Source organism: Novosphingobium pokkalii, from assembly GCF_014652855.1.
GTDB classification, from domain to species: Bacteria; Pseudomonadota; Alphaproteobacteria; order Sphingomonadales; family Sphingomonadaceae; genus Novosphingobium; species Novosphingobium pokkalii.
Genome location: NZ_BMZP01000006.1, coordinates 99,617 through 147,779, shown reverse-complemented (window position 1 = coordinate 147,779; position 48,163 = coordinate 99,617). Strand labels below are relative to the sequence as shown.

53 protein-coding genes are annotated in these 48,163 nt (G+C 67.4%); 28 read left to right on the top strand and 25 right to left on the bottom strand.

Features of this window, described 5'->3' with window-relative positions; all coding sequences use genetic code 11:
• From IE191_RS08370 to IE191_RS08360, 3 genes are all read left to right on the top strand, one after another.
• On the top strand, positions 1–1,317 hold a 1,317-nt coding region (locus IE191_RS08370), incomplete at its 5' end, for an efflux transporter outer membrane subunit (RefSeq protein WP_191323917.1).
• A gap of 76 nt (positions 1,318–1,393) precedes the next feature.
• Entirely contained in the window at positions 1,394–2,593 is a 1,200-nt protein-coding gene (locus IE191_RS08365) for an HlyD family secretion protein (protein ID WP_191323916.1), read from the top strand.
• A 1-nt stretch (position 2,594) separates the two neighbouring features.
• Positions 2,595–4,109: a DHA2 family efflux MFS transporter permease subunit gene (locus IE191_RS08360; RefSeq protein WP_191323915.1), complete on the top strand. Its 1,515-nt coding sequence runs from the start codon at positions 2,595–2,597 to the stop codon at positions 4,107–4,109.
• 6 nt (positions 4,110–4,115) lie between these two features.
• On the opposite strand, the gene IE191_RS08355 is transcribed toward IE191_RS08360, so the two are convergent.
• From IE191_RS08355 to flgB, 14 genes are all read right to left on the bottom strand, one after another.
• Positions 4,116–4,340, bottom strand: a complete 225-nt coding sequence (locus tag IE191_RS08355; RefSeq protein ID WP_191323914.1) for a hypothetical protein — start codon at positions 4,338–4,340, stop codon at positions 4,116–4,118.
• 45 nt (positions 4,341–4,385) lie between these two features.
• On the bottom strand, positions 4,386–5,222 hold the full coding sequence (locus tag IE191_RS08350) for a flagellar motor protein MotB (protein WP_191323913.1): 837 nt from the start codon (positions 5,220–5,222) through the stop codon (positions 4,386–4,388).
• A gap of 12 nt (positions 5,223–5,234) precedes the next feature.
• Positions 5,235–6,098: a flagellar motor stator protein MotA gene (motA, locus tag IE191_RS08345; RefSeq protein ID WP_191323912.1), complete on the bottom strand. Its 864-nt coding sequence runs from the start codon at positions 6,096–6,098 to the stop codon at positions 5,235–5,237.
• Positions 6,099–6,186: 88 nt separating this feature from the next.
• On the bottom strand, positions 6,187–7,113 hold the full coding sequence (locus tag IE191_RS08340; protein ID WP_191323911.1) for a flagellin N-terminal helical domain-containing protein: 927 nt from the start codon (positions 7,111–7,113) through the stop codon (positions 6,187–6,189).
• Between the two features lie 7 nt (positions 7,114–7,120).
• Positions 7,121–8,458, bottom strand: a complete 1,338-nt coding sequence (gene flgK, locus IE191_RS08335) for a flagellar hook-associated protein FlgK (RefSeq protein ID WP_191323910.1) — start codon at positions 8,456–8,458, stop codon at positions 7,121–7,123.
• A 5-nt stretch (positions 8,459–8,463) separates the two neighbouring features.
• Complete coding sequence (locus tag IE191_RS08330) at positions 8,464–8,784, bottom strand: rod-binding protein (RefSeq protein ID WP_191323909.1); 321 nt, start codon at positions 8,782–8,784, stop codon at positions 8,464–8,466.
• Entirely contained in the window at positions 8,784–9,878 is a 1,095-nt protein-coding gene (locus IE191_RS08325; protein WP_191324006.1) for a flagellar basal body P-ring protein FlgI, read from the bottom strand. The genes IE191_RS08330 and IE191_RS08325 overlap by 1 nt, the downstream gene beginning before the upstream one ends.
• Before the next feature lie 111 nt (positions 9,879–9,989).
• Positions 9,990–10,748: a flagellar basal body L-ring protein FlgH gene (locus IE191_RS08320; RefSeq protein WP_191323908.1), complete on the bottom strand. Its 759-nt coding sequence runs from the start codon at positions 10,746–10,748 to the stop codon at positions 9,990–9,992.
• Positions 10,749–10,769: 21 nt separating this feature from the next.
• Positions 10,770–11,558 (bottom strand): flagellar basal-body rod protein FlgG, encoded by a 789-nt coding sequence (gene flgG / locus IE191_RS08315; RefSeq protein WP_191323907.1) that lies wholly within the window; start codon positions 11,556–11,558, stop codon positions 10,770–10,772.
• A gap of 24 nt (positions 11,559–11,582) precedes the next feature.
• Positions 11,583–12,338 carry a flagellar basal body rod protein FlgF gene (locus tag IE191_RS08310; RefSeq protein ID WP_191323906.1) on the bottom strand — a complete coding sequence of 252 codons (756 nt, stop codon included), beginning with the start codon at positions 12,336–12,338 and terminating at the stop codon, positions 11,583–11,585.
• A 22-nt stretch (positions 12,339–12,360) separates the two neighbouring features.
• Positions 12,361–13,173: a flagellar hook-basal body protein gene (locus IE191_RS08305; RefSeq protein WP_191323905.1), complete on the bottom strand. Its 813-nt coding sequence runs from the start codon at positions 13,171–13,173 to the stop codon at positions 12,361–12,363.
• 34 nt (positions 13,174–13,207) lie between these two features.
• Positions 13,208–13,615: a flagellar hook assembly protein FlgD gene (locus tag IE191_RS08300; RefSeq protein ID WP_191323904.1), complete on the bottom strand. Its 408-nt coding sequence runs from the start codon at positions 13,613–13,615 to the stop codon at positions 13,208–13,210.
• A 1-nt stretch (position 13,616) separates the two neighbouring features.
• A complete protein-coding gene (flgC, locus tag IE191_RS08295; RefSeq protein WP_191323903.1) occupies positions 13,617–14,033 on the bottom strand; it encodes a flagellar basal body rod protein FlgC in 417 nt (138 codons plus the stop codon).
• Positions 14,034–14,035: 2 nt separating this feature from the next.
• Entirely contained in the window at positions 14,036–14,398 is a 363-nt protein-coding gene (gene flgB / locus IE191_RS08290) for a flagellar basal body rod protein FlgB (protein ID WP_191323902.1), read from the bottom strand.
• Positions 14,399–14,621: 223 nt separating this feature from the next.
• Between flgB and IE191_RS08285 the strand changes: the two genes are divergently transcribed.
• The 8 genes from IE191_RS08285 (at position 14,622) to IE191_RS08250 (ending at position 21,270) form a co-directional block, all read left to right on the top strand.
• Positions 14,622–15,320, top strand: a complete 699-nt coding sequence (locus tag IE191_RS08285) for a MotA/TolQ/ExbB proton channel family protein (protein ID WP_191323901.1) — start codon at positions 14,622–14,624, stop codon at positions 15,318–15,320.
• Entirely contained in the window at positions 15,317–15,775 is a 459-nt protein-coding gene (locus IE191_RS08280; protein ID WP_191323900.1) for a hypothetical protein, read from the top strand. Before IE191_RS08285 ends, IE191_RS08280 begins: the two co-directional genes overlap by 4 nt.
• A gap of 75 nt (positions 15,776–15,850) precedes the next feature.
• Positions 15,851–16,390 (top strand): flagella basal body P-ring formation protein FlgA, encoded by a 540-nt coding sequence (locus tag IE191_RS08275; protein WP_191323899.1) that lies wholly within the window; start codon positions 15,851–15,853, stop codon positions 16,388–16,390.
• Between the two features lie 121 nt (positions 16,391–16,511).
• Positions 16,512–16,826 carry a flagellar biosynthesis anti-sigma factor FlgM gene (gene flgM / locus IE191_RS08270; protein ID WP_191323898.1) on the top strand — a complete coding sequence of 105 codons (315 nt, stop codon included), beginning with the start codon at positions 16,512–16,514 and terminating at the stop codon, positions 16,824–16,826.
• Positions 16,823–17,191, top strand: coding sequence for a flagellar protein FlgN (locus IE191_RS08265; protein WP_191323897.1), 369 nt, complete (start codon positions 16,823–16,825; stop codon positions 17,189–17,191). Before flgM ends, IE191_RS08265 begins: the two co-directional genes overlap by 4 nt.
• Before the next feature lie 207 nt (positions 17,192–17,398).
• Positions 17,399–18,364, top strand: coding sequence for a lytic transglycosylase domain-containing protein (locus IE191_RS08260; protein WP_229815204.1), 966 nt, complete (start codon positions 17,399–17,401; stop codon positions 18,362–18,364).
• Between the two features lie 6 nt (positions 18,365–18,370).
• Complete coding sequence (locus IE191_RS08255) at positions 18,371–20,491, top strand: flagellar biosynthesis protein FlhA (protein WP_191323896.1); 2,121 nt, start codon at positions 18,371–18,373, stop codon at positions 20,489–20,491.
• Positions 20,492–20,538: 47 nt separating this feature from the next.
• Positions 20,539–21,270, top strand: a complete 732-nt coding sequence (locus IE191_RS08250) for a sigma-70 family RNA polymerase sigma factor (protein WP_191323895.1) — start codon at positions 20,539–20,541, stop codon at positions 21,268–21,270.
• Positions 21,271–21,411: 141 nt separating this feature from the next.
• On the opposite strand, the gene IE191_RS08245 is transcribed toward IE191_RS08250, so the two are convergent.
• Positions 21,412–22,140, bottom strand: a complete 729-nt coding sequence (locus IE191_RS08245) for a L,D-transpeptidase family protein (protein ID WP_229815193.1) — start codon at positions 22,138–22,140, stop codon at positions 21,412–21,414.
• A 200-nt stretch (positions 22,141–22,340) separates the two neighbouring features.
• On the opposite strand from IE191_RS08245, the gene IE191_RS08240 reads away from it, so the two are divergent.
• Entirely contained in the window at positions 22,341–22,988 is a 648-nt protein-coding gene (locus tag IE191_RS08240) for a retropepsin-like aspartic protease family protein (protein ID WP_191323894.1), read from the top strand.
• On the opposite strand, the gene IE191_RS08235 is transcribed toward IE191_RS08240, so the two are convergent.
• Together IE191_RS08235 and IE191_RS08230 are read right to left on the bottom strand one after the other, a co-directional pair.
• Positions 22,960–24,225, bottom strand: coding sequence for a DUF418 domain-containing protein (locus IE191_RS08235; RefSeq protein ID WP_191323893.1), 1,266 nt, complete (start codon positions 24,223–24,225; stop codon positions 22,960–22,962). The two genes, IE191_RS08240 and IE191_RS08235, sit on opposite strands and share 29 nt — an antisense overlap.
• 46 nt (positions 24,226–24,271) lie before the next feature.
• On the bottom strand, positions 24,272–25,399 hold the full coding sequence (locus IE191_RS08230; RefSeq protein ID WP_191323892.1) for an SPOR domain-containing protein: 1,128 nt from the start codon (positions 25,397–25,399) through the stop codon (positions 24,272–24,274).
• A gap of 248 nt (positions 25,400–25,647) precedes the next feature.
• Here IE191_RS08230 and IE191_RS08225 point away from each other — a divergent pair, with 248 nt between their 5' ends.
• From IE191_RS08225 to IE191_RS08215, 3 genes are read left to right on the top strand one after another with little or no spacing between them, the layout of a single operon-like run.
• On the top strand, positions 25,648–26,391 hold the full coding sequence (locus tag IE191_RS08225) for an AAA family ATPase (RefSeq protein ID WP_191323891.1): 744 nt from the start codon (positions 25,648–25,650) through the stop codon (positions 26,389–26,391).
• A 17-nt stretch (positions 26,392–26,408) separates the two neighbouring features.
• A complete protein-coding gene (locus IE191_RS08220) occupies positions 26,409–26,939 on the top strand; it encodes a hypothetical protein (RefSeq protein ID WP_191323890.1) in 531 nt (176 codons plus the stop codon).
• Between the two features lie 20 nt (positions 26,940–26,959).
• Positions 26,960–28,396: an SPOR domain-containing protein gene (locus IE191_RS08215; RefSeq protein WP_191323889.1), complete on the top strand. Its 1,437-nt coding sequence runs from the start codon at positions 26,960–26,962 to the stop codon at positions 28,394–28,396.
• Between the two features lie 559 nt (positions 28,397–28,955).
• Here the strand turns inward: IE191_RS08215 and IE191_RS08210 are convergent.
• Both IE191_RS08210 and IE191_RS08205 read right to left on the bottom strand, forming a co-directional pair.
• Positions 28,956–30,101 carry an acyltransferase family protein gene (locus IE191_RS08210; RefSeq protein ID WP_191323888.1) on the bottom strand — a complete coding sequence of 382 codons (1,146 nt, stop codon included), beginning with the start codon at positions 30,099–30,101 and terminating at the stop codon, positions 28,956–28,958.
• 168 nt (positions 30,102–30,269) lie between these two features.
• A complete protein-coding gene (locus IE191_RS08205; RefSeq protein ID WP_191323887.1) occupies positions 30,270–31,325 on the bottom strand; it encodes a ribonucleotide-diphosphate reductase subunit beta in 1,056 nt (351 codons plus the stop codon).
• Positions 31,326–31,672: 347 nt separating this feature from the next.
• Between IE191_RS08205 and IE191_RS08195 the strand changes: the two genes are divergently transcribed.
• Entirely contained in the window at positions 31,673–31,930 is a 258-nt protein-coding gene (locus tag IE191_RS08195; RefSeq protein WP_191323885.1) for a DUF2171 domain-containing protein, read from the top strand.
• Positions 31,931–32,058: 128 nt separating this feature from the next.
• Here the strand turns inward: IE191_RS08195 and IE191_RS08190 are convergent, their stop codons facing one another.
• Both IE191_RS08190 and IE191_RS08185 read right to left on the bottom strand, forming a co-directional pair.
• Positions 32,059–32,463 (bottom strand): PepSY-associated TM helix domain-containing protein, encoded by a 405-nt coding sequence (locus tag IE191_RS08190; RefSeq protein ID WP_191323884.1) that lies wholly within the window; start codon positions 32,461–32,463, stop codon positions 32,059–32,061.
• A 332-nt stretch (positions 32,464–32,795) separates the two neighbouring features.
• Complete coding sequence (locus IE191_RS08185; RefSeq protein WP_229815192.1) at positions 32,796–34,916, bottom strand: ribonucleoside-diphosphate reductase subunit alpha; 2,121 nt, start codon at positions 34,914–34,916, stop codon at positions 32,796–32,798.
• 662 nt (positions 34,917–35,578) lie between these two features.
• Between IE191_RS08185 and IE191_RS08180 the strand changes: the two genes are divergently transcribed.
• Positions 35,579–35,830, top strand: a complete 252-nt coding sequence (locus tag IE191_RS08180) for a GlsB/YeaQ/YmgE family stress response membrane protein (RefSeq protein WP_191323883.1) — start codon at positions 35,579–35,581, stop codon at positions 35,828–35,830.
• A 78-nt stretch (positions 35,831–35,908) separates the two neighbouring features.
• Here the strand turns inward: IE191_RS08180 and nadB are convergent, their stop codons facing one another.
• Complete coding sequence (gene nadB / locus IE191_RS08175) at positions 35,909–37,501, bottom strand: L-aspartate oxidase (protein WP_191323882.1); 1,593 nt, start codon at positions 37,499–37,501, stop codon at positions 35,909–35,911.
• A gap of 232 nt (positions 37,502–37,733) precedes the next feature.
• On the opposite strand from nadB, the gene IE191_RS08170 reads away from it, so the two are divergent.
• The gene (locus tag IE191_RS08170; RefSeq protein ID WP_191323881.1) at positions 37,734–37,922 is read left to right on the top strand and encodes a hypothetical protein; all 189 of its coding nucleotides are present in this window, start codon (positions 37,734–37,736) and stop codon (positions 37,920–37,922) included.
• 129 nt (positions 37,923–38,051) lie between these two features.
• Here IE191_RS08170 and IE191_RS08165 read toward each other — a convergent pair whose 3' ends face one another.
• Positions 38,052–39,005: an ABC transporter ATP-binding protein gene (locus tag IE191_RS08165; protein WP_191323880.1), complete on the bottom strand. Its 954-nt coding sequence runs from the start codon at positions 39,003–39,005 to the stop codon at positions 38,052–38,054.
• Between the two features lie 95 nt (positions 39,006–39,100).
• Here IE191_RS08165 and IE191_RS08160 point away from each other — a divergent pair, with 95 nt between their 5' ends.
• The 8 genes from IE191_RS08160 to IE191_RS08125 all read left to right on the top strand — a co-directional run bounded on the left by IE191_RS08160 (position 39,101) and on the right by IE191_RS08125 (position 45,069).
• Complete coding sequence (locus IE191_RS08160; protein ID WP_191323879.1) at positions 39,101–39,322, top strand: zinc-finger domain-containing protein; 222 nt, start codon at positions 39,101–39,103, stop codon at positions 39,320–39,322.
• 63 nt (positions 39,323–39,385) lie between these two features.
• The gene (gene tldD / locus IE191_RS08155) at positions 39,386–40,828 is read left to right on the top strand and encodes a metalloprotease TldD (RefSeq protein WP_191323878.1); all 1,443 of its coding nucleotides are present in this window, start codon (positions 39,386–39,388) and stop codon (positions 40,826–40,828) included.
• An 86-nt stretch (positions 40,829–40,914) separates the two neighbouring features.
• Positions 40,915–41,337 carry a hypothetical protein gene (locus tag IE191_RS08150; RefSeq protein WP_229815191.1) on the top strand — a complete coding sequence of 141 codons (423 nt, stop codon included), beginning with the start codon at positions 40,915–40,917 and terminating at the stop codon, positions 41,335–41,337.
• Between the two features lie 65 nt (positions 41,338–41,402).
• Positions 41,403–41,957 carry a GNAT family N-acetyltransferase gene (locus tag IE191_RS08145; protein WP_191323876.1) on the top strand — a complete coding sequence of 185 codons (555 nt, stop codon included), beginning with the start codon at positions 41,403–41,405 and terminating at the stop codon, positions 41,955–41,957.
• Between the two features lie 199 nt (positions 41,958–42,156).
• Positions 42,157–43,299 (top strand): flavodoxin-dependent (E)-4-hydroxy-3-methylbut-2-enyl-diphosphate synthase, encoded by a 1,143-nt coding sequence (ispG, locus tag IE191_RS08140; RefSeq protein WP_191323875.1) that lies wholly within the window; start codon positions 42,157–42,159, stop codon positions 43,297–43,299.
• Positions 43,296–43,886, top strand: coding sequence for a hypothetical protein (locus tag IE191_RS08135; protein ID WP_191323874.1), 591 nt, complete (start codon positions 43,296–43,298; stop codon positions 43,884–43,886). The genes ispG and IE191_RS08135 overlap by 4 nt, the downstream gene beginning before the upstream one ends.
• Positions 43,883–44,359, top strand: coding sequence for a GNAT family N-acetyltransferase (locus IE191_RS08130; protein ID WP_191323873.1), 477 nt, complete (start codon positions 43,883–43,885; stop codon positions 44,357–44,359). The genes IE191_RS08135 and IE191_RS08130 overlap by 4 nt, the downstream gene beginning before the upstream one ends.
• Positions 44,360–44,424: 65 nt before the next feature.
• Positions 44,425–45,069 (top strand): murein L,D-transpeptidase catalytic domain-containing protein, encoded by a 645-nt coding sequence (locus tag IE191_RS08125; protein ID WP_191323872.1) that lies wholly within the window; start codon positions 44,425–44,427, stop codon positions 45,067–45,069.
• Between the two features lie 7 nt (positions 45,070–45,076).
• Here IE191_RS08125 and IE191_RS08120 read toward each other — a convergent pair whose 3' ends face one another.
• The gene (locus IE191_RS08120; protein WP_191323871.1) at positions 45,077–45,265 is read right to left on the bottom strand and encodes a DUF1674 domain-containing protein; all 189 of its coding nucleotides are present in this window, start codon (positions 45,263–45,265) and stop codon (positions 45,077–45,079) included.
• A 71-nt stretch (positions 45,266–45,336) separates the two neighbouring features.
• Between IE191_RS08120 and IE191_RS08115 the strand changes: the two genes are divergently transcribed.
• On the top strand, positions 45,337–46,614 hold the full coding sequence (locus IE191_RS08115) for an RsmB/NOP family class I SAM-dependent RNA methyltransferase (RefSeq protein WP_191323870.1): 1,278 nt from the start codon (positions 45,337–45,339) through the stop codon (positions 46,612–46,614).
• A 40-nt stretch (positions 46,615–46,654) separates the two neighbouring features.
• Positions 46,655–47,596 carry a cation diffusion facilitator family transporter gene (locus IE191_RS08110; RefSeq protein ID WP_191323869.1) on the top strand — a complete coding sequence of 314 codons (942 nt, stop codon included), beginning with the start codon at positions 46,655–46,657 and terminating at the stop codon, positions 47,594–47,596.
• 304 nt (positions 47,597–47,900) lie between these two features.
• Here IE191_RS08110 and IE191_RS08105 read toward each other — a convergent pair whose 3' ends face one another.
• Positions 47,901–48,101 (bottom strand): hypothetical protein, encoded by a 201-nt coding sequence (locus IE191_RS08105; RefSeq protein ID WP_191323868.1) that lies wholly within the window; start codon positions 48,099–48,101, stop codon positions 47,901–47,903.
• Positions 48,102–48,163: the final 62 nt, after the last annotated feature.

Here is a 48,163-nt window from a genome sequence, read left to right as displayed (position 1 = left end):
GCGGCCGCTGGCGATCTTGGATCCATGGCCGATGCGGCTCCGGCCGATTGGCCCTCTCCCGAATGGTGGCAGTCGCTGCATGATCCGCAGCTTTCCGCACTGATCGCCGAAGGCATCGCGGGTGCGCCCAGCTTGGCGGAGGCCGATGCGCGGCTCCGCGCGGCGCGAGGCCTGGCCCAGGCCAGTGGTGCGGCGCTCCTGCCCACCATTTCGGCCAGTGGCAGCGCCAGCGAAGCCAAGCAGAGCTACAACAACGGCATCCCCGCCGCGTTCGTGCCCAAGGGTTGGAACGACACCGGCGGTGCCTCGCTCAGCGTGAGCTACGAGCTGGATTTCTTCGGCAAGAACCGGGCCGCCCTGCGTGCCGCGACGTCCGAAGCGCAGGCCGCCGGGTTCGAGGCGCAGGCCGCGCGTCTCGCCATCGCCACCGGCGTGGCCGATGCCTATGCCACGCTGGCTCGCGCTGCCGCCGCGCGTGACGTGCGCGCGCAGGCCCTGCAACTACGCCAGGATACGGCGCAACTGGTGCGCCAGCGGGTGCTCAATGGCCTGGATACCCGGGCCGAGCAACGCCAGGCCGAAGCGGCCATTCCCGTGGCGCGTGCCGATCTGGTCGCGGCAGACGAAGCCATTGCCCTGGCGCGCCATGCGCTGGCGGTGCTGATCGGGGCACCACCGGCGCGCGGCGATGCCATCGCGCTGCCGCGCCTGGCGGCGCTGACGCCGCAGGGCCTGCCCGCGAACCTGGCGCTGGACCTGGTCGGCCGCCGCGCTGATATCGCCGCCGCGCGCGCCAGGGCCGAAGCGGCTGCCGCCCGCGTGCGCGTGGCCCGCGCGGCGTTCTATCCCAACGTCAACCTGATGGGCATGATCGGGGTTCAGGCGCTGGGTCTGGGCAACCTGACCGCCAGCGGTTCCGATGTGGGATCGGTCGGCCCGGCGATCACGCTGCCGCTGTTTTCCGGCGGGCGCATCACCGGCAACTATCGCCAGGCCCGCGCCGGTTATGACGAGGCGGTGGCGAGTTATGACGACACCCTGCTCAAGGCGCTGCGCGACGTGGCCGATGCCGCCGCCACGCGGCAGTCGGTCGATGCGCAGACCGCGCAATTGCGCGCGGCGGTGGCAGCATCGGACGATGCCTATCGCATTGCCCGCCGCCGGTACGAGGCCGGCCTGTCCACCTATCTGTCGGTGCTGTCCGCGCAGGATGCGCTGCTCGCCAATCGCCGCCTGCTGGCCGATCTGGAGGCGCGCAGCCTGTCTGCCCATGTCGCCCTGGTGCGGGCGCTGGGTGGCGGCTTCCGCGCCGGCTGATCGCCTCGCCTTATTCGCGTCGCCCTGCGCTTTCCCCTGTTCCCTGTCCTTTCCCTGATGCCGAGACACCCCGCCCATGGCTGATATCGACTCCAAGATTTCCGGCGCCACGCCCGCCGAAGTTTCTCCTTCCGCCGAAAACGCCCAGGATGACGCGCGCAAGGCCAAGCGCAAGCAGGCCTTCCTGCTGTTCGGCGGCGCGCTTGCCCTGGTGGCGGCCGGCTTTGGGATCTATGAATGGATCGAAGGCGGTCGCTATGTCGATACCGACAACGCCTATGTCGCGGCCGAAGTGGCGCAAGTGACGCCGCTGGTCGCCGGCCCGGTGTTGCGCGTGGCGGTCAACGACACCCAGGTGGTGCGCAAGGGCGATATCCTGGTCGAACTCGATCCGACCGATGCCAAGATCGCGCTCGCGGCGGCCGAGGCGGATTATGCCGATGCGCTGCGCAAGGTGCGCCAAACGGTGGCCACCGGCACTGCGCTGTCTGCCCAGGTGGGCGAGCGCCAGGCCGACATCGCCCGCATGACCGCGCAAGTGCAGGTGGCCACGGCCGATCTGCAACGGGCCGAGATCGATCTCAAGCGGCGGCAGTCACTGGTCGGCGATGGCGCGGTTTCGGGCGAGGAACTGACCACGGCACGCAATGCCTATGCTTCGGCCCAAGGCCAGCTTGCCGCCGCGCGCGCCTCGCTCGCTGCGGCGCAGGCGGCGCGTGGCACCGCCAATGGGCAGCAGGCGGCCAACGCCGCGCTGGTCAACGGCACCACGCCCGAAACCAATCCGCAAGTGCTGGCGGCCAAGGCCCGGCTGGACAAGGCACGGATCGACCTGGAGCGCACCGTGATCCGCGCCCCGGTCAGCGGCGTTGTCACCCAGCGCAACGTGCAGGTGGGGCAAAGCGTAGCCGTGGGCACCCCGGTGATGACCATCGTGCCGATCGGCCAGGCCCACGTGGATGCCAATTTCAAGGAGAGCCAGCTTGCCCATGTGCGCCCGGGCCAGCCGGTGACGCTCACGTCTGATCTTTACGGCGATGACGTGGTCTACCATGGCCGCGTCGTGGGCTTTTCGGGCGGCACGGGATCGTCGCTGGCGGTGATTCCGGCGCAGAATGCCACTGGCAACTGGATCAAGGTGGTGCAGCGCCTGCCGGTGCGCGTGGCGCTCGACCCGCACGAGCTGGGCGCCCATCCGCTGCGCATCGGCCTGTCGATGACGGCCACGATCGATACCCGGCCTGACAGCGACCGCGCGCAGAAGGGCGCCAACTGACATGGCGGGCGGTCCTCCGATGGCCTTTGGCGGGGATGGGCCACCGCCGCTGAAAGGGGCGCGGCTGGCGCTGGGCGGCTTTGCCCTGGCGCTGTCGAACTTCGTCGTGGTGCTCGACATCACGATCGCCAACGTCTCCGTCCCGCATATTTCCGGCAGCCTTGCCGTCTCGCCCACGCAGGGCACCTGGGTGCTCACGTCCTATGCCGTGGCCGAGGCGATCTGCGTGCCCTTGACCGGCTGGCTGGCGCGCACCTTTGGTGCCGTGCGCGTGTTCCTCACCGCGTTGATGGGCTTTGCGGTGTTTTCGATGCTGTGTGGCATTTCCGGCAGCCTGGCGGCGCTGATCGCGTTTCGGGTGTGCCAGGGGCTGTGCGGCGGGCCGATCATGCCGATGACGCAGACGCTGCTGATGCGCATCTTTCCGCGTGACAAGGGCGGGGCGGCGCTGGGCCTGTGGGCGATGACCACGGTGGTGGCGCCGATTGCCGGGCCGATCTGCGGCGGTTTCATTTCCGACAACTGGTCGTGGCACTGGCTGTTCTTCATCAATATCCCGCTCGCTGCGTTCTGCCTGGTAATCGCGTGGCGGCTGGTTCGCCGGTTTGAAACGCCAACGCAGAAATCGCCGATCGATTTCGTCGGCCTGGCGCTGATGGTGCTGTGGGTCGGGGCGTTGCAGATCATGCTCGACAAGGGGCGCGAGGAAGACTGGTTTTCCAGCAGCTTCATCGTCATCCTGGCCGTGACGGCAGTCGTCGGCTTCATCGCCTTCCTGATCTGGGAGCTGACCGAGAAGCACCCGATCATCGACCTGTCGGTGTTCCGCAACCGCGGCTTTACCGTGGCGGTGGTGACGCAGAGCGTGGCCTATGGCGCGTTCTTCACGTTCATCGTGCTGATCCCGTTGTTCCTCCAGACCAACCTGAACTACACCGCCACCTGGGCGGGCCTGGCCATGGGCTGGGTGGGCGTACTGGCGGTGGTGTTCTCGCCCATCGTCGCGCGGCTGGTCGGCAAGGTCGATACCCGCGCGCTGATCAGCTTCGGTGTGCTGTGGCTGGGCATGGTCGCCGCGCTGCGCACCGTGTGGGTGACCGACATGGGCTATTGGACCATCGCCTTTCCGCAGATGATCCAGGGGCTGGGCATGCCGTTCTTCTTCGTCGGCTCCACCGCGCTGGCCATGGCCTCGGTCCGGCCCGACCAGACCGCATCGGGCGCCGGCATCCAGAACTTCATGCGCACGATGGCCGGCGCCTTTGCCACCTCGATGTCCACCACGCTGTGGGAACACCAGACCAAGCTGAACCGCGCGGAACTGGTTGGCCTGGTCCATCCGCCCGTGAACACGGGCCTGCCGGTGGCGCAGGCGCGCCTGGCGCTGAGCCAGTTGGTCCAGACCGAAGCGGTGACACTGGCCACCCGCCAGGTGTTCCTGCTGTGCACCGTGATCTTCTTCGTCGCGGCCTGCCTGATCTGGCTGGCGCCCAAACCGGGCGCGCGCAAGGGGTAGGCAGGCTCAGGACAGGCCCTTCGACAAGCTCAGGGCGAACGGAAGTTGTAGAAAATCCGGTGAATTCCGTTCGGGCTGAGCCTGTTGAAGCCCTTGGCCCGAGAGCACCGCGTCGGCGCCCTTCGACAGGCTCAGGGCGAACGGAAATTGCAGAAAATCTGGTGAAATCCGTTCGGGCTGAGCTTGTCGAAGCCCCCCGTCCGAGAGCACCGCGCCCGCGCCTTTCGACAAGCTCAGGCCGAACGGGGAAGGGCTATGGTCGCGATCCCGACCGGCTCAATCCAGCAGCAGGATCGACATGCGGCGGTTGCGCGGGTCGTTGGGGTTGTCGGGCACCAGCGGTTCGCGATCGGCCACACCCTCGATGCGCTGGAAGCGTTTTTCGCCCACGCCGTTGCGCATCAGGGCCAGGCGCGTGGCTTCGGCGCGGCCGGCGGAAAGCGACCAGTTGTTGGCCGGGTCGCCCGGTTTCCATTGCAGCGCGTCGGTGTGGCCGCGCACCGTGACGCCGCCCGGATCGGGCGCGATGGCCTGGCCGATCGCACGCACCAGTTCCAGCGCGTCGGGGGTGAGGATCGTGGTGCCGAGGCGGAACATCGAGAAGTCGGCATCGTCGAGCATGTCGATGCGGATGCCCTCAGGGGTCATCGTCATGTGGACCTGCTTGGCCAGTTTGCGCAGCTTCTCGTTTGCTTCCAGCTTTTCCTTCAGGCGCTCCTGCATCACGGCTGTGCGCTTCACTTTCGATCCGCCGTCCTTCGGCCCGCCAGTGGCATCGCGCGGGATGGTCATCGTGCGCGTGCCGGTCTGCCCGGCACGGTGGGGATAGTTGTCGGCATCGGTCAGCGACGATCCGCCCAGCAGCCCGTTGGACCCGGCGCTGCCCTTGCGCGTCTTGACCAGCGTGGGGGTAAAGTAGTCCGCAATGCCCTTGCGCTGCTTTTCGGTGGTGGCGCCCAAGAGCCACATCAGCAGGAAGAAGGCCATCATCGCGGTCACGAAATCGGCATAGGCCACTTTCCAGGCGCCGCCGTGGTGGCCGCCGGCGACCACGGTGATCTTCTTGACGATGATCGGCTTGGGCGCTTCCTTGCCCTTTGGCGGCTTGGCCATGGCAGGATCCCCTTAGCGGCCGCGCAGCGCGTCGAGCAGTTCCGAAAGACCGGGGCGGAACGCATGGCCCAGGCCGGAGCGGGCGCTTTCCACCACCAGCGGCTGCGGCCAGCCATGCAGCGATGACACGATCACCTGCTTGACCGCCTGATAGATCATCGCGTCCTGGTCGAGCACCTGCTTGAGCCGACCAGCCAGCGGCGCGACGATGCCATAGGCGAGCAGTACCCCCATGAACGTACCGACCAGGGCCGAACCGATCATCGCGCCGAGCACCGTGGGGGGCTTGTCGATCGAGCCCATGGTCTTGACCACGCCCAGCACGGCCGCAACGATGCCCAGCGCGGGCAGGGCGTCGGCCAGGCCCTGGAGCGCGTGCTGCGCTTCCTCTTCCTCGTGGAAATGGGTCTTCATCGCGTGGTCCATCACGTCTTCCACGGCGTGGACTTCCAGCGTGCCCGACGACACCACGATCAGGGTCAGCGTATCGCAGATCAGCGAGACCAGCGCGCCATGCGCCAGGATGCGCGGATATTCGGCAAACAGCGCCGAGCTCTTGGGATCGGCCACATGGCTTTCCAGCGCCACCGGGCCATCGCTGCGCAGGATCTTCATCAGCTTGGCACAGAGCACGATGGCGTCGACGTGGTCCTGCTTGTTGTGCTTTGGCCCCTTGAACACTTTGCCCAGGCCCGCGCCGATGCCTTTCAACTCGTGCATCGAGTTGCCGGTGATCGTGGCGCCCAGCGCGGCGCCGCCGATGATGAGCATTTCATGGGGGATCGCCTCGGCGACCGGGCCGATGGCGCCGCCGGTGATAATGAAGCCGCCAAAGACCATGGCGAGCAGGACGACGATGCCGATGCCAGCGAACATGAAGCGATAACCTTGTCGATAAACCGTGTGGACCAAAGGTGCGGCTCATGCCGTGCTGCATTGCAGAACGGCAGGAACCCGCGCGCTTTCAGGACATCATGTTGAACAGCGACAGGCCCGACATCTTGGTGAAGCTGGCCTGGCTGGCGGCCAGCACCGTGGCCAGTTCGGTGAGCCGGGAATAGGCGGTGGGAATGTCCGTGGCGCCGATCGTGCTCTGGTCTTGGGCGCGGGCCTCGCTCATCGTGGTCTGCCGCTCGGTGTTGAGATCAATCCACGAAAGCCGCGCGCCCACCACGGTCTGCCCGGTGGAAACGGCGGTCATGGCATCGTCCAGCGTGGTCAGTGCCGCGCTGGCGGCGGTCTGCGCGCCGCTGCCCCCGGCGGTGATGGCATCGGTGATGCTTTTGAGCGCGGCAAAGACATCGGTGCTGGTGCCGCCCGACGAGAAGGTGAGGAATTCCGGCCCGGTCAGGCTGCGCTTCACGCTTTGCCCGTCGCCCAGTTCCAGGCTGCCCGCGCTGCCGCTGCCGACATAGCTGACCGTGCCGGTGGTGGCGTCCACGGTATAGGCAGCATCGGCCGCATCGCCGCCGAACAGCGCATTGCCCGCGCTGTCGCGCGTGTTGGCCAGCGAGACCAGGTTGTTGCGCAGCTCGGTCAGCTCGTTGCCGATGCTGGTGCGCTGTTCGTTGGACAGCGTGCCGGTGGCGGCCTGGTTGGCCAGTTGGCGGGCGCGTTGCAGCGTATTGATCATCTCGGTCATCGCCGAGTCGGTCAGGTTGAGATCGGCCGTGGCGCGGTTGGCGCTGCTCGCATCGACCTTGGCGATCGTGTCCTGGCGCGCCAGGTTGCGCAGGCGCGAGGCGGCCAGCGGATCGTCGGACGAATTGGTCAGCCGTTGCTGGCTGGCGATCTGGTTGTTGATCTTCTCCATCTGCGCACGCAGATTGGTGAAGTCGAGCGCGGTGCGATCATAGAACGCAGAGGTGCTGGTCGAGACGTTGCTGGACATGGGCGGCCTACTTGATGGCTAGGATGGTGTCGAACAGGTTGCTGGCAACCTGCATGACCCGGCCAGAGGCCTGGAACGCCTGCTGGAACCGGGTCAGGTTGATGGCTTCGGTGTCGAGATCGACGCCCGCCTGGGCGGAAAGCGCGGTCTTGGCGGCATCGGAAATGGTTTTCAGCGCATCGCGCGTGGTGGTGCGCGCCTGGACCGTGGCCGAAACCTGATAGAGCAGGTCGTCCATCGTGCCGGCCGGATCGGCGCTGGTCAGCGCTTCGCGCAAGGCGGTGAGGTTGGTGGTATCGCGGCTGCCTGACGCCGCGCCCGAAGCGGCCGTGGCAATGGCCGCGCCATCGGTGGTGGCCAGCGCAATGTCTCCCGCGCCGGTGCCCGAAAGCAGCGCCGCGCCGGCACTGCCATCGAGCGCGGTGCCGTTGCCCTGAGCAGTGTTGACCGTGGTGATCACGGTGCTGGCCAGATCGTCGAGCTGGCTGTGGACATCGGCCACGCGGGCCAGCACCTGCTGCTGCCCGGAGAGCGTGCCGGCCGACAGCGTGACGGCGCCACCGGCCACGTCGAAACTGATCGTCCCGTCGCTGGCCGTGGTCATCGCCAGGGTCTGCGCGGTGCCGCCGGTGACCAGCGGGGCGCCCGACGTGCCGCCCAGCGTCACATCTACCGTGCCGTCGCTGGCAAAGCTGGTGGCAATGTCGGCATAGCCTGCAAGCTTTTGCAGCAGGAGATCGCGCTGGTCCATCAAGCCGCTGCGGTCGCTGCTGGCATCGGCCATGCGCGACAGGCGGGCGTTCACCTTGGCCAGTTCGGCCGACAGCGTGTTGACCTGCGAAACGCCATCGGTCGCGCCGCTCTGCTGGCCCTGGGCCACGGCATCGAGCTGGTTCGACGCGATGTTGAAGCTGTTGGTCATGGTCTGCGCCGCGGCGATGACCGCCGCGCGCAACGGGGTATCGGTGGGGCTTTGCGCAAGCTGGGTGAGCGAGGTTTCAAAGCCGGTGATCGCCGCATAGATGCCGGGATCCTCCAGCGCGGCCTGAACATCTTCCAGGCCGCCGACTTCGGTATCGACCCGCGCGGTATCGGCGGCGGTGCGGCGCACTTCGGCCTGGCGGAAGGCATCGGCATTGCGCAGCACGCCGGTGACGCGCACGCCCGAAAGCGACACGTCGCGATTGTTGGCGACATAGCCGGGGGTCATCACCTCTTCGGTGCCGACCGAGCGGCGGACATAGCCTTCGGTGCCGGCGTTGGCGATGTTCTGCGCCGTCACGTCGAGTTGGATGCGCGCGGCGCGGGTGGCGCTGCGGGCGATCGAGAGAAGATCGGAGGCCATGGCGGTCAGGCTCCCTTGGCCGGCGTGGCGGCGCTGCCGGCGGCCTTGGCCAACTGGCTTTCCAGCCGGGTGGCCAGGCCAAGCGCGCCCGATTGCGCGGCGATTTCGGCAAAGCGTTCGTCACGCATCTGGGTAAAGGTATCGTCCTGCTTCTTGCCGAACAGGTCGTCTCCACCCAGGTTGGTGTTGCGTGCCTGGCTCAGCATCTGGCGCAGGAACATGGCCTCGAACCCTTGCGCAGCCTTGCGCAGCGCGGCGCGGTCGGGAATGGCCGTTGTGGCCGAAGTGCCGGAAACGGCGGCGGAATTGAGCGATTGCGCAGTCATCAGATCACCACCATTTCGGCCTTGAGGGCACCGGCTTGCTTGAGCGCTTCGAGGATCGCCACCAGATCGGACGGCGAAACGCCCAATTTGTTAAGGGCATTGACCAGCGAAGAGAGCGAGGCACCGGGCTTGAACAGAGCCACGTGGTTGCCTTCCTCGGTCACGCTGATCTGGCTGTTGGGCACCACGGCGGTCTGCCCGCCGGAGAACGGACCGGGCTGCGACACGCGCGGCTTCTCGTCGATCTTCACCACCAGCTTGCCGTGGCTGATCGCCGCGGGCGACAGGCGCACCGCGCTGTTGATCACTACGGTGCCGGTACGGCTGTTGACGATCACCTTGGCGGCCGCTTCGGCCGGGCTCACTTCGATCGCCTCGATCGCGGCCATGGTGCTGGCGCGCGCGTCGGCGCCGCTGGGCAGGCGCAGCGCCAGGGTCACGCCGTCCTCCACGCTGGCGGTGCCGGGGATCTTGGTGTTGATCGCGTCGCGCACGCGCGCGGCATTGAGGAAATCGGCGTCGAACAGGTTCCAGCGCAGCACGTCGGCGCTGTCGAACCCGGTGTTGACCGCGCGCTCCACGCTGGCGCCTTCCGCAATGCGGCCCACGGTGGGCACGTTGACCGTCAGTTGCGACCCGTCCTTGGCGGTGATGCCCAGGCCCCCGACGGCCAGGTTGCCCTGCGCCATGGCATAGATCTGCCCGTCGGCACCATAGAGCGGCGCGAGCACGAGCGCCCCACCGCGCAGCGACTTGGCCTTGCCGATGGTCGAAACCGTCACGTCGATGCGCTGGCCAGGCTTGGCGAAGGCGGGCAGATCGGCGGTGATCATCACGGCGGCGGCGTTCTTGAGGCCCGGCGCCACGCCGGCGGGTAATTGGACGCCCAGCCGCCCGGATACGCCACGCATCGCCTGGGTCAGGTATTCCAGGTTGTCGTCACCCGTGCCGGCCAGGCCCACCACGATGCCATAGCCGGTAAGCTGGTTGGAGCGCACGCCCTGGAACTCGCCGAGATCGCGCACGCGCTCGGCATGGGCGGCCCCGGCCAGCATGGGCAAGGCGGCCATGGCGGCGGCCAGCACCAGCAGCATCGGGCCAGGGCGCAGGATGCGGCGGCGCAACAGCGGCCGCAGGGCCAGGCCGGCCAGCGCGGCAGCCGCGAGATCGGCAGCGAAGGGAAAAGCGGTGATCATGGGCAAGGCCTAGAAAGGGCTGACGAGATTGAAGAACTTGGTCAGCCAGCCCTGGCGGGCGGCGCGGCTGACATCGCCGTTGCCGGCATAGGTGATCCGCGCATCGGCCACCTGGCCGGACTGGACGCGGTTGGTCGTGTCGATATCGGCCAGCCGCACGATGCCCGATAGCTGCACCCATTCCTGCCCCTGGCTCAGCGTCAGGCGCTTTTCGCCTTTGACCAGCACGGTGCCGTTGGGGCGCACTTCGGCAATCGTGACGGACACTTCACCCCCCAGCGAGCTGGACTGCGATGCATCCCCCTTGCCGGAAAAGGCGCTGGCGCCCGAATTGTTGATGCCGTTCTGCGACAGGATCGAGAGCGGGCCCTTGTTGGGCGGGGTGAACGTGAACGAGGAAGACTTGGCCGTCTTGCTCGCCGCCGATTTCGAGGTGGTGAGCTGTTCGGCCAGCACGATCACCAGGCTGTCGCCCACGGCATGGGCGCGTGCGCCCTCCACAAGGCCGGCATAGCCGTTGGCGAGGTTGAGGATGCTGCCGTCGGCCGGCTTGGCCGCGCCTGCGCCGGGCAGCGATGGTTCGTAGCCGGTGGCCGGGCGATTGCGCGCCTTGGCTGGCGGCGCTGCCATCAGCAGCCCGGCGGTGATCAGCGCGGGCACGGCCAGCACGGCCAGCAGTTTCAGGCCCAGCCCCGGGCGCGGGCAATGGCCGCGCAGCCGCTCGGCCCGCAGCGCCTTGTCGAAGAGGGAGTCGAACGGGGAATCCATGGGGTCGCGCGCTTTCCCGCCTTACAGCGTCTGGTTGGCGTTCTTGAGCATCTCGTCGATCGCCGAGATCATCTTGGAATTGATCTCGTAGGCGCGCTGGCACTCGATCATGTCGACCAGCTCTTCCACCACGTTGACGTTGGAGGCTTCGAGATAGCCCTGCTGGATATGGCCGCGCCCAGCGTCGCCGGCATTGCCCACTTGCGCCGCGCCGCTGGCGCCGGTTTCCACCAGGAAGTTGTCGCCGATGGCTTTCAGGCCCTGCGGATTGGCAAAGCTGGCCACGGTGATCTGGCCCAGCGTCGTCGCCTCGTTGGCGCCGGGCAAGGTGGCGGTCACGGTCCCGTCCTGCGCCACGGTGATGGCGCTGGCCCCCTCGGGAACGGTGACCGCCGGTTGCAGGGCATAGCCCTGCGAGGTGACGAGCGTACCTTCGGCCGAACGGCTGAAATTGCCGGCGCGGGTATAGGCGAGCTGGCCGCCGGGCAGGGTCACCTGGAAGAACCCGTCGCCATCCAGCGCCAGGTCGAGCGCGTTGCCGGTGCTTTGCAACTGACCCTGGCTTTCCATGCGCGCGGTGCCTTGCAGCGAAACCCCGGTGCCCAGGTTGAGCCCGGTGGCATAGGCCGTTTCGTTGGACGATTGCTGCCCGGCGACGCGCGTGTCCTGATAGGCCAGCGTGGCGAAATTGGCGCGATCGCGCTTGAAGCCGGTGGTGCTGACGTTCGCCAGGTTGTTGGCGATCACGCGCATCCGCGTGTCCTGGGCTTCCAGGCCGGTGCGGGCAACGTGCAGGGCGGAACTGGGCATGGACGGTCCTCTCTCGATCTTGGCTTAGGTGTTGAGGCGCATCAGGCTGGCGGATTTCTCGTCCACCTCACGCGCGGTGGAGGCGACCTTGGTGCGCATGTCGAACAGGCGCTGGGCCTCCACCATCTCCACCAGCACTTGCGTGGGATCGACGTTGGACTGCTCCAGCGCGCCGGGGGTGAGGCGGGCTTCCTCATCCTGCGGCAGGGTGCCGGGGGTGTTGTTCGGTCCGGCCACGTGGAACAGGCCATCCAGCCCCTTGCCCACCTGGCTGCCGGCGGTGGAGACCAGCTTGATCCGGGCCACGGCCTGGGGCGGGGTGGACGGGTTCTGCGGATCGCCGGCCAGCACGCTGCCATCGGGCGCGATCGTCACGATCGTGCCGGTGGGCACGGTGATCGGCCCCCCATCGCCGATCACCGGCAGGCCATCGCCGTTTTGCAGCACGCCATCGGCCGTGACCGCCAGATCGCCGCGCCGGGTATAGGCCTCGCTGCCGTCCGCCGCCTGCACCGTCAGCATGGTGTCGCCGCTCAACGCCACGTCGAGCGGGTTGTTGGTGGCGATGGTGGTGCCCTGCTTCATGCTGGCGCCCTGGACATAGCCCTCGGTCATCGCGCGCGCTTCCAGGCTGGGGCCTTTCAGCGTGATCGGCGTGGCGCTGAGCATTTCCTGGCGAAAGCCGATGGTCTGCGCGTTGGCCATGTTGCTGGCGATCACGCGCTGGCGCACCATCGATCCGGTCATGCCGGAATAGGCGGTGTAGATCAGCCGGTCCATGGCCGGTTACCCCCTTGTGGCCTTAGCTGCGCAGGTTGAGGATGGCCTGGGTGGCCTGCGTGGCGGTGTCGATCGCCTTGGCATTGGCCTGGTAGGCGCGCTGGGCCACGATCAGGCCGACCAGCTCGTCCGACACTTCCACGTTCGAGCGTTCGAGATAGCCCGACATCAGCTTGCCATACTGGCCATTGGTGGGTTCGCCATAATTGGCCGGGCCGGAAAGGTTGGTGGCGGTCCAGTCGGCCGAACCCTGCTGGCGCAGGCCTTGCGCGTTGAGGAACGTGGCCAGCCCCAGCTTGCCGATGATCGTGTTGGAACCATCGGCATAGCTCGCCGCGACATTGCCGTTTTCGGCCACGGTCAAGCCGGCGAATTCCGAACCGGCGGCATTGGTGATCGGCACCAGCGTATCCTGCTGCGTGGTGCTGGTGGGTGTACCGGTCGCGTCGGTGGGATACATCTGCACCCGGTTGCCCTGGGCATCGGTGATGTACCCGCCCGAATCCATCTGGAACGCGCCGTTGCGGGTGTACATCGTCTGCCCGGTGGTGGGCGAAACCACGGTGAAGAACCCGTCGCCGCTGATCGCCAGATCAAGCGAGGAGCCGGTGGAATCGAGCGCGCCCTGCTTGAAGTTCTGGGTGATCGCCTCGACCTTGGCGCCGATCCCCTCGATCAGGCGCGGGTTGGTGAAGGCCGTGCCGGCGACCACGTCGGCAAAGCTCACGGTGCTTTTCTTGAAGCCGTTGGTTTCCGAGTTGGCGATGTTGTTGCTGACCACGTTGAGATCGGTCTGCGCATTCTTGATGCCGTTGAGCGAAGTGTAGAACGACATGGTGTGCTGTCCTGTCGGTTGGGGAGGGGAGGGATCAGGCCGCCGTCGTGGCGGCAGTGGTGGCAGCGGTGGTGGTGGTGCTGGCGGCGCCCTGTGCCGCACTGATCGCGGCCAGTTGCTGCGAAATGGTCTTGAGCGTGGCGGCGATGTCGCTGTTCGATGCCGAGGCGCTGTTGAGCTGGTCCAGCTTGTCGGCAATCGTGCCGAGCGTCGTGTTGGTTTCCGACGAATTCGACAGCGCCGAGAACTGCGCCAACTGGGCCACCATCTGGGTGTTGTCCATCGGCGAGGTGGGGTCCTGGTTCTGCAACTGCGCAGTCAGCATCTTGAGGAAATCGGTGGCGCCCAGGCTGGCCCAGCCGCTCTTGGTGGTGCCGGATGAACTGCCCGACGATGCCGTCGTGGTCGTGCCCGTCGTGGTCGTGGAAGTCACTGTGGTCATGTTACTTCATCCTCATCGTATCGAGCATCAGTTGCTTGGCGGTCTGCATCGCTTCCACCACGTTCTGGTATTGGCGGCTGGCTTCCATCATCTCGACCATCTCGGCGTTTTCATCGACCGGGGCGGCCCAGACATCGCCGTTGGCATCGGCCAGCGGATTGTCGGGATCGTGGGTGCGTACCGCGCTGGTATCGGTGCGGTAGACGCCCTGGACCTTGACGGTGGAAAGGCCGCTGCGCGCGTCCAGCTCTTCGGCGAAGACCGGGCGCAGCGGGCGATAGGCCTGCGCGTCGCTGCTGGCGACGTTGCCGGCATTGGCCAGGTTGGAAGCGGCGGCGTTCATCCGCACCAGTTGCGCCGACATGGCGCGGCCGGTGACGCCGAACAGGGTGAGCGGGGTGGTGCCGGGGCCTGCCATGGTCAGTCACCCTTCAGCGCGCGGGTCACTTCGCCCACGCGCCCCTTGATGAATTCCAGCGTGGCGGAATAGCCCACCGCATTCTCGGCAAAGGCGGTCTGTTCGGTGGCCATTTCCACGGTGTTGCCGTCCAGGCTGGGCATCACCGGCACGCGATAGAGCGTGGCGCCGGCCTCCGCCTGGCTTTCGCTGGCGCCGTTGAGGCGCGCCTTGAGCGCAGCGCCGAAATCGATGTCGCGCGCCTTGTAGCCGGGCGTGGCGGCATTCGCGATGTTGGAGGCCAGCAGCCCCAGGCGCGTGGCGCGCAGTTCCAGCGCGGCGCCATGGATGCCGAACAGGCCGTTGGATGATGCGCTCTGGCTCATCGGTGGTGCTCTCGCTTTCCTTGGACAGACGAACGATGCCAGGGCTTCAGCAAAGGGCGTGCCAAGTGCGCGCTCTGCCCGGAAACGGGGCGGAGTGCGCGATCGCCGCAGGGACCGCGCGGCAAAGCATTGCCGAACGACGGCAAGCCGCGCTGCCGGCCTCTGAAATCCCCGGGAGTGTTGCCGTTCTGGGCGCAAAGGTTTCGCGAAAGAGCAGGATGGCATGGACGCAACCCATCTGGTGGATGGTCAATCGGCGGTGATCGTCGTGGGCGGTACGCTGCTCGGCACCGTGCTGCGCTGCGGCTGGCGCGATAGCTGGACGGCGCTGCGCGCGGTGGCCGCGCTGCTGCGCCCGGCGTTCAATGCCGATGCGATGCGCGCCGAGCTCGCCCATGAAGTGGCGCTGATCCGCCGCGACGGTGTGATCCGCGCCAATCCGCGCCGCCTGGCCGATCGCGAGTTCGATTCCGCCACCACCGCGCTGGTGCGCACCCGCTCGCTTGACGGGCTGGTGGAGCAGCACGAGGCCTGGCGCCGCGCGCGCCTGCGCCGCGCCACGGCGGCGGCGCGCACCCTGGCTCAGGCGGCCGATCTTTCGCCGGTGTTCGGCCTGGCCGGCACGTTGGTGGCGCTCAGCCAGCTCAAGGTGGAAAGCCTCGCCCACGGCAACTTCATCGGCGCCATCGCCATGTCGGTGCTGACCACGCTCTATGGGCTGTTGCTGGCGCACATCGTGATGGGGCCGCTGGGCCGCGCGGTGGAGCGGGCGTCGCAGGGCGAGGAAGAAGCCCGCGCCGAAGTCATGGCCTGGCTGACGCGCCAGGTTGGCCCGGCCTGCCCCGATCGCCATCGCGCCACGCCGCTGGCGCCGCACGAACCGGCCATGGCGCCATCCCCTGAACCGCGCGAAGCGGTATGATCGCGCGGCCGGGGCAGACGGGATGGCAGACCATCCTGGCCGATCTGGCGCTGATCCTGTTCATGATCTGCGCCTCGGCCCTGTCGGTTGCCGAAGGGCCGGCGCCGGCGGCGGACAAGGCCCGGGCGGCGCCCTTGCGCCCGCCGCAACCCGTCCTGCCGCCCCATCCCGTCGCCCCGTCGCAACAGGCCGAGCCGGTCGGGGTGTGGCGCGATGGTCCGGGCGCGCCGCCGCTGGCGCAGTGGCTGGCCGACCAGGCCGCCGATCCGCGCCTGCGCCTGTCGATCGTGGTGCGCTATGCCACGCGGCCCGGCGCGCGCGAAGCGGCGCTCCAGCAGGCTGCCGCCCTTGCGCGCAGCGCCGGTGCCCGCGCCGCCACTGCGCGGCTGGTGGTGGAGCCCGGCACGCAGCCCGGCGCCAGCGTGGCGCTGGGCTATGATGCGGAAAGCCTGTGAGGGTGCATCAATGGGGGCGCTGGCACGGCTCTTGCTCATCAGCGGGGCAATCGTGCCACGCATCAGGAAATGTCCATGCTCGCTGCCTTTTTCCGGCCCGTTCTTGCCACCTCGCTTGCCGCCTCCTTTGCCGCTTCACCCGTTTTTGCCCAGGTGGCGCGGGCGCCGGGCGCGCGCTTTGCCGAAATGGCCGCGATCGATCAGGCCGTGGCGCAGTTCACCGGCCATCCGATCGGCGTGCCCGGCGGCGCGGCGCAGCCGGTGGACCGGCGTTTGCGCCTGGCTGCGTGCACGGCGCCGCTGGCGCTGGGCTGGCGGGCTGGCGCGCATGACAGCGTGCTGGTGCGCTGCCCGGATGCGGGCGGCTGGCGCCTGTTCGTGCCCGTGGTCGTGCCGGTGGCCGAAGCCGCTGCCGCGCCCGCCCCGCCCGCAGTGCAGCGTGGCGAAGGCGTGACCATCGCCATGGTCGGGGATGGCTTTTCGGTGGAGCAGGCCGGCGAAGCGCTCGATCCCGGCCCGCTGGGCGGCTGGATCCGCGTGCGCACCGGGGCCAAGGCCGATGCCCTGCGCGGGCGCATCGTGCGCCCCGGCCTGGTGGAAGTGCCGGTCGATTGAATCGCCACTGCTGTTACGGTTTCGTCCTTACGGTGCGCCACCCGGCAAAAATCCGCCGCCTGGCCTTAAACACCACGGACCGGTGCCGTTCTTCCCGGCATAACCCCCGAGGAGCTCGACCATGTCCAACATCGAAATCGGACCGTCGCGGCCGGTTGGTGCGGTCCAGGTCAAGACGGCCGCCTCTGACGCCGCGCCATCGCCTGTCGTGGCCGAGACCACGGCTGCTACCGCGCCACCGGCCGCATCCAGCACCAGCGCGGCGGCGGCCACCGTTGCCACCAGTGACGCGACCCGCGCCGGCGAAGTGCCGGTCAGTGCCGATCGCGTCGCCCAGATTCGCAAGGCGATCGAGGATGGCCATTACCCGGTCATTCCCGCCCGGATCGCCGATGCCATGATTGCCGCCGGCATGCTGTTGAGGACCGCCCAATGATCGCTGACGCTCCGATTTGCCACCCCACCGATCTGGCCCAGGCGCTGGGCCAGATGATTGCCATACTGAATGAAGAGCGCCAGGCACTGGCGGGCCTGGACATGGATGCGATCATGGGGTGCGCGGTCGACAAGGCGGCCCTGTGCACCCGCCTGGAAGCCGTGGCCAGCGATGCGATCGACGAGGAGTGTCGCGGCATGGTCGACGCCGCCCGCCGCCTCAACGAAGCCAATCGCCGTGTGCGCAACCTGATCGCGGCCAATGTCGCGGCGCGGCTGGACGCGCTGACCGGCGCTCCGGCGCTCTATCGCGCCCGCGCCGGGCAGGCCCGCGCGCAGCATGCCCGCACCGCCCGCCTGCGCTGACCGCAAACGGCAAGAACCAACCGGCGCCGCGTGCCGCTGCCCTTGCCGGGTCGGCTCGCGGCGCTTTTTTGTGCGCAGCAGATAACTGTAAAAAATGCATTATATCGGTTCATGAGGAAATGGCACGACCTTTGCTGAACTGTCCTTGTCGCAGCGCGCCACCCTGGGCTCGCTGCCGCCAGCACAAGGATTTGGGCGTTGAGTTCAGTGCAAACCTCTGCCGGGAGCATTGCCGATCCGGCAAGCAGCGCGATTGCCGGCATGCCGGGCCAGAGTGGCTCGGTTCACGCCGCCATTGCCAATGCCGCCAACGCCACAGGCGTGGACTTTGGCTATCTGCTGGCGCAGGCGCGGCTCGAATCCGGGCTTGATCCGCGCGCCCGCGCCCGCACTTCGAGCGCGGCGGGGCTTTACCAGTTCACCGGGCAGACCTGGCTGGGCACCCTGGCGCGCCACGGCGCGGACCACGGCCTCGATTGGGCCGGCGATGCCGTGGGCAATGCCGCCACCAATCCGGGCCTGCGCAACCGCCTGCTGGCGCTGCGCCACGATCCGCAGCTTTCCGCGCTGCTGGCCGGAGACCTGGCCAACGACAATCGCGCCGCGCTGATGCAGACGCTGGGGCGCGAGCCGGACAATGCCGAGCTTTACCTTGCCCATTTCCTGGGAGCGGAAGGTGCCGGGCGGTTCCTGTCCGGTCTGGCCAGCAATCCCGATGCCAGCGCGGCGGCGCTGCTGCCCAAGGCGGCCGCGGCCAACCGCGCGATCTTCTATGCGCCGGGCGGAACGCCCCGCTCGCTTGCCGGGGTGATGGACCTGCTGCGCAGCCGGCTTGACGCCGCCGGCAGCGGCAGCACCCTGCCGCCGCTGTCCGGGTCATGGTCGTTGGCAAGCCTGCCCTATGGCGATCCGGCTGCGCTCGACGGGCCATGGGCCGATCTGCCTTCCGGCGCGCCGGACCTGGGCGCCGGGCGGCAAAGCTACACCGGCGGGCCGGTGGCGCAGGAATTCCAGCAGGCAGCGGGCGCCGCTGGCCCGGCGGGAGGTGCCGCGAGCCCGCGCGCCTCGATGGCCGACACCCTGCGCGACACCTTCGCGCTGGCTGCGCCGGGCACACCGGCGGGTGATCACGTGGCCCGGGCCTATGGCCGGCTCAAGGCGATGGGGCTGTAATCCGCCATGTTCAAGCGTTTCGGTTCGCCCGGTGCCATGGCCCTTCCGGCCGGTATCCTCATGCTCATCGTGCTGATGATCGTGCCGCTTCCCTCGATGCTGCTCGACGTGTTCTTCGTGCTCAACATCGCCCTCTCGGTGGCGATCCTGATGGCGGCGATGAACGCGGAAAAGCCGCTCGATTTCAGCTCGTTTCCCTCGGTCCTGCTGTTTGCCACATTGCTGCGCCTGGCGCTCAACGTTGCCTCTACCCGCATCGTGCTGGTGCGCGGCCATGAAGGGGAAGCCGCCGCCGGCCACGTGATCGAGGCGTTCGGCGCCTTCCTGATTGGCGGCAACTTTGCCGTTGGCCTGTTCGTGTTCATGATCCTGATGATCATCAACCTGGTGGTGGTGACCAAGGGCGCGGGCCGCGTTTCGGAAGTTTCGGCGCGCTTCACCCTGGATGCCTTGCCGGGCAAGCAGATGGCGATCGATGCCGATCTCGCCGCCGGCCTGATGAGCGCCGACGAAGCCAAGTCCCGCCGCCGCGAAGTGGCGACCGAGGCGGACTTCTATGGCGCGATGGACGGTGCCAGCAAGTTCGTGAAGGGCGACGCCATTGCCGCCCTGCTGATCCTGGGCGTCAATATCCTCGCCGGCTTTTGCCTGGGCATGATCAGCCACGGATTGACCGCCACCGAAGCGGCGCAGCGCTATGTCACCCTGGCGGTGGGCGATGCGCTGGTGGCGCAAGTGCCCTCGCTGCTGCTGTCGATCGCGGCGGCGGTGATCGTCACCCGCGTGGCCGATGCCCGCGACCTGGCCGGACAGATCGGGCACCAGTTCGCCAATCCCGCCACATGGTTGCCGGTGGCGATCATCCTGGGGGCGATCGGCGCCATCCCCGCCATGCCGCAATCGGTGTTCCTGCCGGCGTCTGCCGGCGCGGCCTGGCTGTGGTGGGCCCTGCGCCAGCGGGCGCGCCGCCCCGAGCCGGTGCTGGAACCCGAAGCTCCGCCCAGCGACCCTGCGCGCATCACGCTCGACGAAGTCAGCGACCACACGCTCGTCACCATCGAGCTGGGCTATGGCCTGGTCCACCTGGTGGACGAGCGCCGCGGATCGCCGCTGGTCACGCGGATCACCGGGGTGCGCAAGCAGCTCAGCCAGGCGTTCGGCTTTGTCGTGCCGCAGTTCCGCGTGCGCGACAGCCTGGACCTTGGCCCCAACGACTATCGCATCATGCTGGGCGGGGTGCCGCTGGGCGGGGCGATGGTGCGTGCCGATCGCGTGCTGGCCATCGATGCCGGCGAAGCGCGGCCCGATCACGGCCTGGTGGGCGAGGCGACGCGCGACCCCAGCTTTGGCTGTCCGGCGCTGTGGATCGAGAACCATCTGCGCGACCAGGCGATCGGCGAAGGCTTCCTGACGGTGGACGCCAGCACGGTGATCGCCACCCATCTCAACCAGTTGCTGGGCGAGCGGCCGCAACTGCTGCTGGGGCCGGACGAAGTGCGCGCGATCCTGGATGCGGTGCGCGAGCGGGCGCCGGGCCTGGTGGAAACGCTGCATCCGCAGCCGCTGTCGCTGGCCGCGCTCACCCGCCTGCTGCACGCGCTGCTGGAAGACGGCGTGACCATCGCCCATCCCATGCCGATCCTGGCGGCGCTGAGCCAGGCGGTGCTGCAAACCACCGAGCACGACAAGCTGGTCGATCTGCTGCGCGCCGAATTGGGCGGCCTGATCGTGGCGCGGGTCTGCGGCCCGGCCGAGCGGCTGCCGGTGCTGACACTGTCGGCGCAACTGGAGGGGATGATCGTGGGCGGGATGCACGATCCCGTCACCGGCCTGCCGGTGATCGAACCCGATCTGGCGCGCACCATCGGCGAGCGGGTCAATGCGATCATCGCGCAGCGCGGGCCGGGTGCGCTTTCGCCCGCGCTGATCGTGCAGCCGCGCGCGCGCCGCGCCCTGGCCATGCTGATGCGGCAACGCGCGCCGGCCTGCCTGGTGCTGTCGATTGCCGAACTGCCGCCCACCCAGCCGATCGAGGTGGTCGCGGTCATCGGAGAGGAAACGCCGACCGGGCCGCCGCAACTGCCCCCGCCGAACAGCGGAACGCCCGAACCCGCGCTGGCGGCCTGATCCCTGCTGCACACGTCCCTTGCTTCCAAAAAAGAAAACGAGACTTCATGAAACACGATCACCGCAGCTTTGCCGCCTCGCGTGCCTATCGTGATGACACCGCCGATCGCATTCGCCGGTTCCTGCCGATGGTGCGGCGCCTGGCCTGGCATGTGCATGGTTCGGGCCACGCCGGGGTGGATGTCGACGATCTGGTGCAGGCGGGCCTGGTGGCCCTGACCGAATGCGCGCAAAAGCATTCCGGCCCCACCGAAGACGGCTTTGCCGCCTATGCCAAGCTGCGCGTGCGCGGGGCCATGGTCGATCTCTTGCGGCGAACCATGCCGCTCTCGCGCACCTCGTCAGACCGGCGGCGCACCTTGCGCGAAAAGACCAACCAGTTGACGATGGAACTGGGCCGCATGCCGACCGAGCCGGAACTGGCCCGCGCCCTGGGCCTGAGCGACAGCGAGCTGGCCGATCTGCGCGCGGCGAGCGAGCCGGTACGGATCGAGGCGATCGACGATGCCTATTCCGACAGCGATGCCGCCTTTGCCGACGACCGGCCCGATGCCTTTGCCCAGCTCGCCGACGCGGAAAGCCGGCATCTGGTCGCCCAGGCCATCGCCGCCTTGCCCGAGCGGCTGCAACTGGTGATCCAGCTCTATTTCGTGGAAGAGCTCAACCTTGCCGAAATCGCGCAAGTGCTGGAAGTCTCGGTGCCGCGCGTCCACCAGTTGAAAGCCCAGGCGCTCGACAAGCTGCGCGCCGGGCTGGGCGCAGGCTTCGATATCCTGTAATCCTCCCCGGCACGGGGAGGGGGACCGCGCGAAGCGTGGTGGAGGGGAGTCTGATCCTTGAACGGCGCATAAGGCGGATACGCCCCTCCACCACCGCTGCGCGGCGGTCCCCCTCCCCCACGGGGGAGGAGGCGCGCCCAATCACGCCCCCGGATTGATCGAGCCGCCCAGGCCCAGCCGCTTGCCGTCGGTGATGATCACCTTGTCGCCCAGGCTTGCCACCTTGAACAGGCGCTTGGCGAATTCGTCGGGCACGCCCACGCAGCCATTGGTGGCATAGCCCTTTTCCACCTTGGAGCCGTGGATCGAGACGCCGTCGTTGGTCAGGCGCAGCATCCACGGCATCGGCGCGTCATAGATGTTGGAAACGTGGGTGGCGTCTTTCTGGGTGATGGGAAAGACGCCCAGCGGCGTGGGCTTGTCGCCATAGCCCTTGAGAATGGCGGTCGCGCCGATCTCGTGCCCGTCGCGGAACACCGAAAGGACGCGCGCGGCAAGGTCCACAGTGATCACCACCGGCCCGGCCTTGCCCTGGCTTTCATCCCAATAGAACTGGCCAAAGCGGATCGGGCCATCGATCTTGAGCACGGACTTGACCACGAACGGGGTATCGGCGGCTGGCGCGGAAGGAGCAGCCGCCGCGTTCGGGGCCGAAGCGGTGAGTGTGATGGGGTTGGCATCGGCCGCTCCCGCTGGCGCGGTGGGCAGGGCGGTGGCGGCATCGTCCGCATCGCCAGACAGGCTGCGCGCCAGATCCTGGCCAACATGGAATGCCAGCAGCATGGCAAGGCCGGTGGCGCAGGCGCCCACGCCGATCACCGCCAGGCGTTGCCGGCCTGCCTTGCGCGCGCTTCTGTTCCTTCCTGCCACGCCCGATTGTCCTTTCGTTCGCCAGCATAAGCCCTGCGCGGTGCCTGGGCCAGCGCGCCGGAGCACTTGTCCCGCCTAGGGACAGGGCATGGCCTTAGCGTTAATCGCCATGGTTGACCAAGCGTTACGGCGCGTCGCCCGGCGCGCGAGGCCCGCTCTTTCAGCTTGCCGCAAGGTTGGCTGTGGCATGCCTGCCACCCATGATCGATTCCGGCCACATGCTTGGGGCGCTGCCCTCCTGGCTGACCAGCCCGCCACCGCTGCTGGCCGCCGCGCTGGTGGCGATCGTGCTGGTCACCTTGGCCGGGCTGGGCGGCGGCGGCCTTGCGCGGCTGATGCGCTTTTGTGGCAATCTCGTGCTGCTGGGCGTGTTCGCGGTGGCGTGCCTGCGCTTTGTCCAGCTCGATCCCTCGTTCGCGCATTTCATGCCCAGCATCGGCATGCCCGAAGCGCAAGTGTCGGGCGGCGAAGTGCGCGTGCCGCTGGCCTCTGACGGACATTACTGGATCGAGGCCAATGTCAACGGCACGCGCACCCGCTTCATGGTCGATACCGGGGCCACGATCACCACGCTGTCGGCCGAAGGCGCGAGCGAGGCGGGCATCGCGCCCGATCCGCTGCGCCTGCCGGTGGTGATGCACACCGCCAATGGCGATGTGGAAGCCCAGACGGCGCGGGTCGAAACACTGAAATTCGGATCGATCGCGGCGCGCGACATGGACGTGATCGTGAGTGAAACGACCGGCGGCCTCAACGTGCTGGGCATGAATTTCCTCAACCGCCTCAAAGGCTGGCGGGTGGAGGAAGGCGTGCTGATCCTTACCCCCCGGCACCCGCAGAGCGTGTAACGCCGGCAAAGGTCAGGCGGCGCCACAGGCGTTCGAGCGGCCCCTGGCCGAACCGTGCCAGCCAGGCTTGCGGCCAGGCCAGCATCAGCACCCAGCCGAGCATCACGAACAGCGGCAGCATGCCGCGCGGCACGGCATGGGCATTGCCCCAGCCGAACCCGGCGCCCCAGCCACAGAACAGCGCGCTCATCACCAGCGTGGTGCCGAGGTAATTGGTAAAGGCACAGCGCCCGGCTGCTGCCAGCACCCGGCCCGGCGCATGTTCTGCCAGTGCGGGCCAGAGCAGCAGCAGCGCGGCGGCATAGCCCAGGGTCATCGCCAGGCGTGGCACGGCGGCCATGTCGGTGGTGACGGCAAAGGCCAGTTGCGGCGGCCAGCCAGCGCGATCGGCCCACCACGCCAGAGCCGCCGTGGCCGCGCCGCCCAGCGCGATGCCCGCCAGCGCCAGCGCGGCCATGACCGCACGCGGCCAGCGCCCGGTGAAAAAGCCGCTTTTGAACAAGGCCATGCCGATCAGCATCAGGGGAAAGGTCTCGCTGAAGGTGTTGAGCGTGGCGGTGATCGGAAAAGTCGGCGTGCCCACCACGCGCAGCGCCACGCTTTCGCCCCAGCCGGCGTGAAGCACGCGCGCATCGGCGCTCAGCGACTGGGCCACGCGCGTGGCGATATCGGCCACGGCGGCGCGATCGGCCGGGCTGCCAAGTCCTGCCAGCACGCGCTGCTCCCCGGCGATCGCCGGCAGCGCGGCCAGCGCATCGAAGGCATGGGCCAGCACGAAGACGGGCAGGGCAATCGCCAGCAGCGGCCACGGTTCGAGCCGGCGCAGCGCCAGCGCCAGCAGGCCGCACAGCGCATAGGCAAAGAGAATGTCCCCCCACCACAGCAGCGCATAATGCAGATAGCCGAACAGCAGCAGCCACAGCAGGCGCCGCACCTGCATCGCATCGCCCGACAATCCGCGTCGCTCCACGCTCTGTACGAACAGTACCATGCTCGCGCCGAACAGCAGCGTGAACAGCCCGCGCATCTTGCCGTCGAACAGCAGGAACGCGATCACGAACCAGACGGTGCCGGGGCCATCGGGGCCGGGCAGGGCCGGGCTGAGACTGGCCAGTTGCGGCCCCCAGAACCCGGTCACGTTGATCGCCAGGATGCCCAGCACGGCGCAGCCGCGCAGGAAATCGAGCGCGGCGATGCGGGAGGGTGGCGGCGGCAGGGTCTCGTCCGGCGAAGTCATCGCCGTTGCCATGCACGCCGCGCGGCCCGGCGGATAGTCCAAACCGTCAGGGTTTTACGGGAATGCAATCCACGCCCGCACCCTTGAGCGCGGCGCAGGCGCGCGCCGCCTCGGCCTGGCTGGCAAAGCCTCCGGCGAGCAGGCGCGTCACCGAACCCTGCGCGAGATCGATGCGCGGATGCCCGGCCAGTTCGGCCCGGCCCCGCACGCGCGCCCACAGCCCGTCGGCGTTGCTCTTCTGCGCAAAGGCGCCAAGCTGGATGCGCCAGGCGCCGCCAGCGGCCGGGCGCAGGGCCTTTTCCGCAGGGGCCGGGAAAGGCGCTTTGGCCGGCGCGGAGGCCACCGGCCGTGGCTTTGGCGCGGATGAAGCAGCGCGCGGCACTTCCACCGGATTGGCATAACTGGCGCCGGCCAGCACGCGGCCGTCGGGCGCGCCGGTCCTGGCCGGGGGCAGGTCAACAGGCGTCAGCGAAGCCTGCGCGGGACGCGATATGGCTGCGACTGCTGGCGCGGCTGGGGCGTCTGGCGTCGGCGCTGTCACGCCCAGTTCGGCGGCGGCCAGCTCGCGCGAGCGCTGGTCGCTGGTGCGGGCCTCCAGATCGGCGGCCACGGAGGCGCCCATCTGGCGCTGCTCCAGCGGGATCACCTGGTTCATCGTCTTGAGGCTTTCGATTGCCTGGGGCAGGCCCACAGCCGCCGCGCGCGTCATCAGGGCATAGGCGCGCACCCAGTCCTTGGGCTGGAAATCGCCATTGAACGCCGCCACGCCCAGCACATACATCGCGCGCGGTTCGCCTCGGTCGGCCGAGGCATTGAGCCAGGGCAGCGCCTCGCTCTGGCGGCCGGTCTGGAACAGCAGGATGCCATAGTTGTCGGCGGCGCGGGCATGGCCCTGGCGCGCGGCCTTGTGAAACCAGTCTTCCGCCTTGGCCATGTCCTTGGGCATGCCCCGGCCCAGCTTGGCGGCCTGGCCCATGTTGAACTGCGCGTCGGCATCGCCCTTGGCGGCCGGGCCCTGCCATTGCCGCACGGCGGCGGCATAGTCCCCGCGCGACCAGGCGTTCACCCCGTCGCGCACGTCGGCAAGGGCCGAGCCGGGCACGAGCGTTGCCACGGCACCCACCAGGAGCAGCGCGCGCGCCGCCAGGCCAAGGGTCTTGGACGAATGGATCATGGTCAAAGCGAATCTCTTGCCAAAGCCGCACATCTGCGGGGTTTCCCTCAGGCCTCTTGCCGGAAAAATGGTAAACAAGTTTTCCCGCACCGTCATCTGCGGTGTCATGCCGGCATGCCCGTCGCACCATTTCGGAACAGGCTGGCCGATGCCGAACCGGAACGGTGTTAACCAAAATTTCAGCGCAATCTGCGACTCCGGGAACTCTGGAAGACCGCAGTTGCGGGCCGCAGTTTCAGGGGGACACATTGCGCGTACTGGCCTTGGCTTCGCAAAAAGGGGGATCGGGCAAGACCACGCTGTCCGGCCACCTCGCCGTGCAGGCGCAGCGCGCCGGTGCCGGGCCGGTTGTCCTGATCGACATCGATCCCCAGGGCAGCCTCGCCGACTGGTGGAACGAGCGCGAGGCCGATTTCCCCGCCTTTGCCCAGACCACCGTGGGCCGCCTGGCTCAGGATCTCCAGGTCTTGCGCCAGCAGGGCTTCAAGCTGGCAGTGATCGATACGCCGCCGGCCATCACCATGGCGATCCAGTCGGTGATTGCCCTGTCCGAACTGATCGTCGTGCCCACGCGCCCTTCGCCGCACGATCTGCGCGCGGTGGGAGCCACGGTCGACTTGTGCGAACGCGCGGGCAAGCCGCTGATCTTTGCCGTCAACGGCGCCACGCCCAAGGCGCGGATCACGGCCGAGGCGATCGTCGCGCTGTCGCAGCATGGCACGGTGGCGCCCGTCACGCTGCACCACCGCACGGATTTCGCCGCCTCGATGATTGATGGCCGCACGGTGATGGAAGTCGATCCCACCGGCCGCTCCGCCGCCGAAATCGCCCAATTGTGGAGCTATGTTTCCGAACGGCTGGAAAAGAATTTCCGCCGCACGGTCTTCGCCGTGCCGCAGCCTGGCCCTGCTGGCATGGCCGCCGTGCGCGCGCTGGGTGGCGCCGCGCCGCGCCCGGCAGGCTCGTTCGGCCGCCGCGTGATCGGCTCGTGAGCGAGGGAGACCCGGCGATGACCCAGCCTGAAACCAAGCCTTTCGCTTCGCTCACCGGATCGCTGCTGGCGCGCAAGGGCGCCGCGCGGCCCGCCATGCGCAGCCCGGTCTCGCTCGATTGGGCCGGCCTTGAAGCCGCAACTCCGGTGCCTGTGGCCGAAACCGTGCCGCTGGCTGAAGTGGTGGCGCTGGAAGAGGCGGGCGAAGACGACAGCCAGCCCGAAGTGCTGCGCCAGATTGCCCAGCTTTCCGCGGTGATGGGGCGCAAGGTTGCCGCCACCCGTCGCGCCGCGCAGGATGTGGAGCAGTTGCCGGGCAAGAAGGTGGCGTTCACGCTACGCCTCGATCCGCGCCGCCATGCTCTGTTGCGCGCCTGCTGCACGGCCGAGCGACGCAGCGCCCAATCCCTGCTGGTCGAGGCGCTGGATCGCCTGGTCGATGCCACGCCGGGGCTGGAAGACGTGCTCGCCCAGTTGCCCCAGGCCGATAGTCCGCTTTCCATCCCAGCCGCCGCCGCCGACCCTGCCGGGCCGGTCCGGGTGCGCTGATACCCTGCCGGGAAACCTTCATGACGCCGCTCCGCACGAACCGCCCGTTTGCCACCACGGCCCTGGCCACGACGCTCGCCGCCAGCCTGCTGGCCGGCTGCGCCCAGACCGCGCCCCACCCGGGGCAGACCGCCTCGCGCGCGCAGTCTGCGCTCTTGGGTGGCGAAGCGGTCAAGGCCGTGGCCCTGGCCGAACAGGCGGTGCTCGCCGATCCGCGCAACCCGGGCTATCGCATGCTGCTCGGCAGCGCCTACATGCGCGCCGGCCGGTTTGTCGCGGCGCGCCAGGCCTATGACGATGCGATGGAACTGGGCCAGGACGATGGCAAAGTCGCACTCAGCCTGGCGCTGACCGATATCGCGCTGGGCCACCCGGACGTGGCGCTCGACACGCTGGGTGCCCATCGCCAGCAGATTCCGGTGGCCGACTATGGACTGGCGCTCGCCCTTGCCGGGCAGGCCGACCAGGCGGTGCAAGTACTTTCGGGCGCGGTGCGCGCGGGCGATGACACGCCCAAGCTGCGCCAGAACCTGGCCTATGCCATGGCCATGGCCGGGCACTGGCGCGAAGCGCGCGACATGGCCGCGCAGGATGTGCCGGCCGACCAGCTCGCGGCCCGCATGGCGCAATGGGCGCAGTTGAACGATCCGGGCAACATGCGCCTGCGCGTGGCGAGCGTGCTGGGCGTGCCCGCGGGCCTGGAAGACGAAGGCCAGCCCGCCGCGCTGGCGCTGGCGAACTTTCCCGCTGCCGCGCAGCCGGTCGAGCAGGCCGCCCAGACGGCCACGGCGCAAGCCGCTGCGGCTCCTGCTGCTTCCGCCCAGGCGCCGATGTTGGCGCAGTTCGCCGCGCAGGAATTGCCCGCGATCGACAATGGCGCGCCGCAGCCGCAAGTGGCCGATGCCAGTGCCGCGCCAACCGCCGAAAAGCTCGCCGCGATCGACATGCCGCCGTCTTCGGCTGCTGCAACGCCCGTTGGCGCCACCCCGGCCTGGGCGATCGCGCCCCGCCCGGCTATGGCACACCCGGTGGTTGCGGCAACGCCTGCCCTGCTGTCGCGCAAGCTGGCCAAGGCCGATCGCGCCCCGGCCCTGATGGCCAAGGCCGCGCAGGCCCGCGTCGCCACGCTGTCCCTCCGCGCTGACGCGGTGCCCACCGGCACGCATCTGGTGCAACTCGGTGCCTTCTCCACCCAAGAAGGCGCCCACCGCGCCTGGCGGCACTACCTCGCCATCAATCCCGCGCTCAAGGGCTATCGCCCGGTGATCACCGCAGCCACGGTCAACGGCAGGCAGTTCTGGCGCACCCAGGCGGCCGGCTTTGCCAGCGCGGCACCCGCGCGCGCGCTGTGCGGCACGCTCAAGGCCAAGGGCGGCGTGTGCATCGTGCTGGCCAACCCGGTCTCCGGCGGCCCAACCGCTGCCCCCGCGATCCGCTTTGCCAGCAACCGGCGATAAGGCGGAACGGCAAAGGTCTTCAGCCGTAGCGGCGTGGCATCAGGGGCATTTCATGCCAAGATGCTGTGCTGCCGCTGCTTTGTCCCTGGCGTGAAGATCTCCGCCAACGTCACAAGATTATCGCGCAGAACCCTGAAACACGTTCAGGGTGAGGGGCTGTGCAGGCGTTCGCCGCCAAAGGCCAGGCGAATACAGCATTTCACACCAAGGCACGAAGCCACCAAGTTCCCGCTCCTGATTCCTTCGTGCCTTGGTGTGAAATTTGGTCGGGCTTGGGCCGCGTTCAATTGCGAAGGTTTTGCTCGATCGCGAGGGCCCTTTTGACTTAGGCGGTGCATGGTGATTGGGTCAGGAAGCGCCCACTTGCGGACTGGGAATTTTGCCGTTCAACGTCAAAGCGGGACCCCGGATCAAGTCCGGGGTGACGTTAAAACATTAAGATCAAAAACTTTCTCGTCGCCCCGGGCTTGACCCGGGGCCCCGCTCAGTGGTTTGAGCCATGGCCGCGTCCCACCAGACTAGGACGGGAAAGCAGCACGCAGGCCGCTCTGGCCTCGGGTCAGCCCGTCGCCGAAAGCGGTGTTTCCGTGTGATCGGTGCGAGCTGAGGCTGGCGGGGTGAGGCGGGGTCGCTCCGCGCGGCGGAACCAGGCCTGGAGCGGGGCATCGAACCAGCGGTTGGCGGCCCAGGCCACGATGATAACTGCGGCTGCCTGGGCCAGGGAAAAGGCCGGGGCGGGCAGGGGAACGTGTTTGGCCAGTTCCACGCCGACACGCAGGACCGGGCCTTGCAGGATGTAGATCGGATAGCTGAGCAGGCCCAGCCAGTGCGCTGCCCGGCCTATGCGCCCGTGCAGTGGTACGGCGGCGGCCAGCCAGACCAGCAGGGGGAAGCCGAGCAGCGCCAGGGCGCCGTCATAGATCGCGGGGGCGAGCCCGAGGCTGCGCGCCGGATCGGCCAGCAAGGCGGTAGCGAGCGCGAGGCACAGGGTGAGGGCGAGCAGGGGAGCGACCAAGGGATGCGCCTGCATGGCGACACGGCGCCAGCGGAACACCAGGATGCCGGCAAAGAACGGATAGATCACCCGCGCCGCGCCAAAGGCGAAGTTCGCCTTGTCCGTCCCGCCCATCAGCCGCCCGAAGTGGGCGATGTCTGCCAGCACGAGCACTGCGCCCAGGCCGACGAGGCCGAGGAGGATGCGTTGCGACAGGAGCCGGGCGAGGAAGGCATAGGCCAGGTTCACATAGGCTTCGAACGCCAGCGACCAGGCTGCCATGTTGAGCGGAAAGGCGGTGGGCCATTGCGGGAACAGCGGGCAGGGCAGCAGCGCCAGGGCAAAGCCCAGCGCCAGCAGCGCGTCGGCCAGCGAGACGGTGTGGCGCAGGAATACCGCGCCCAGGAACACGGCAAAGCCCAGCAGCGTGCCCAGCGCCAGCAGCGGATAGAGCCGCCGCGCCCGCGCCCGGGCAAATCCCGCGCGCGACAGGCGCCCTTCGCGCACCTGGCCATCATAGGCAAAGGCGATGACGAAGCCGGACAGGGTATAGAAGAAATCCACTGCCAGCCCGGCATGGGGCAGGGCCGAAAGGCTGTGCTGCTGCATCAGGTGATAGGCCAGCACGACCAGGGCGGCGACCCCGCGCAAGGCATCGAGCAGGCCAAAGCGCTCTAGCGTCTGCGCCCTGCCGCGCTGATTGCCTGCCATTTGCCATGCCCCCGTCTGCCGTTCCGCGCAGGATCGACCCATAGGCGTCAAGCAGCAATGGCGGGTGGATCGGATTCCGAGATTTTGGGGCTTTGGGGAAACATGCCCCCTCCGCCGGACCTGTGGCCCGGCACCTCCCCCGCGTGGCGGGGGAGGATCATGGGGCTGTTACTCTGCGGCGATGCCGGCGGCGCCGAACATGTCCACGTCTTCCTCGGTGGATTCGGTGGTGGTGTTGGCGGCCTTGGCGTTGCGGCGGTTGTCGAAGTTCGACCACACGTCGTTCCAGTTGCCGCGCGTGGCGGCCTTGGAATATTCGGTGGCGCGGGTTTCGAAGAAGTTGGCATGCTCCACGCCGTTGAGCAGCGGGGTGAGCCAAGGCAGCGGGTGTTCCTCGATCATGTAGATCGGTTCAAAGCCAAGCTGGCCCAGGCGCCAATCGGCAATGTAGCGGATGTAGCGCTTGATTTCCTTGGCGTTCATTCCCGGCACCGGGCCCTGTTCGAACGCCAGGTCGATGAAGGCGTCTTCCAGGCGCACGGTCTTCTGGCAGCAATCGAGGATGTCTTCCTTGACGGCCTTGGTCAGGCACTGGCGCTCGGCGCAGAATTCCTTGAACAGGCGGGTGATGCCTTCGCAGTGCAGCGATTCATCGCGCACCGACCAGCTCACGATCTGGCCCATGCCCTTCATCTTGTTGAAGCGCGGGAAGTTCATCAGCATCGCGAAAGAGGCGAACAACTGGAGACCTTCGGTGAAGCCGCCGAACATGGCCAGGGTGCGGGCAATGTCCTCATCATTTTCCACGCCGAAGTTCTGCATGTAATCATGCTTGTCCTTCATTTCGGCGTATTCGAGGAACATGCCATATTCGCTTTCCGGCATGCCGATCGTGTCGAGCAGGTGCGAATAGGCCGCGATGTGGATCGTTTCCATGTTGGAGAACGACGCCAGCATCATCTTCACTTCGGTGGGCTTGAACACCCGGCCATACTTTTCGTGGTAGCAATCCTGCACTTCCACGTCGGCCTGGGTGAAGAAGCGGAAGATCTGCGTCAGCAGGTTGCGCTCGTGGTCCGACAGCTTCTGCGCCCAGTCGCGGCAATCCTCGCCCAGCGGCACTTCCTCGGGCATCCAGTGAATCTGTTGCTGGCGCTTCCAGTATTCATAGGCCCAGGGATATTCAAAGGGCTTGTAGGTCTTGCGGGCTTCAAGAAGGGACATGGGTGGCGGTCCTGTTGGAATTCGGCCTGTTGGAATGGGGCGGAATATGGGTTGTTTCAGGCGGCGGGGAAAGCCGCCCCGGAGGGCAGGCGGCCCAAGTGGTGTGGGATATGGGGTGGAGCGCCGGCGCGGCGGCACTGTGCGGCGCGGCGGGCGCATTCCGGCTTGTGGCCCTGATTTTGCGTCTGGTCGCGCCGGTGCGTCTGGCCCCGGTGCCATGCCGATACGGTCAAAAGCATCAGGAAGTCCCGGGAACGGCCGGCGCGGCGCGGCATTGTTGAGGCAGTGGCTGGCGGACGCAAACGATCCGCTGCCCTGATACCACCACACAATGCAGGAGGCTGGGCATGACCGGCAACGACAGCAATCCCGTCGCGAGCCAGATTCGCGAGCACATGGCCGTGATCGGCGCCGACGGAGCCCCGGTGGGCACGGTCGACCACGTCGATGGCGATCGCATCAAGCTGACCAAGGCCAAGAGCGGTGCCCATGCCGGGCACCACCACTACTTGTCGCTGGGCCTGGTCGCCGGCGTGGAAGGCGACACGGTGCGCCTTTCGGCCAACGCCGACGTGGCCCTGACCTTTGAGGAAGAGGAAAAGTAAGCTTCCGCTTCCCATATTGCGCATGACGTATCGAAAAGCCGCGTCCCCTTCGCGGCCAGGTCGTCCCTGGCGACCGGAAGGCGCCTCGCTCCACGTCGTAAGTGGCGAGGCGCTTTTTCCGATGCGGGTTACTTCCAGAACCAGCCGGGCTTGAGCGCGCGTTCCTTGCGATTGCGCCACATCTGGATGTACATCCACAGACCCGAGAAGCTGAAGAAGATCATCGCAAAACCCGACAGCGTGCTGATCAGCACACCCAACGGGCCAAAGCTTTCGCCCGAATGCAGATGGTGCAGCAGCCCGACGATCGACTTGCCACCCTTGGGCTTGGGCCGGCACATATAGTCCGGCGGGCAGACGAAGTCCGGCTTGGCCGGCGCCCCGGCGGTGGCCGCCGCCGCGGCCTTGGGTGGGCCGTCGCGATCCCCGCCGCCGCTCATCAGCGGCACGACCTGGCTCAGTGTGCCCGTGATCGCGATCCACAGCAGGAAAATACCGAAAAACACCGAAATCCAGCGGTGCCACTTGCGCATTGATCGATCCCCTCTGATCCCCCGGCCCGGCGGCGATAGCGGCCCTGCCATCGGCACTGGCCGGGCAAGGCCAGGCCGCCTTGTGACGGCATGTTGCCATACCGGGCAAGCCGCGAAATGTCGCCATCTGTAACATGGGCTGGGGCCTGATCTGTACCGGCATGGGTGATGCTCACGGAACGGCGGTCAATGGGCTGCGAACGTGGGCGGAACGAAGCGGGGCAACATGGCCGGCACCGATGCCTGGCACGCCGGGGTGCTGCCGGTCTATCGGCAAGCCACCCCAAACACGCCGGCCTGCTGGCAGGCCCATTTTCCTGGCAGGGGCATTTTTACTGGCAGGCCAGGCATTCCTCGTAGTCGGTCTGCTTCACGTCCAGTTCGATGCGGCGCGCTTCGGCGGTGTTGTCCGCCTCCACGCCACCGGCGAACCCGGCACGCTGGACCGACTTGGAGCGCAGGTAATAGAGCGACTTGATGCCCTTTTCCCAGGCCTGGAAGTGCAGCATCAGCAAGTCCCACTTGTCCACGTCGGCCGGGATGTAGAGGTTCAGCGACTGGGCCTGGTCGATATAGGGGGTGCGGTCCGCCGAGAATTCGAGCAGCCAGCGCTGGTCGATCTCGAAGCTGGTCTTGTAGACCGCCTTCTCGTCGGCCGAGAGGAATTCGAGATGCTGGACCGACCCACCGCGCTCCAGGATCGAGTTCCACACGTTGGTCGAATCCTTGGCCTTTTCGCGCAGCAGCTTTTCCAGGTAGGGGTTCTTGACCACGAACGAGCCCGACAGAGTCTTGTGCGTGTAGATGTTGGCGGGGATCGGCTCGATGCAGGCCGACGTGCCGCCGCAGATGATCGAGATCGACGCGGTCGGCGCAATCGCCATCTTGCACGAGAAGCGCTGCATCACGCCCATGTCGGCCGCATCCGGGCACGGCCCGCGTTCCTGGGCGAGCAGCAGCGAGGCTTCGTCCGCCTTGGCGGCGATGTGGCGGAACATCTTGAGGTTCCACGCCTTGGCCATGGCGGATTCGAACGCGATGCCCTTCTTTTGCAGGAACGAGTGGAAGCCCATCACGCCCATGCCGACCGAACGCTCGCGCGCGGCGGAATACTTGGCGCGGGCCATCTCGTCGGGCGCGCGGTCGATGAAGTCTTGCAGCACGTTGTCGAGGAAGCGCAGCACGTCTTCGACAAAGCGCTTGTCGCCCTGCCACTCGTCCCAAGTTTCCAGGTTGAGCGAGGAAAGGCAGCACACCGCGGTGCGATCGTTGCCCAGGTGGTCGATGCCGGTGGGCAGCGTGATTTCCGAGCACAGGTTCGAGGTCGAAACCTTGAGGCCCAGGTCGCGGTGATGCTTGGGCATCATGCGGTTCACGGTGTCGGAGAAGACGATGTAGGGCTCGCCCGTGGCCAAGCGCACTTCGACCAGCTTCTGGAACAGCGAGCGGGCATCGACCTTGCCGCGCACCGATTGGTCCTTGGGGCTGCGCAGGGCGAATTCGGTGCCGTCGCGCACGGCTTCCATGAATTCGTCCGACAGCAGCACGCCGTGGTGCAGGTTGAGCGCCTTGCGGTTGAAATCGCCCGACGACTTGCGGATTTCGAGGAATTCCTCGATTTCCGGGTGCGAGATGTCGAGATAGCAGGCGGCAGAGCCACGGCGCAGCGAGCCCTGGCTGATCGCCAGGGTCAGGCTGTCCATCACGCGGACGAAGGGAATGATGCCGCTGGTCTTGCCGTTGAGGCCGACGTTCTCGCCGATGCCGCGGACATTGCCCCAATAAGTGCCGATGCCGCCGCCGCGCGAAGCGAGCCAGACGTTCTCGTTCCAGGTCTTGACGATGCCTTCCAGGCTGTCTTCCACCGAGTTGAGATAGCACGAGATCGGCAGGCCGCGGCCAGTGCCGCCGTTCGACAGCACGGGCGTGGCCGGCATGAACCACAGCTTGGAGATGTAGTCATAGAGACGCTGGGCGTGGTCCTGGTCGTCGGCATAGGCATCGGCCACGCGCGCGAACAGATCCTGATAGGTTTCGCCGGGCAGCAGGTAGCGATCGTCGAGCGTGTCCTTGCCGAACGCGGTCAGCTTGGCATCGCGCGCGGCGTCGGTGACGATGGCGAAGCGGCGCGGGTTGACCGCCTTGGAATCGAGCGGGGCGGCCTTGGCCGGCGCGGCGTCGGTCGCGCTGGCGAGAATGGCGGCGGCGGCGGCCGAAACCAGATCGGCGCTGCCCTTGTCGTCTGCCTGCATGTCCATAGCCTTTGCTTGCGCCGCCTTGGCTGCGGCCTTGCGCGCCACGGGCGCTTCGGAAACGGCGGCAGCGGCGATCGTTGCGTCGATCCCTGCGTCCGCCACTGCATCAGGCGCGGCCTTGGCGTCGCGTTCAAGGGTGGCCTGGCCACCTTCCAGTCCCAATTCGTCCTGCGCCATCAAAGCCGTTCCATCGTTCATTTCCCCGGTCCTGAAATTCACGTTCCATTCCCCGCTTGCACGAGGCCCGCCGCGAACGACGGACCGGATATTGCAGACACTGCCCAAGGCTGCCGATCCAGCCTGAGCTGGACCTTGCAGCCGGGAATTTGGTGGCCGAGCAGCGGGCGACTCAACGGCCCGCCAATCATGCCATGGATCGAAACAGAAAGGGAACGAAATCCCATTCCATCTTGCCGCGGTGCCAAAAATCCCAGCGACGTCAAAGGGTCCGTCCCGAGGGACGGGGACCGGGCTTCCTGATATGGGAAGCACCATGACGTATAACTAGGTTTGGTTGCCCACCGTGGTTTCGACCACAACCCATAGTGCTTGAAGCGGGGGGCGCAGGCAAGGGCTGCCTGCCCATAAGGGTGATGCAATTCGTCGCAAACACGATTCGCTTCGTCGCTGGAAGAGCTATGTTGCAGTGCAGCGACGCGCGGGGTTTCCAAGGCTTCAAGCCCAAAATGACGGGCCTGAAATATTTTTCGGCGGCGCCGGCTTTGCTGTGGACAAGAAAATGTCCAGAGGCACTCTCTGGATATCCCCAGCCTGACTACCCATAGTGGCGATACCGACCATAGTGGCGCTACCGAAGGGCCGCCCTGACAGGTTGCGCCAGGCACAGGAGATACGGGTTCATGCGGGATATCCTTTCGATGCTGCTGTCGGGGCTGCTGGTCGGCATAGCCGCCCGCTTCCTCTATTTCGGCACGGTGGAAATGAGCCTGGCCCGGACCATTCTGCTCGGCATTGGCGGTGCACTCGTGGCCGGGCTGGCATCCAGCCTGGCCGGGCGGGGCACGGTCAGCGAAGGCTTCAACCGCGCCGGCTGTCTCGCCTCGATCCTGGGGGCGATGCTGCTGATCTTCCTTGGCCGGCACTTCTGGTAAGCCGGCCAGGCCGGATTTGCGGCACCGAGCCGGTGCCACACCCAAATTGCGTCAAGGCGCATTTGCCCAAGCGGATGCTCAGTCCGGCACCAGGATGGTCTCGCGCGCGGCGGGCTGGGCCTGGGGGAAATCCTGGTTGTAGTGCAGTCCCCGGCTTTCGCGCCGCGCCCGGGCGCTCTGCACGATCAGGTCTGCCGCCTGGAGCAGGTTGCGCAGCTCGATCAGGTCGGCCGTGACGCGCACGTTGCCATAGTATTCGGCCACTTCGCTTTGCAGCAGGGCAATGCGGTGGGCGGCGCGCTCCAGCCGCTTGTTGGTCCGCACGATGCCGACGTAGTTCCACATGAAGCGGCGCAGTTCGGTCCAGTTCTGCTTGATCACCACGTCTTCGTCGGAATCGGCCACGCGGCTTTCGTCCCAGCCGCGCACTTCGGGGGGCGGTGAGAACGCATCCCACGACGCCAGGATGTCGCGCGCGGCGGCATCACCGAACACGAAGCATTCCAGCAGGCTGTTGGACGCGAGGCGATTGGCGCCGTGGAGCCCGCTTTCCGAACACTCGCCCACGGCATAGAGCCCGGCAAGATCGGTGCGCCCGGCCAGGTCCACCAGCACCCCGCCGCAGGTGTAGTGCTGGGCCGGCACCACCGGGATCGGCTCGCGCGTCATGTCGATGCCAAGGCCGAGCAGCCGCTCGTAGATGTTGGGAAAGTGGCTGCGAACGAAGTCTGGATCCTTGTGGCTGATGTCGAGGTGGACATAGTCCAGCCCCAGCCGCTTGATCTCGTGGTCGATGGCGCGGGCAACGACGTCGCGCGGGGCCAGTTCCTCGCGCGGGTCGAAGCGCGGCATGAAGCGCTCGCCGCCGCCGGGAAAGCCCGGCGGGATTTTCAGGTGACCGCCTTCGCCGCGCACCGCTTCGGTGATCAGGAAGTTCTTGACCTCCAGGTTGTAGAGGCAGGTCGGGTGGAACTGCATGAATTCCATGTTGGATACGCGGCATCCCGCGCGCCAGGCCATGGCGATGCCGTCTCCGGTGGCGCCGCGCGGGGCCGTGCTGAACAGGTAGGTGCGCCCCGCGCCGCCGGTGGCCAGGATCGTGGCGCGCGCCGTCAGGCATTCCACCTTGCCGGTCGCGGCGTTGAGCGCATAGCAGCCCCACACCCGCCGATCGCCCTTGGGGTGTGCGCGATGGCGGTCGGTCACCAGGTCGATCGCCACCATGTCGGGCTTGAGCGTGATATTGGGGTGAGCCATGGCGGCGCGGATCAGCGCCTGCTGCACGGCCGCGCCCGTGGCATCGTCCACGTGCACGATGCGGCGGTGCGAATGGCCGCCTTCGCGGGTGAGGTGCAGGCTGCCGGCTTCTTCGTTGAATGGCACGCCGATCTGCGCCAGCCGGGCGATCGCCTCGGGGGCGTGCTCCACCACATATTCCACGGTCTCGCGGCGGTTGAGGCCGCAACCGGCGATCATCGTGTCGCGCACGTGATCCTCGAAAGTGTCACCTTCGTCGAGTACCGCAGCGATACCGCCCTGCGCCCAGGCGGTGGAGCCGCCATCGAGCCGGCCCTTGGCCAGCACCATGACGCGGCAGCGCTCGGCCAGCACCAGCGCGGCGGTCAGCCCCGCTGCGCCCGAGCCGATGATGAGAACGTCGTGCCCGCTCATGGCCGGGCCGGGGTGCGAGAGAAGAGGGTCAGGGTGTTCACGCCCGCCTCTTTGCCCGCGCCGGTCTGCTTTGAAAAGCCATTTGGCGGCGTATCCGCCCCTATGGGTGCCCGCCCTTGGGCGTGGTCCTATAACTTATGATATAAAATTAGGATAATTTCACTTCCTGTTTTCCGAACAGAATGTTAGAGGCGATGGCCTAACCAAAGTGCCTTCGGAGTCGGGCGGAAAAATGATGTTCGGTCGTGTCCTGTGCCTGTTCAACCGCCATCGTCCGCGACGTGACAAGGTCACATGGGATGGGTTCAACTACCATTCCGAATGCGCTCATTGCGGCAAGCGCATCTATCGTCGCCAGGGCGGCGGCTGGCGCGCCGTGCGGGTTCTGCTGATCGAGGGTGAAGGCACGCAAGGCCGCTGATTCCAAAGCGATTGCCAGGCACAAAAACGGGGGCTGGCCCATGCGTGGCCCAGCCCCCGTTTTCATGATCTGTCGTCAATGGTTCGCCGCTTGGCGCTCACCGCTCGACCTGGCTAGGCCCATTCCCGCTCACGCGGCGGCGGTAAGGCTCACGAACACGTCTTCCAGGTCCGCCTCGCGGGTCGAGACATCGAGGATATGCACGCCCAGGGCCTGGATCAGGCCCAGCACTTCGCCCGCGTTGCTACGATCCTTGTCGTACGTGATCTCCACCTGTCTTTCGTTAAGGGTGGACTTGACGAACGCCGGATGCTGCGGCGCTTGGGCCAGCGGCTTGTCCAGCGTCAGCACCACGACCTTCTCGCGCGCCATGCCGACGAGTTCGCGGGTCGGCTTGTTGGCGATCAGGCGCCCGTGGTTGATGATCGCGATGCGGCTGCATAATTGCTCCGCCTCTTCGAGGTAGTGCGTGGTCAACACCACGGTAACGCCGCCGGCGTTGAGTTCGCTCACCAGTTCCCACAGCTGGCGGCGCAGTTCCACGTCCACCCCGGCGGTCGGTTCGTCCAATACCAGGATCGGCGGGGTGTGGACCATGGCCTTGGCGATCAGCAGGCGCCGCTTCATGCCGCCCGACAGCGAGCGGGAATAGGCCTTGGCCTTGTCTGCCAGGTGGACCGCGCGCAGCAGTTCCATCGAGCGGCGCAAGTGCTTGGGCACGCCATAGAGCCCGGCTTGGATGTCGAGCACTTCGATCGGGGTGAAGAACGGGTCGAACACGATTTCCTGCGGCACGATGCCGATCGCGGCCTTGGCGTTGCGCCGGTCCGCGTCGATGTCGTGGCCCCAGATCTCGACGCTGCCCGACGTCTTGAGCACGAGGCCGGCGAGCGTGTTGATCAGCGTGGACTTGCCCGCGCCGTTGGGGCCGAGCAGGCCGAAGATCTCTCCGCGCGGCACGTCGAAGCTGACCCCTTCCAGCGCCAGCTTGGCCGGCGCCTTGCCGGTGGCGGCATAGCGCTTGACCAGATCGCGGATGCGAATGGCGGGTTCGGTGACGGTTTCGGCAGCAGGGGCGTTCATGGCGCGCTTCCTGCCTCCACTTGGCGTCAAGGTAAAGGCTTCAATCGGGCAAAACGGCAATTGTGCGGCGCGGCGCCATTTGCTAGGCGGCGGGCATGATCCAGCCACCCGAAACGATCTACACCGATGCCACCCGCGTGAGCTGCGACGGGTCGAACGGCATCCGCTCCACCGGCGCATTCAAGCCTTCGGCTCTCGGCCATCCGCGCGTGTGGATGGAAATCGACGAGAAGGGCTATGTCGAATGCGGCTATTGCGACAAGCGCTTCGTGCTGCGCGGCGGCCCCGCCGATACCGGCGAAACCCAGGCCGCCTGATTTTGCGCTGCGATCCGCCCGCTGGCGCTGGCCAGCGGCGTGGGTGATGCCTATATCGGCAGGATGACGCTTTCTGCCGACACCCGCTCGCTGCTCTATCGCCCCGGCCTGCTCACTCCCGATGACGCCCAGGCTCTGGTGCGCGGCGCCCTTGGCGCTTGCGACGATGGCGAGCTGTTCCTGCAATTCGTGGCCAGCGAAAGCTTCGGCTTTGACGATGGGCGCCTGAAGACCGCCGACTATTCGCGCGATGCCGGGTTCGGCCTGCGCGGTGTTTCGGGCGAGATGACCGGCTTTGCCCATGCCAACGAGGTTTCGGCCGCCGCCATTGCCCGTGCGGGGGAAACGCTCAAGCTGCTCGATCCCGCCAAGGGGCAGCCGGCGCCGCCGCCGCGCCACAACAACCGCCATCTCTACACTGATGCTTCGCCGCTCGATGCCGTGCCGTTCGAGGCCAAGGTGCGCCTGCTGGAGCAGATCGACGCGGCCGCGCGTGCCCGCGATCCGCGCGTGGTGCAGGTTTCGGCCTCGCTGTCGGGTTCGTGGTCGGTGGTCGAAGTGGTCCGCGCCGATGGCTTTTTCGCGCATGACGTGCGCCCGCTCGTGCGGCTCAACGTTTCGGTCGTGGTCGAAGACAATGGGCGGCGCGAAACCGGTTCGTTCGGCATCGGCGGGCGCCGGCTCTATGACGATCTGTTCCTGCCCGAAACTTGGCAGCGCGGCATCGACCAGGCGCTGCACCAGGCCATCACCAACCTGTCTGCCGTGGCGGCGCCTGCGGGCGAGATGACCGTGCTGGTCGGCCCCGGCTGGCCCGGCGTGCTGCTGCATGAAGCGGTCGGCCATGGCCTGGAAGGCGATTTCAACCGCAAGGGCACCAGTGCCTTTTCCGGCCGCATCGGCCAGCGCGTGGCGGCGCCAGGGGTGACTGTGGTGGACGACGGCACCCTGCTGGGCGTGGGTGGCCAGGGCCGGCGCGGCTCGCTGTCGATCGACGATGAAGGCACGCCGACCCAGGAAAACGTGCTGATCGAGGACGGCATCCTCAAGGGCTATATCCACGATCGGCTCAACGCCCGGCTGATGGGGGTGGAGCCCACCGGCAACGGCCGCCGCGAAAGCTATGCCCATGCGCCGATGCCGCGCATGACCAACACCTTCATGCGCGGCGGCAACGACGATCCGACCGAACTGCTTTCGCGCGTCAAGAACGGCATCTTCGCCAAGTCGTTCGGCGGCGGCCAGGTGGACATCACCAGCGGCAAGTTCGTGTTCACTTGTACCGAGGCCTATCTCGTAAAGGACGGCAAGATCGGCGACCCGATCAAGGGCGCCACGCTGATTGGTGATGGGCCGACTGTGCTGACCCGCGTGACCGGCATTGGCAACGATTTCGCGCTCGACGAAGGCGTGGGCATCTGTGGCAAGGGTGGGCAGAGCGTGCCCGCCGGTGTCGGCCAGCCCAGCCTGCTGGTCGAAGGGCTGACGGTGGGCGGCACGGGCTGACGCCGATTTTTCAGGTGGAGTTCACCCAGTCCGTGATAATGTCCTGGCCAAGGATGAGAACCACCGGAATGAAGAGGCGAATCATGATGAAGCAGGCAAGAATGCTGGCTCTTTCGCTCGCCATCGGCAGCCTGGCGTTGACCGGGGCCATGGCGCAGGCCAAGCCCAGGCTGACTCCGCAGCAGGAACTGGACAAGCGCCTGGAAGGCCGCGTTCCGGGCAATCCGGTGGATTGCATCTACATGCCCACCGTGTCCGGCACGCAAGTCTTCGACAAGACGGCGATCGTCTACGACTCGGGCCGCACGCTCTATGTGCAGAAGCCGCGCACCGGCCTCGAATCGCTGCGCAGCGACGATATCCTGGTGACCCGGCTGACCGGCTCGCAGCTTTGCGCGATCGATACCGTGCAGTTGCGCGATCGCACCAGCGGCTTCTGGCGCGGGTTCGTCGGGCTGGACAAGTTCATTCCTTACACCAAGCCCGACAAGGTGGCCCAAGCCGACTGAGGGGCGCAGTGACCGCCGGGAACGACTGGTAGCAATTGCCGCCGGGCCGCTTTATGCAGCCCGGCATGACCACGCCCGATCCTGCCAAACTGCGTCTTGCCACCCCCGACGATGCCCTGCCGCTGGCAGCGCTTGCCCGCCGCGCGATTTCCGCCAAGTTCGAGCACCTCTATGCGCCCGAGGACTATGCCGCGTTCATGGAAGAGGCGCATAGCGATGCGGTGACCGCGCGCCAGATCGCCGATCCCGGCATGCGCGTGGCGGTGATCGAGGAAGACGGGCGCCTGGTGGCATTCTGCAAGCTGGTGCTCGACAGCACGCTGCCGCGCGAATTCAGCAACCCGCAGCGCCCGCTGGAACTCAAGCAGCTCTACACCGATCCCGATCGCGTCGGCGGCGGGCTGGGGCGCCGGCTGATGGACTGGGCGATGGAAGTGGCGCGCGATCGCGGCGCGGACGAGATCCAATTGACGGTCTATAGCGACAACCCTGGGGCGCAGCGCTTCTACCATCGCTTTGGCTTTGAAAAGATTGCCGATATCGAATTCTGGGTGGGCAACCACTGCGATCCGGAATTTCTCTACGCCTGCAAGAGCCCGTTCCGAAAGTCGGGCGGCTGAGGACTGGCGAGGGATTTTGGGTCACCACAAGAAGGCTGAGAGCCTAGCGATGCTGGAAGCATCGTGGCGAAAAGCCGACGCCGTGGTGGCGCAAAAGACCCGCCAGGCCGACCCGCAGGACTTTCGGATCGGGCTCTAATCTTTGACGGCCTTCGTGCCGGGTGGCGCTCGGCCCTGGCTGCGGGTATAAGCCCGGATCATGAGCGAGATCCGTCCCTGGCGCACCATCGTGCGCCGCCAGAGCCGCCAGATCATGGTCGGCAGCGTCCCGGTCGGTGGCGATGCCCCGATCACCGTGCAGACCATGACCAACACCCCCACGGAAGACGCGGTGGCAACGATCGACCAGATCCGCCGCTGCGAGGATGCCGGGGCAGACCTGATCCGCGTTTCCTGCCCCGACGTGGCCAGCACGGCGGCGCTGGGCAAGATCGTGAAGGCCTCGCGCATTCCGATCATCGCCGACATCCATTTCCACTACAAGCGCGCGCTCGAAGCAGCAGACGCCGGCGCGGCCTGCCTGCGCATCAACCCCGGCAACATCGGTTCGGCCGATCGTGTGGCCGAAGTGGTGCGCGCGGCCAAGGCCAACGGCTGCGCCATCCGCATCGGCGTGAACGGTGGCAGCCTGGAACGGCATCTGCTGGAAAAGTACGGCGAGCCCTGCCCGGAAGCGCTGGTGGAATCCGCGCTCGACCATATCAAGCTGCTGCAAGACCACGATTTCCACGAATACAAGGTGGCGGTGAAGGCCTCCGACGTGTTCCTGGCGGTTTCGGCCTACATGGGCCTGGCCGAGGCGGTCGATTGCCCGCTGCACCTGGGCATTACCGAAGCGGGTGGGCTGATCGGCGGCACGGTGAAATCGGCCATCGGCATCGGCAACCTGCTCTGGGCGGGGATCGGCGATACCCTGCGCGTCTCGCTTTCGGCCGAGCCGGAAGAGGAAGTGCGCGTCGGCTTTGAAATCCTCAAGAGCCTGGGCCTGCGCACGCGCGGGGTGCGCGTGGTTTCGTGCCCGAGCTGCGCACGCCAGGGTTTCGACGTGATCCGCACGGTCGAAGCGCTCGAAGCCCGCCTGCAACATATCAAGACGCCGATTTCGCTCTCGGTGCTCGGTTGCGTGGTCAATGGCCCCGGCGAGGCGCGCGAGACCGACATCGGCCTGACTGGCGGCGGCAACGGCAAGCACATGGTCTATCTTTCGGGCGTGACCGACCACACCGTGCAGTCCGAAGAGATGCTGGACCACATTGTTGCCCTGGTCGAAGCCAAGGCGGCGGAAATGGAAGCGGCCGCCGATGCCGCGGCGGCCGCCAAAGTGGGCGAACCCGCCGAGTGAGGCACGCCGCGCTGGTGCTGGTTGCGCCGCTGCTCCTGGCGGCCGCGCCCGGCTTTGATGACGCCGCGTTCCAAGCCGGCATGGCCCGGTTCGAGGCGGGGGATGCCGGCCTCGATGCCAAGGCCTTGCGCTGGCAGAACCGCGCGCGGCTGGGTGGTTCGGTGCCGGAGTGGGATCAGGCCAAGGCGGCCTGGACCGCGCTGGAGCGCGATCCGGCACGCAGCCTGGCCATGGCGCAGGCGCAGCGCGCGATCGATCCGCTCAATCTCAATGCGCTGTACCTTGAAGAACAGGCCCTGTCCCGGCTGGGGCGGGCCGAGGCGGCGCAGCGGCGCCATGCCCAGATCCTGATCCTGTTGCGCGGCATCACCGGCGGGCAGCCGGGCACCGCGCCAAACGCCGCGTGGAACGTGGTGAGCGCGGCGGAAAAGGACACCGCGCTCGCGCTGCTGGGCTTTACCGTCACCGCCGAGGACACGCGGCGCGAAGGCGGCCATGCCTATGCCATCGTCACGGCCACGCCGCCAACGGGTGGCGCGGCGATGACCATCTGGATCGCGGTGGATGCGCTGGTGGGCGCACCGTGACCAGTACCGTCCGCCCGGCCGTGCCGGCAGACCTGCCGCTGATCGCGCAGTTGATCCGCGATCTGGCCGATTATGAAAAACTGTCCCACGAAGTGCGCTTCGACGAAGCCACGCTGGGCGAGCATGTGTTCGGCCCGCGCCCGATGGCCGAAGTGCTGATTGCCGAGCAGGATGGGCAGGGGCAGGGCTTTGCCTTGTTCTTCCACAATTTCTCTACGTTCGAGGGCAAGCCCGGCATCTATCTGGAAGACCTCTATGTGCGGCCCCAGGCGCGCGGCACCGGGCTGGGCAAGGCCTTGCTGCAACGCCTGGCGGCGCTGGCGGTGGAGCGCGGCTGCGCGCGGCTGGAATGGTCGGTGCTGGATTGGAATGCGCCGTCGATCGCGTTCTACCGGTCACTCGGCGCGCGGATGATGGACGAATGGCGGATCATGCGGGTAGACGGCGCTGCGTTGCAGCAAATGGGGCAGTGAAACAGGGTTGATTCGTGATAACCCTGTTCAGCATTCACCCATGAAAACCATGGCATGATGGAAAAATGAAACAGCATCGGTCCATTCTTGCCGGCAAGGGGCTTTCCCGACGCGGCCTGCTGGGCGGCGCCGTGGTCGCTGGCGCGGCCAGCCTGGCGCCGCGCGTCTTTGCCCAGGCCTGGTCGATGCCGGCGCAGCATCGCCGCGTGCTCGACGTGGCGGCGCAGCAGCGCGACCGCGTTGCGAACCTGCTGTGGCACACCGACGTGGTGGGCGTGGCCGACTTCGCGCTGCCCTCGTCGTTGCCGCGCTTTCACTTCGCCAATCTGGAAGCCGGCCGGGTCGATTCGATCCTGGTCTGCCACGGGCGCGGGTCAGACCCCGAGCACGACGGCTTCCTCAAGTTCTTTTCCAACCAGATCAACAGCCTGGCCACCTCGCGCGGCGCCTTCGTCACCAACGAATGGTATCGCGGCAAGTACGGCAGTTCGATCCGCCTGACCGGCGTGGACCCGGACAACAACATGGCCCAGGACCGCGCCATCGTGGTGCACCCGGCGTGGTACGCCAATGCCGACATGCTGGCTAAATGGGGCAAGCTCGGCCGCAGCGATGGTTGCTTTGCGCTGCCCGAGGCCGATTTCAACCAGGCGCTATGGCGCCTCGCGGCAGGCCGGCTGATCTACGCCGACAGACTGCCGCAAGTGTAATCGTCTTTCAAAAATCGATCGCGATGCCGTTCTTTTCCCAATCGCCATAACGGGTTGGGTCAAGGCCATCGGGATCGTCGCCGCGTTCCACCACGCGCGGGGCGGGGGCGGGGGTGTCGGTCCAGTGGGCGGGCTTGGCAAAGGGCGCGGGGCGCTGCGTCGCGCGCTGCCGGTTGGCGGGGAGCGGCTGTTCCATGACGCGGCCATGCGCCTTTGTCACCGCGCGCGCAATTGCCAAATGGGGCATAAGGCGCGATAGGCGCGGGGATGGCCCCTAACCACAAGACCGAAGAAACCCCCGGCGTCCCCGCGCGCCGCGCCGCCCTGCGCCTGCTCGATGCCGTGCTGCGCCGGGGCGATCCGCTGGACCAGGTCGCGCCGCCGGTGTTGCGCGCGATCGAGCGGGCCGATGACCGCGCGCTGGCGCTGGCCATCGTGCAGGAAGCGTTGCGCTGGCTGCCCGATCTCGATGCCCTGATCGACAGCGCCACGCAGACCGTGCTGCCCGACGATGCCAAGGCGCGCGCCGTGCTGCAACTGATGCTGGCGCAGGCCCTGCGCCTGGGCCTGCCGCCGCATGCGGTGATCGCCACTGGCCTGCCACTGCTGATGGGCGGGCCGCGCCGCCTGGCCCATGGCGTGTTCTCTGCGCTGCTCAAGCGCGGGGCGGCGCTGCCCGAGGCGCCGACTTTGCCCGCCGCCGTGGCGCAGCGCTGGGATGCGGCCTGGCCTGGCCGCACCGCCGCGATTCCCGCCGGCCTCGCCACGCCGCCGCCGCTCGACCTCACCCTGCGCGATCCGGCGCAGACCGCGCACTGGGTGCAGGAACTGGGCGGCATTTCGCTGCTGCCCGGCCATGTCCGCCTGCCGCGCGGCCAGGCGGTGGAGCGCTTGCCTGGCTATGGCGAAGGCGCCTGGTGGGTCCAGGATCTCGCCGCCAGCCTGCCTGCGCGACTGCTGGGTGCCGGGGCAGGGCGCCGTGTGCTCGATCTCTGCGCCGCGCCGGGGGGCAAGACCATGCAACTGGCCGCCGCCGGCTGGACGGTAACCGCGCTCGACAAGTCCGCCCGGCGCCTGGAGCGGCTGAGCGCCAACCTCGCGCGCACCGGCCTGGCGGCAGACGTGGTGCAGGGCGACGCGCTCAAGTGGCAGCCGGATGATATGTTCGACGCCGTGCTGCTCGATGCGCCGTGCAGCGCCACCGGCACCTGCCGCCGCCATCCTGACGTGCTGCACCGCCTGGCCGCGATGGACGATCTGACGCAGTTGCAGGCGCAGATGCTGGTCCGTGCGGCCGATTGGCTGCGTCCCGGCGGCACGCTGGTCTATGCCACCTGCTCGCTCGAACCCGCCGAGGGCGAAGCGCAGGCCATGGTCTTTACTGCGCTGGCACCCACCCCGATCGGCGCGAATGAACTGCCGGCGGGGATTGCCCCGACCGCGCAGGGCTGGCTGCGCAGCGATCCGGGCATGTTGGCCGATGCCGGCGGTATCGACGGGTTCTTTGCCGCGCGCTGGCGCAAGGCTGATCGGGATGGCTGGTAATTCATTTTGCGCAGGCGCGGTTAGCCGGTAAGCCCGCGCCATGTCTGCCGGTCACCATCATCACGATCACGATCATGCCCATGGGCACCATCACCATGGGCCGGGCCACAGCCATGCCCCCGCCAGCTTCGGCCGCGCCTTTGCCCTGGGCATTGCGCTCAACACCGCGTTCGTGGTGGTGGAAGGCGGCTATGGCATTGTCAGCGGCTCGATGGCGCTGGTCGCCGATGCCGGGCACAACCTGTCAGACGTGCTCAGCCTGTTCATGGCCTGGGGCGCCAGCGTGCTGACGGCACGCCCGCCGCAGGGGCGCTTTACCTATGGCTTCAAGTCCAGCTCGATCCTGGCCGCGCTGGGCAATGCCGCTCTGCTGCTGGTGGCGCTGGGCGCGATCCTGGTGGAAAGCCTGCGCCGGCTGATGCAGCCAGAGGCCGTGGCGCCCGGCCCGGTGATGATCGTGGCGGCGATCGGCATTGCCATCAACACCTTCACCGCCCTGCTGTTCATGCGCGGCAGCAAGCACGACATCAACTTGCGCGGCGCCTATCTGCACATGGCCGCCGATGCCGGGGTTTCGGCCGGTGTCGTGCTTGCGGGCTTGGCCATGGCGCTGACCGGGTGGACCTGGATCGATCCGGTGGTCAGCCTGGCGATCGTGGCGGTGATCGCCGTGGGCACCTGGGGCCTGGCGCGCGATTCGCTCAAGCTGGGGCTTCAGGCGGTGCCGCCGGGGATCGATCCGGCCAAAGTGGAAGCGGCCCTGGCGGCCCTTCCCGGCGTGGCACGGGTCCATGATCTGCACATCTGGCCGATGAGCACCACCGAAACCGCCCTGACCGCGCACCTGATCATGCCCGGCGGCCATCCCGGCGACGCCTTTCTCGCCAAGTTGGGGCATGATCTGGAACACGATTTCGGCATCGGCCACACCACCGTGCAGGTGGAAACCGACGACTGCGGCGGCTGCTCGCTGGAGGTTTAGGTCGCTGGCCGAGTGGGCAATCGCATCGGCGCGGGAATGGCCGGGATTGGTGGGAAGCCCCTTTGGCTCAAACCACTGAGCGGGACCCCGGGTCAAGTCCGGGGTGACGTTAAAACATGAAGATCAAAAAACTTTCTCGTCACCCCGGACTTGATCCGGGGTCCCGCTTTGACGTTGAACGGCAAAATTCCCGGTACGCAATTCGGCGCGCGCTGTCCATGCGGGCCTAACCCAAATTGGGGTCATGCGGCGGCACACGGCCCCGGAGCAGGGGAAAGTTGCCACCTGAAAGTGGCCGCACCGCCTAAGGCTTGGCTGGCGCGCTTGCTTCGGCGGGGACGGTAGCATCGACCAGTGGCGGCGGGGCCGGGCGGCTGTCGAGCATGGCGGCGGCATCGTCGAGCGCGCGCGCTTCGCCCCGGGTCACGCCGCCGGGGCCGGGGTCGCTGTCTTGCTGGCAGGCGGCCAGCGACAGCACGAGGAGGAGCAGGGCAATCTGGCGCATGGCAGGCTGGCGCGAAGGGCGGCTGCCCCTCGCGCCATGGCTTGCTTACATCTTGGGCGCGT

Excerpts from the sequence above, each read along its gene's own strand:
- IE191_RS08365 (WP_191323916.1), top strand. The coding sequence starts at position 1,394 with ATGGCTGATATCGACTCCAAGATTTCCGGCGCCACGCCCGCCGAAGTT.
- IE191_RS08360 (WP_191323915.1), top strand. The coding sequence starts at position 2,595 with ATGGCGGGCGGTCCTCCGATGGCCTTTGGCGGGGATGGGCCACCGCCG.
- IE191_RS08350 (WP_191323913.1), bottom strand. The coding sequence starts at position 5,222 with ATGGCCAAGCCGCCAAAGGGCAAGGAAGCGCCCAAGCCGATCATCGTC.
- motA (WP_191323912.1), bottom strand. The coding sequence starts at position 6,098 with ATGTTCGCTGGCATCGGCATCGTCGTCCTGCTCGCCATGGTCTTTGGC.
- IE191_RS08340 (WP_191323911.1), bottom strand. The coding sequence starts at position 7,113 with ATGTCCAGCAACGTCTCGACCAGCACCTCTGCGTTCTATGATCGCACC.
- flgK (WP_191323910.1), bottom strand. The coding sequence starts at position 8,458 with ATGGCCTCCGATCTTCTCTCGATCGCCCGCAGCGCCACCCGCGCCGCG.
- IE191_RS08330 (WP_191323909.1), bottom strand. The coding sequence starts at position 8,784 with ATGACTGCGCAATCGCTCAATTCCGCCGCCGTTTCCGGCACTTCGGCC.
- IE191_RS08325 (WP_191324006.1), bottom strand. The coding sequence starts at position 9,878 with ATGCTGCTGGTGCTGGCCGCCGCCATGGCCGCCTTGCCCATGCTGGCC.
- IE191_RS08320 (WP_191323908.1), bottom strand. The coding sequence starts at position 10,748 with ATGGATTCCCCGTTCGACTCCCTCTTCGACAAGGCGCTGCGGGCCGAG.
- flgG (WP_191323907.1), bottom strand. The coding sequence starts at position 11,558 with ATGCCCAGTTCCGCCCTGCACGTTGCCCGCACCGGCCTGGAAGCCCAG.
- IE191_RS08310 (WP_191323906.1), bottom strand. The coding sequence starts at position 12,338 with ATGGACCGGCTGATCTACACCGCCTATTCCGGCATGACCGGATCGATG.
- IE191_RS08305 (WP_191323905.1), bottom strand. The coding sequence starts at position 13,173 with ATGTCGTTCTACACTTCGCTCAACGGCATCAAGAATGCGCAGACCGAT.
- IE191_RS08300 (WP_191323904.1), bottom strand. The coding sequence starts at position 13,615 with ATGACCACAGTGACTTCCACGACCACGACGGGCACGACCACGACGGCA.
- flgC (WP_191323903.1), bottom strand. The coding sequence starts at position 14,033 with ATGGCAGGCCCCGGCACCACCCCGCTCACCCTGTTCGGCGTCACCGGC.
- flgB (WP_191323902.1), bottom strand. The coding sequence starts at position 14,398 with ATGAGCCAGAGCGCATCATCCAACGGCCTGTTCGGCATCCATGGCGCC.
- IE191_RS08285 (WP_191323901.1), top strand. The coding sequence starts at position 14,622 with ATGGACGCAACCCATCTGGTGGATGGTCAATCGGCGGTGATCGTCGTG.
- IE191_RS08280 (WP_191323900.1), top strand. The coding sequence starts at position 15,317 with ATGATCGCGCGGCCGGGGCAGACGGGATGGCAGACCATCCTGGCCGAT.
- IE191_RS08275 (WP_191323899.1), top strand. The coding sequence starts at position 15,851 with ATGCTCGCTGCCTTTTTCCGGCCCGTTCTTGCCACCTCGCTTGCCGCC.
- flgM (WP_191323898.1), top strand. The coding sequence starts at position 16,512 with ATGTCCAACATCGAAATCGGACCGTCGCGGCCGGTTGGTGCGGTCCAG.
- IE191_RS08265 (WP_191323897.1), top strand. The coding sequence starts at position 16,823 with ATGATCGCTGACGCTCCGATTTGCCACCCCACCGATCTGGCCCAGGCG.
- IE191_RS08255 (WP_191323896.1), top strand. The coding sequence starts at position 18,371 with ATGTTCAAGCGTTTCGGTTCGCCCGGTGCCATGGCCCTTCCGGCCGGT.
- IE191_RS08250 (WP_191323895.1), top strand. The coding sequence starts at position 20,539 with ATGAAACACGATCACCGCAGCTTTGCCGCCTCGCGTGCCTATCGTGAT.
- IE191_RS08240 (WP_191323894.1), top strand. The coding sequence starts at position 22,341 with ATGATCGATTCCGGCCACATGCTTGGGGCGCTGCCCTCCTGGCTGACC.
- IE191_RS08235 (WP_191323893.1), bottom strand. The coding sequence starts at position 24,225 with ATGACTTCGCCGGACGAGACCCTGCCGCCGCCACCCTCCCGCATCGCC.
- IE191_RS08230 (WP_191323892.1), bottom strand. The coding sequence starts at position 25,399 with ATGATCCATTCGTCCAAGACCCTTGGCCTGGCGGCGCGCGCGCTGCTC.
- IE191_RS08220 (WP_191323890.1), top strand. The coding sequence starts at position 26,409 with ATGACCCAGCCTGAAACCAAGCCTTTCGCTTCGCTCACCGGATCGCTG.
- IE191_RS08215 (WP_191323889.1), top strand. The coding sequence starts at position 26,960 with ATGACGCCGCTCCGCACGAACCGCCCGTTTGCCACCACGGCCCTGGCC.
- IE191_RS08210 (WP_191323888.1), bottom strand. The coding sequence starts at position 30,101 with ATGGCAGGCAATCAGCGCGGCAGGGCGCAGACGCTAGAGCGCTTTGGC.
- IE191_RS08205 (WP_191323887.1), bottom strand. The coding sequence starts at position 31,325 with ATGTCCCTTCTTGAAGCCCGCAAGACCTACAAGCCCTTTGAATATCCC.
- IE191_RS08195 (WP_191323885.1), top strand. The coding sequence starts at position 31,673 with ATGACCGGCAACGACAGCAATCCCGTCGCGAGCCAGATTCGCGAGCAC.
- IE191_RS08190 (WP_191323884.1), bottom strand. The coding sequence starts at position 32,463 with ATGCGCAAGTGGCACCGCTGGATTTCGGTGTTTTTCGGTATTTTCCTG.
- IE191_RS08185 (WP_229815192.1), bottom strand. The coding sequence starts at position 34,916 with ATGAACGATGGAACGGCTTTGATGGCGCAGGACGAATTGGGACTGGAA.
- IE191_RS08180 (WP_191323883.1), top strand. The coding sequence starts at position 35,579 with ATGCGGGATATCCTTTCGATGCTGCTGTCGGGGCTGCTGGTCGGCATA.
- nadB (WP_191323882.1), bottom strand. The coding sequence starts at position 37,501 with ATGAGCGGGCACGACGTTCTCATCATCGGCTCGGGCGCAGCGGGGCTG.
- IE191_RS08170 (WP_191323881.1), top strand. The coding sequence starts at position 37,734 with ATGATGTTCGGTCGTGTCCTGTGCCTGTTCAACCGCCATCGTCCGCGA.
- IE191_RS08165 (WP_191323880.1), bottom strand. The coding sequence starts at position 39,005 with ATGAACGCCCCTGCTGCCGAAACCGTCACCGAACCCGCCATTCGCATC.
- IE191_RS08160 (WP_191323879.1), top strand. The coding sequence starts at position 39,101 with ATGATCCAGCCACCCGAAACGATCTACACCGATGCCACCCGCGTGAGC.
- tldD (WP_191323878.1), top strand. The coding sequence starts at position 39,386 with ATGACGCTTTCTGCCGACACCCGCTCGCTGCTCTATCGCCCCGGCCTG.
- IE191_RS08150 (WP_229815191.1), top strand. The coding sequence starts at position 40,915 with ATGAAGCAGGCAAGAATGCTGGCTCTTTCGCTCGCCATCGGCAGCCTG.
- IE191_RS08145 (WP_191323876.1), top strand. The coding sequence starts at position 41,403 with ATGACCACGCCCGATCCTGCCAAACTGCGTCTTGCCACCCCCGACGAT.
- ispG (WP_191323875.1), top strand. The coding sequence starts at position 42,157 with ATGAGCGAGATCCGTCCCTGGCGCACCATCGTGCGCCGCCAGAGCCGC.
- IE191_RS08125 (WP_191323872.1), top strand. The coding sequence starts at position 44,425 with ATGAAACAGCATCGGTCCATTCTTGCCGGCAAGGGGCTTTCCCGACGC.
- IE191_RS08120 (WP_191323871.1), bottom strand. The coding sequence starts at position 45,265 with ATGGAACAGCCGCTCCCCGCCAACCGGCAGCGCGCGACGCAGCGCCCC.
- IE191_RS08115 (WP_191323870.1), top strand. The coding sequence starts at position 45,337 with ATGGCCCCTAACCACAAGACCGAAGAAACCCCCGGCGTCCCCGCGCGC.
- IE191_RS08110 (WP_191323869.1), top strand. The coding sequence starts at position 46,655 with ATGTCTGCCGGTCACCATCATCACGATCACGATCATGCCCATGGGCAC.
- IE191_RS08105 (WP_191323868.1), bottom strand. The coding sequence starts at position 48,101 with ATGCGCCAGATTGCCCTGCTCCTCCTCGTGCTGTCGCTGGCCGCCTGC.